This window comes from Paenibacillus sp. FSL R7-0340 (assembly GCF_038002205.1).
Classification (GTDB): domain Bacteria; phylum Bacillota; class Bacilli; order Paenibacillales; family Paenibacillaceae; genus Paenibacillus; species Paenibacillus polymyxa_B.
In genome coordinates, this window is sequence record NZ_JBBOBY010000003.1 from 173,014 (window position 1) to 230,684 (window position 57,671).

Annotated in this window: 52 protein-coding genes, 1 tRNA gene and 1 other RNA gene (2 of these 54 only partly in view); 5 read left to right on the plus strand and 49 right to left on the minus strand. The window is 44.2% G+C overall.

Annotated elements, in window-relative coordinates; translation table 11 throughout:
• The 6 genes from MKX59_RS26735 to MKX59_RS26760 form a co-directional block, all read right to left on the minus strand.
• Window positions 1–537, minus strand: partial view of a TPM domain-containing protein gene (locus MKX59_RS26735; protein ID WP_340859429.1) — the 5' portion only. 258 nt of this gene lie to the left of the window's left edge; 537 of the gene's 795 nt are visible here — the first part of the coding sequence; its start codon is at window positions 535–537; its stop codon lies off the left edge, out of view.
• Entirely contained in the window at window positions 534–1,568 is a 1,035-nt protein-coding gene (locus MKX59_RS26740; RefSeq protein ID WP_023986506.1) for a hypothetical protein, read from the minus strand. The genes MKX59_RS26735 and MKX59_RS26740 overlap by 4 nt, the downstream gene beginning before the upstream one ends.
• A 26-nt stretch (window positions 1,569–1,594) precedes the next feature.
• On the minus strand, window positions 1,595–2,254 hold the full coding sequence (locus MKX59_RS26745; protein WP_053324388.1) for a PspA/IM30 family protein: 660 nt from the start codon (window positions 2,252–2,254) through the stop codon (window positions 1,595–1,597).
• Between the two features lie 183 nt (window positions 2,255–2,437).
• On the minus strand, window positions 2,438–3,280 hold the full coding sequence (locus MKX59_RS26750) for an aldo/keto reductase (protein WP_340859430.1): 843 nt from the start codon (window positions 3,278–3,280) through the stop codon (window positions 2,438–2,440).
• 278 nt (window positions 3,281–3,558) lie between these two features.
• A complete protein-coding gene (locus MKX59_RS26755; RefSeq protein ID WP_034094952.1) occupies window positions 3,559–5,943 on the minus strand; it encodes a phosphoketolase family protein in 2,385 nt (794 codons plus the stop codon).
• 294 nt (window positions 5,944–6,237) lie between these two features.
• Window positions 6,238–6,960 (minus strand): GntR family transcriptional regulator, encoded by a 723-nt coding sequence (locus MKX59_RS26760; RefSeq protein WP_023986502.1) that lies wholly within the window; start codon window positions 6,958–6,960, stop codon window positions 6,238–6,240.
• A 352-nt stretch (window positions 6,961–7,312) separates the two neighbouring features.
• Between MKX59_RS26760 and MKX59_RS26765 the strand changes: the two genes are divergently transcribed.
• Window positions 7,313–8,464, plus strand: a complete 1,152-nt coding sequence (locus MKX59_RS26765; protein WP_023986501.1) for a glycosyltransferase family 2 protein — start codon at window positions 7,313–7,315, stop codon at window positions 8,462–8,464.
• A 222-nt stretch (window positions 8,465–8,686) separates the two neighbouring features.
• Here the strand turns inward: MKX59_RS26765 and MKX59_RS26770 are convergent, their stop codons facing one another.
• Window positions 8,687–9,244: a PadR family transcriptional regulator gene (locus MKX59_RS26770; RefSeq protein WP_023986500.1), complete on the minus strand. Its 558-nt coding sequence runs from the start codon at window positions 9,242–9,244 to the stop codon at window positions 8,687–8,689.
• A gap of 284 nt (window positions 9,245–9,528) precedes the next feature.
• Between MKX59_RS26770 and MKX59_RS26775 the strand changes: the two genes are divergently transcribed.
• Window positions 9,529–10,002, plus strand: a complete 474-nt coding sequence (locus MKX59_RS26775; RefSeq protein WP_340859431.1) for a tautomerase family protein — start codon at window positions 9,529–9,531, stop codon at window positions 10,000–10,002.
• 295 nt (window positions 10,003–10,297) lie between these two features.
• On the opposite strand, the gene MKX59_RS26780 is transcribed toward MKX59_RS26775, so the two are convergent.
• Window positions 10,298–10,945, minus strand: a complete 648-nt coding sequence (locus tag MKX59_RS26780; RefSeq protein ID WP_071559496.1) for an NAD(P)H-dependent oxidoreductase — start codon at window positions 10,943–10,945, stop codon at window positions 10,298–10,300.
• Window positions 10,946–11,120: 175 nt separating this feature from the next.
• Here MKX59_RS26780 and MKX59_RS26785 point away from each other — a divergent pair, with 175 nt between their 5' ends.
• On the plus strand, window positions 11,121–11,468 hold the full coding sequence (locus MKX59_RS26785) for a winged helix-turn-helix transcriptional regulator (RefSeq protein ID WP_034094951.1): 348 nt from the start codon (window positions 11,121–11,123) through the stop codon (window positions 11,466–11,468).
• Window positions 11,469–11,706: 238 nt separating this feature from the next.
• Here the strand turns inward: MKX59_RS26785 and MKX59_RS26790 are convergent, their stop codons facing one another.
• From MKX59_RS26790 to MKX59_RS26880, 19 genes are all read right to left on the minus strand, one after another.
• On the minus strand, window positions 11,707–12,657 hold the full coding sequence (locus MKX59_RS26790) for a ring-cleaving dioxygenase (protein WP_340859432.1): 951 nt from the start codon (window positions 12,655–12,657) through the stop codon (window positions 11,707–11,709).
• A gap of 74 nt (window positions 12,658–12,731) precedes the next feature.
• The gene (locus tag MKX59_RS26795) at window positions 12,732–13,130 is read right to left on the minus strand and encodes a DoxX family protein (protein WP_071559498.1); all 399 of its coding nucleotides are present in this window, start codon (window positions 13,128–13,130) and stop codon (window positions 12,732–12,734) included.
• Window positions 13,131–13,197: 67 nt separating this feature from the next.
• A complete protein-coding gene (locus MKX59_RS26800) occupies window positions 13,198–13,425 on the minus strand; it encodes a DUF896 domain-containing protein (RefSeq protein ID WP_028541879.1) in 228 nt (75 codons plus the stop codon).
• Between the two features lie 340 nt (window positions 13,426–13,765).
• Complete coding sequence (locus MKX59_RS26805) at window positions 13,766–14,875, minus strand: toll/interleukin-1 receptor domain-containing protein (protein ID WP_340859434.1); 1,110 nt, start codon at window positions 14,873–14,875, stop codon at window positions 13,766–13,768.
• A 378-nt stretch (window positions 14,876–15,253) separates the two neighbouring features.
• Window positions 15,254–16,885: a hypothetical protein gene (locus MKX59_RS26810; protein WP_340859436.1), complete on the minus strand. Its 1,632-nt coding sequence runs from the start codon at window positions 16,883–16,885 to the stop codon at window positions 15,254–15,256.
• A gap of 12 nt (window positions 16,886–16,897) precedes the next feature.
• A complete protein-coding gene (locus MKX59_RS26815) occupies window positions 16,898–17,719 on the minus strand; it encodes a DNA adenine methylase (RefSeq protein ID WP_340859437.1) in 822 nt (273 codons plus the stop codon).
• 814 nt (window positions 17,720–18,533) lie between these two features.
• Window positions 18,534–19,001 (minus strand): hypothetical protein, encoded by a 468-nt coding sequence (locus tag MKX59_RS26820; RefSeq protein ID WP_340859438.1) that lies wholly within the window; start codon window positions 18,999–19,001, stop codon window positions 18,534–18,536.
• Window position 19,002: 1 nt separating this feature from the next.
• Window positions 19,003–22,116 carry a CdiA C-terminal domain-containing protein gene (locus MKX59_RS26825; RefSeq protein ID WP_340859439.1) on the minus strand — a complete coding sequence of 1,038 codons (3,114 nt, stop codon included), beginning with the start codon at window positions 22,114–22,116 and terminating at the stop codon, window positions 19,003–19,005.
• A gap of 862 nt (window positions 22,117–22,978) precedes the next feature.
• Window positions 22,979–23,698 (minus strand): hypothetical protein, encoded by a 720-nt coding sequence (locus tag MKX59_RS26830; RefSeq protein WP_143757182.1) that lies wholly within the window; start codon window positions 23,696–23,698, stop codon window positions 22,979–22,981.
• A 40-nt stretch (window positions 23,699–23,738) separates the two neighbouring features.
• Window positions 23,739–24,103: a transfer-messenger RNA gene (gene ssrA / locus MKX59_RS26835) on the minus strand.
• A 248-nt stretch (window positions 24,104–24,351) separates the two neighbouring features.
• Complete coding sequence (gene smpB, locus MKX59_RS26840; RefSeq protein WP_013308270.1) at window positions 24,352–24,831, minus strand: SsrA-binding protein SmpB; 480 nt, start codon at window positions 24,829–24,831, stop codon at window positions 24,352–24,354.
• A 279-nt stretch (window positions 24,832–25,110) separates the two neighbouring features.
• A complete protein-coding gene (rnr, locus tag MKX59_RS26845) occupies window positions 25,111–27,732 on the minus strand; it encodes a ribonuclease R (protein WP_076295700.1) in 2,622 nt (873 codons plus the stop codon).
• A 188-nt stretch (window positions 27,733–27,920) separates the two neighbouring features.
• Window positions 27,921–28,154, minus strand: a complete 234-nt coding sequence (gene secG, locus MKX59_RS26850) for a preprotein translocase subunit SecG (protein WP_013308268.1) — start codon at window positions 28,152–28,154, stop codon at window positions 27,921–27,923.
• Window positions 28,155–28,493: 339 nt separating this feature from the next.
• Window positions 28,494–29,780 carry a phosphopyruvate hydratase gene (gene eno / locus MKX59_RS26855; RefSeq protein WP_013308266.1) on the minus strand — a complete coding sequence of 429 codons (1,287 nt, stop codon included), beginning with the start codon at window positions 29,778–29,780 and terminating at the stop codon, window positions 28,494–28,496.
• Between the two features lie 63 nt (window positions 29,781–29,843).
• A complete protein-coding gene (gpmI, locus tag MKX59_RS26860) occupies window positions 29,844–31,388 on the minus strand; it encodes a 2,3-bisphosphoglycerate-independent phosphoglycerate mutase (protein WP_023986491.1) in 1,545 nt (514 codons plus the stop codon).
• A 1-nt stretch (window position 31,389) separates the two neighbouring features.
• The gene (tpiA, locus tag MKX59_RS26865) at window positions 31,390–32,142 is read right to left on the minus strand and encodes a triose-phosphate isomerase (RefSeq protein WP_340859440.1); all 753 of its coding nucleotides are present in this window, start codon (window positions 32,140–32,142) and stop codon (window positions 31,390–31,392) included.
• Between the two features lie 59 nt (window positions 32,143–32,201).
• Complete coding sequence (locus MKX59_RS26870) at window positions 32,202–33,383, minus strand: phosphoglycerate kinase (protein WP_023986489.1); 1,182 nt, start codon at window positions 33,381–33,383, stop codon at window positions 32,202–32,204.
• A 120-nt stretch (window positions 33,384–33,503) separates the two neighbouring features.
• Window positions 33,504–34,514 (minus strand): type I glyceraldehyde-3-phosphate dehydrogenase, encoded by a 1,011-nt coding sequence (gene gap, locus MKX59_RS26875; RefSeq protein WP_023986488.1) that lies wholly within the window; start codon window positions 34,512–34,514, stop codon window positions 33,504–33,506.
• 94 nt (window positions 34,515–34,608) lie between these two features.
• Window positions 34,609–35,646: a sugar-binding transcriptional regulator gene (locus MKX59_RS26880; RefSeq protein WP_340859441.1), complete on the minus strand. Its 1,038-nt coding sequence runs from the start codon at window positions 35,644–35,646 to the stop codon at window positions 34,609–34,611.
• Between the two features lie 269 nt (window positions 35,647–35,915).
• Between MKX59_RS26880 and MKX59_RS26885 the strand changes: the two genes are divergently transcribed.
• Together MKX59_RS26885 and clpP are read left to right on the plus strand one after the other, a co-directional pair.
• A tRNA-Arg gene (locus MKX59_RS26885) sits at window positions 35,916–35,990 on the plus strand.
• Window positions 35,991–36,200: 210 nt separating this feature from the next.
• On the plus strand, window positions 36,201–36,797 hold the full coding sequence (gene clpP / locus MKX59_RS26890) for an ATP-dependent Clp endopeptidase proteolytic subunit ClpP (RefSeq protein ID WP_013368815.1): 597 nt from the start codon (window positions 36,201–36,203) through the stop codon (window positions 36,795–36,797).
• A gap of 126 nt (window positions 36,798–36,923) precedes the next feature.
• Here clpP and MKX59_RS26895 read toward each other — a convergent pair whose 3' ends face one another.
• The 22 genes from MKX59_RS26895 to lgt all read right to left on the minus strand — a co-directional run.
• On the minus strand, window positions 36,924–38,033 hold the full coding sequence (locus MKX59_RS26895) for a PdaC/SigV domain-containing protein (protein ID WP_340859442.1): 1,110 nt from the start codon (window positions 38,031–38,033) through the stop codon (window positions 36,924–36,926).
• Between the two features lie 239 nt (window positions 38,034–38,272).
• The gene (locus MKX59_RS26900; protein ID WP_076159786.1) at window positions 38,273–39,034 is read right to left on the minus strand and encodes an SIMPL domain-containing protein; all 762 of its coding nucleotides are present in this window, start codon (window positions 39,032–39,034) and stop codon (window positions 38,273–38,275) included.
• Between the two features lie 272 nt (window positions 39,035–39,306).
• Window positions 39,307–39,576: an HPr family phosphocarrier protein gene (locus tag MKX59_RS26905; RefSeq protein WP_013368811.1), complete on the minus strand. Its 270-nt coding sequence runs from the start codon at window positions 39,574–39,576 to the stop codon at window positions 39,307–39,309.
• Between the two features lie 136 nt (window positions 39,577–39,712).
• Window positions 39,713–40,657, minus strand: coding sequence for a DNA-binding protein WhiA (gene whiA, locus MKX59_RS26910; RefSeq protein WP_013308256.1), 945 nt, complete (start codon window positions 40,655–40,657; stop codon window positions 39,713–39,715).
• 5 nt (window positions 40,658–40,662) lie between these two features.
• The gene (locus tag MKX59_RS26915) at window positions 40,663–41,649 is read right to left on the minus strand and encodes a gluconeogenesis factor YvcK family protein (RefSeq protein ID WP_023986485.1); all 987 of its coding nucleotides are present in this window, start codon (window positions 41,647–41,649) and stop codon (window positions 40,663–40,665) included.
• A gap of 12 nt (window positions 41,650–41,661) precedes the next feature.
• Complete coding sequence (gene rapZ, locus MKX59_RS26920) at window positions 41,662–42,561, minus strand: RNase adapter RapZ (RefSeq protein ID WP_013308254.1); 900 nt, start codon at window positions 42,559–42,561, stop codon at window positions 41,662–41,664.
• Window positions 42,562–42,633: 72 nt separating this feature from the next.
• Entirely contained in the window at window positions 42,634–43,584 is a 951-nt protein-coding gene (locus MKX59_RS26925) for an ROK family glucokinase (RefSeq protein WP_023986484.1), read from the minus strand.
• A 406-nt stretch (window positions 43,585–43,990) separates the two neighbouring features.
• The gene (gene trxB / locus MKX59_RS26930; RefSeq protein ID WP_013308252.1) at window positions 43,991–44,944 is read right to left on the minus strand and encodes a thioredoxin-disulfide reductase; all 954 of its coding nucleotides are present in this window, start codon (window positions 44,942–44,944) and stop codon (window positions 43,991–43,993) included.
• 39 nt (window positions 44,945–44,983) lie between these two features.
• Entirely contained in the window at window positions 44,984–46,753 is a 1,770-nt protein-coding gene (locus MKX59_RS26935; protein WP_023986482.1) for a tetratricopeptide repeat protein, read from the minus strand.
• Between the two features lie 237 nt (window positions 46,754–46,990).
• Complete coding sequence (hisJ, locus tag MKX59_RS26940; protein WP_340859443.1) at window positions 46,991–47,815, minus strand: histidinol-phosphatase HisJ; 825 nt, start codon at window positions 47,813–47,815, stop codon at window positions 46,991–46,993.
• Window positions 47,816–47,851: 36 nt separating this feature from the next.
• Entirely contained in the window at window positions 47,852–48,583 is a 732-nt protein-coding gene (gene hisIE, locus MKX59_RS26945; RefSeq protein WP_028541874.1) for a bifunctional phosphoribosyl-AMP cyclohydrolase/phosphoribosyl-ATP diphosphatase HisIE, read from the minus strand.
• Window positions 48,580–49,338, minus strand: a complete 759-nt coding sequence (gene hisF, locus MKX59_RS26950) for an imidazole glycerol phosphate synthase subunit HisF (protein WP_013308248.1) — start codon at window positions 49,336–49,338, stop codon at window positions 48,580–48,582. The genes hisIE and hisF overlap by 4 nt, the downstream gene beginning before the upstream one ends.
• A gap of 11 nt (window positions 49,339–49,349) precedes the next feature.
• Window positions 49,350–50,081, minus strand: a complete 732-nt coding sequence (hisA, locus tag MKX59_RS26955) for a 1-(5-phosphoribosyl)-5-[(5-phosphoribosylamino)methylideneamino]imidazole-4-carboxamide isomerase (RefSeq protein ID WP_023986478.1) — start codon at window positions 50,079–50,081, stop codon at window positions 49,350–49,352.
• Window positions 50,082–50,176: 95 nt separating this feature from the next.
• A complete protein-coding gene (gene hisH, locus MKX59_RS26960) occupies window positions 50,177–50,806 on the minus strand; it encodes an imidazole glycerol phosphate synthase subunit HisH (protein ID WP_028541873.1) in 630 nt (209 codons plus the stop codon).
• Window positions 50,807–50,809: 3 nt separating this feature from the next.
• The gene (gene hisB / locus MKX59_RS26965) at window positions 50,810–51,418 is read right to left on the minus strand and encodes an imidazoleglycerol-phosphate dehydratase HisB (RefSeq protein WP_013308245.1); all 609 of its coding nucleotides are present in this window, start codon (window positions 51,416–51,418) and stop codon (window positions 50,810–50,812) included.
• A complete protein-coding gene (hisD, locus tag MKX59_RS26970) occupies window positions 51,402–52,715 on the minus strand; it encodes a histidinol dehydrogenase (protein ID WP_264454304.1) in 1,314 nt (437 codons plus the stop codon). The genes hisB and hisD overlap by 17 nt, the downstream gene beginning before the upstream one ends.
• A 68-nt stretch (window positions 52,716–52,783) precedes the next feature.
• Window positions 52,784–53,428 (minus strand): ATP phosphoribosyltransferase, encoded by a 645-nt coding sequence (gene hisG / locus MKX59_RS26975; protein WP_023986475.1) that lies wholly within the window; start codon window positions 53,426–53,428, stop codon window positions 52,784–52,786.
• Window positions 53,425–54,630, minus strand: a complete 1,206-nt coding sequence (locus MKX59_RS26980) for an ATP phosphoribosyltransferase regulatory subunit (protein ID WP_023986474.1) — start codon at window positions 54,628–54,630, stop codon at window positions 53,425–53,427. Before MKX59_RS26980 ends, hisG begins: the two co-directional genes overlap by 4 nt.
• A gap of 339 nt (window positions 54,631–54,969) precedes the next feature.
• Window positions 54,970–56,121: an acyltransferase gene (locus MKX59_RS26985; RefSeq protein ID WP_028541870.1), complete on the minus strand. Its 1,152-nt coding sequence runs from the start codon at window positions 56,119–56,121 to the stop codon at window positions 54,970–54,972.
• Between the two features lie 142 nt (window positions 56,122–56,263).
• Window positions 56,264–56,761, minus strand: a complete 498-nt coding sequence (locus MKX59_RS26990; RefSeq protein WP_028541869.1) for an acyltransferase — start codon at window positions 56,759–56,761, stop codon at window positions 56,264–56,266.
• On the minus strand, window positions 56,758–57,411 hold the full coding sequence (ppaX, locus tag MKX59_RS26995) for a pyrophosphatase PpaX (protein WP_028541868.1): 654 nt from the start codon (window positions 57,409–57,411) through the stop codon (window positions 56,758–56,760). The genes MKX59_RS26990 and ppaX overlap by 4 nt, the downstream gene beginning before the upstream one ends.
• A protein-coding gene (gene lgt / locus MKX59_RS27000; protein ID WP_023986466.1) for a prolipoprotein diacylglyceryl transferase crosses the window boundary here: on the minus strand, window positions 57,408–57,671 show its final stretch. Its footprint extends 792 nt past the window's final position; 264 of the gene's 1,056 nt are visible here — the last part of the coding sequence; its start codon lies beyond the right edge, outside the window; the stop codon is at window positions 57,408–57,410. Before lgt ends, ppaX begins: the two co-directional genes overlap by 4 nt.

Below are 57,671 nucleotides of genomic sequence, written 5' to 3' on the forward strand. Positions count from 1 at the left end.
AAGCCAGCCTTTAAAAAATATACTGTCTGGATTCACCCCTGGACGGATGGCCAAATATTTGTGCGCACTCAGAATATACTTTTGAAATGCAAGCCCATAGTTGCCGTTCGTCAGGTCCGGGCTAATCTCATGGCGTATTTTAGTAAGCCTGTCATCATCCAGATACCGTTCTGCCTTATAAAATCCGGCCAAGTACACCTCTCTATTTCTCATATCCATCGTTAAAATGACCGCGTTCCCATGAGATCTGTCATACCCAGGGCCATGGTCATCATAAAAGTCCTGCGTCATTCTCATAACATCCATATTGTCGGGATTGAGAGTAGTATAAATAATAATGTCCGTTTCTCTTTCCGCTCCGTATTGATTAGCCATAGCGTTCAACACATCATACTCTTCCTGATTGAGCAGACCCGCTTCATCATAAATCAATGGCTTCATTTCTGTCGTTGCTGGTTCGCCCTTCATTTCCATAGGAACTGCCAGAAAAGCAGCAAAGAACAACAAGACGGCTATAATCGCTCTATGCTTTTTCAATAAAATCCCCCTCCCATCATCAACCAAGTGATTAACCTCAATGAAAAGAGAGTAATGCCGAAAATGCCTGCAAACCAAGCCGTCACTTTGAACTTGCTAATCGGAGGCTTACCGACTACCTTGCCCGTCTGTCCGTTCATAGCAAACGTATGCTCCAATTGATTATAGTCATAGTGTATGACCCACACCGGGAGCAGGACATAATCCGCTTGTTTTAATGTAGTATCAATTTGCTTTTCCGTATAACTCACGGCCGTATACTCTGACACCGTAGAATGAATATAAGCATCAATATATTCCTTCACTTTTTCTTTAACTCGCGGGAAAAGCTCTTCTTCGTTATAACTGTACTTCTCCGCAATATAACCTGCTAGATATGGCGTTTTAAAGGGTTTTAGCTGATCGTATGGAAAAGGCTCCAATTTATCCATCAGCTCATCGTTCATTTTCTCCGCAGCATCAATTGGAACCTTTACATAATTCAAACGAATTTTCCGATATACATCGAAATGCTTCGTTTCCGTATATTCGTAGTCTCCGCTCGTATAGGTTCTCACTTGGGTACCTTCACCTTGAACCTCAATTTTATTATGTAATTCATATAACCAGAAGGGCACATACATCCCGGTTATTCCCTTGATTCGGTCTGCTATCATGAACCGGTTCGGCGTAAGACGGCCATTCTTGCACCATTTTTTGAAAGCAGCTATGGCTTCTTCCTTACTGATTGAAAAAGGAATAACCTGCGCTGGAGCCAGCTTGCCAGTCAGTCGATCCCCGAGAACCACGGCAGAACCACAAAAGCTGCACACCGTTGCACTCGTCTCCACTTCGGTCATAATCACTGCTCCGCAGTTATTACAATGATACTCATGGGCCTCATCTTCTGAAAAAATACGATTTATCAGAGGATCAGGAATAGATTCGATATTGTCCTCTCTTCCGCAACTATGACAGGATAACATCCCTGTCTCACCGTCAAAGACCATGCCGCTGCCGCAGTTTGGGCATTTGTATTCGATAACCGGCATCTGCTCACCTCTTCATGTAGATACTGTTATGATTCCTTATGGTTGATTTTTTCTTTGATCGCAGCCAGTTCATCCTCTGCATTCGTACTCTTCTCGTATTGTGCAAATAAAGCATCCATGTCGTCCTTCGTTCCTGCCCGAAGCTCGGCTATAGCCATCGCTTCATCATACGCTCTGTTCACCTGTTCTTCCATAACTTCGAAAGCAGAATTCTTGCTGCCCATAGAGTTCAAGGTTTGCTGTGCTTTGGCAACCGCCATCTTCCCTTTAAGTTCAGCGCGCCGCGCTTCTAGTTGTCCCATATCGGACACCAACTTCTCCTGCATTTGTTTCATATTTACGGCGTTTGTCGAAGCTAAATCATAGGACGTTTGTAATTGTTCCAATTTCTCCGCCTGCAAACCTTTTCTCTCCAGAAACTTTCGAGCTTCCTCTTCATTACCAGCTTCCACAGACTTACTGGCATAATGCTGGAGCTTTTTGATTTCGGCTTTGCATTCATCCAGTGCTCTTTTTGCCCTTCTCTCATCAGCCAACACTGAGGCCGTCTCCGCTTTCACCTTGCCTAGATCACTGTTTAAATTCCGCATATAATCGTCAATGGTTCTCTCCGGGTCTCCCACCTTATCCACTAAGGCGTTAACATTCATTTTCATAATATCCCTAAACCTCGACAAAATTCCCATGATGACCTCCTTCGAAAGGACTACATTCCACCATATCATACATCAAATCCGGTAAAAAATGTTCATCATAGCTCTATATACTGGCCCACTGATCACTTTCGGATGTGTGTTCGTTTTATTATAAAAGCAAAGGGTCCAAAAACCCGCGACAGATTTTTGAACCCTTCTATTTATTGTTCCTGATTATAGTTCTTCATAGGACTTGGGGTCCTGACCCCATATCCGCCCATCCTCACTGCTAAATGCCGAAATCACGTTCATTTCCTCTGTAGACAACTCAAAATCAAAAATATCCAAATTCTCCGTCTGGTGTTTTAAAGAAGAGGCCTTAGGGATCGGGATCGCTCCAAGTTGGATATGCCAACGTAAAATCGCTTGTGTAGTCGTTTTACCATGAGCAGCAGCAATTTCCCCAATCTTTTCATTCTCCAGTATGCTGTGACCACGCCCCAAGGGGCTCCACGATTCGGTCACGATGCCCTGTTCAGCATCTTTTGCACGCTGGTGCTCCTGATTAAACAATGGATGCAATTCAACTTGATTGATGCTCGGGGCGACACCTGTTTCCCGAATTAAACGTTCATTATGCTCGGGCAGAAAATTGCAGACCCCGATGGAACGAATATAGCCCCTTTTCTTCGCCTCAATCAACGCCTGCCAGGCTTCAACATATCGATCAATTTGGGGATTCGGCCAATGGATCAGATAAAGATCATAATAGTCCAGACCTCCTCTATATAATGACTCTTCGATCGTTACAATGGCTTCTTGGTAAGCATGTCGGCGACCCGGTAGTTTGGAGCAAATCAACAATTCTTCTCTGGGCACAGAGCTCTGCCGGACCGCTTTCCCGACAGCCCCCTCATTTTCATAGTTGAACGCTGTGTCGATCAGACGGTAACCTGCATCAACTGCGCCGGTAATCGCCTGTACTCCATCTGCACCCTTAAATCCAACAGTCCCAAATCCAATGACGGGCACTTTAGTGCCATCATTCAATACCTTCTCCGGAATTTGATGGTTCATATTAACAGCCTCCTTTACTATTCTCATATACCATAACACCTCTTTAATCCTCAGGCAAAATATAGAAATTCATTTCGTTCCCTATATATGTATATACCCACTAGCTTGTAAATTCTCTACCAAGTTCTCTGTGTGCTAAATCAAAAAGCGCCTGATCCCCATTGAAATCATACTTGAAGTCAAAGGGGTCAGGCACTTGTATACCACTACCAGATCATATATTCCACTTCATGCTTGATGGCTTGGTTGTCCAACATAAAGTTGAAGTGTCTGTGTTTTTATTTCAAGCCTTTCCATACCCAGTTCTCTACCTCTGGTAAATCAATACCCTCTTCGCGAATGAATTGATGATGTTTCTTAACCGTAGCATCCATTTCATCCACAATGTTGGTATACTTCTCAGCGTCAGGTAAGCTTAGAACAGCTTCCTTCACTAGATCGAAGCGATCCATCTGATTCAATACGCGCATATCAAATGGTGTCGTAATATCGCCATTCTCACGGTAACCATGTACATGCAAGTTATGGTTGTGACGATCAAAGAACAGATCTTTGATCAGACCTTCGTAACCATGGAAAGCGAAAACAACTGGCTTGTCTTTTGTGAAAAAATGATCAAACTCGGCGTCGGATAATCCACGCGGGTCTAGTTTTTGACTTCTCAGTTTCAGCAAATCTACCACGTTGATGTACCGAATCTTCAAGTCAGGCAGTTTTTCATGCAAAATGGAAATCGCAGCTAAACTTTCAATAGTTGGCTCTGTACCAGCAGAAGCAATGACAAGGTCAGGTTCCCCACCTTGATCTGTACTTGCCCAATCAATAATCTTCAACCCTTTGTCCACCAATTCTTTCGCTTCATCAGCACTAAACCATTGTGGACGTGGGTGTTTAGACGAAACAATCAAATTGATCTTTTGACGGTCATTTAAAATGGTGTCGAAAACAGCCAACAATGAATTGGCATCCGCTGGCAGATACTCCCGAATAAATTCTGGTTTTTTATCAGCCAAATGACCTAACAAACCTGGATCTTGGTGTGTATACCCATTATGATCCTGTTGGAACACTGTTGAGGTTGCTACGACATTCAATGATGGGATATCTGCACGCCATCCTTGATCCGTTGCTTTACGCAGCCACTTAAAGTGTTGGGTGATCATCGAGTCAACCACACGCAGGAAGGCTTCGTAACTTGCAAAGAAACCATGACGACCTGTTAATACATAACCTTCCAGCAATCCTTCAGCTTGGTGTTCGGATAATTGAGAATCAATTACGCGGCCATAGGATGATAAGAATTCATCATTAGGTTCAATAATTTGGTCCATCCATTGGCGTTTGGTTACTTCAAAAACAGGAGCCAAGCGGTTAGACATCGTTTCATCCGGTCCGAAGATTCTGAAATTACGATTTTCTTCATTTAAAAGAACCACATCTTTAACGTATTTCCCTAAAACCGACATATCTTGCGCAATCACTTTACCAGGTACGGAATTATCCAGCGCATAGTTACGGAAATCCGGTAATTTCAAGTCTTTAATGAGGTTACCCGCATTCGCAGCAGGGTTCATTCCCATACGTTTATCGCCTGTAGGCAGGATTTCAGCAAGCTCAGAGTTTAAACGACCGTTTTCGTCGAACAATTCCTCTGGTCTATAGCTATTCAGCCATTCTAACAAAGCAGGTGCGTGTTGCATATTTTTTTGATCAACCGGAATTGGAACCTGATGGGCACGGAATGAATTTTCATTCGGCACGTTGTCCCATTCCTTCGGACCTGTCCAGCCTTTAGGTGAACGGAATACAATCATCGGCCACGCCGGACGAGTAAGGTCATTATTTTCACGCGCATTCTTCTGAATAGCTTCAATCTTCTCGATGGCTGTATCCAATACTTTCGCCATTTCTGGATGCATGTGATCCGGATTTTCACCTTCAACAAAGAACGGCTCCCAACCCAAACCTTTAAAGTATGAGGTCAATTCTTCTTTCGATTGACGAGACATAATCGTTGGGTTACTAATCTTAAAGCCATTCAAGTGCAAGATTGGCAGCACTGCACCATCCGTGATGGGGTTGATAAATCGGTTAGAGAACCACGAAGCGGCTAATGGGCCCGTTTCAGCTTCGCCATCACCAATAACAACAGCCGAAATCAGATCAGGATTATCTAAAATGGCACCTACACCATGAGAAAGGGAGTAGCCTAATTCTCCACCTTCATGGATAGATCCAGGTGTTTCAGGAGCAGCGTGTGAAGCAATACCGCCAGGGAAAGAGAATTGCTTGAACAATTTCTTCATACCTGGGATATCTTGCGTAATTTGTGGATAGATTTCAGTGTAACTACCATCCAGATAAGAATTTGAAACCATAACCTGGCCGCCGTGACCAGGACCTTCAATATAAAGCATGCTCAAATCATATTTATTAATAACACGATTTAGATGTGCATAAATAAAGTTTTGACCCGGAATTGTGCCCCAGTGTCCAATTGGCTTAACCTTCACATCTGAATCTTTTAAAGGCTCTCTCAACAAAGGATTATCTTTTAAATACAGCTGACCTACCGAAATGTAGTTCGTTGCACGCCAATATGCATCAAGTTTTTCCAAATATGTTTTAGATGAATAATCTGCTAACACGGGTGATAATGACATTGTGTCCACTCCCTAAGTAGTTTTGTTTGTAATTTATTTCCGGAAATTTCATCTACATGTCCATCATAACGCTACGCCAATTTAATTCAACCTTTTTCACAAGTGATACGGTCCAATTTTGTGAAATTTTGAACATACTATGAAATATAAATTAAAAAGACAGTAAAAAAGCTCTTACATTAAAATATATAGAAGTATAAACCAATAAAATTTGTAATAAACGAGGTAATTGCAGGCTTCAATCCTTTTTTCAAAACCATAAAAAAAAGACCGGAGAATTCTCCAGTCTTATCATTAGTGAACCGATACAAAGGTATTAAATTTCAAATATTTGTAATGAAATCGCATATGAGAAAACTCAAATGGCGTACCGTTATCTAAAAAGAACACACCTTCCATAATACCTACAGGCTCATTTTCATTTAAATGTAGCAGCTTTTGATCATTCTCTTGAGACGGTTCTGCAAAAATGGATAAAAAAGATTTGGTGACGGCCAAGTTCCGCGAGTCTTCCAAATAATTAAAAATGGACCCCTCGATAATTGTCTGATTTAAATTCTGGACAATTTTAATGGGGATATAGCCCGTTTCAATCATAAAAGGATCATCATCAAACAGACGTAAGCGAACAATTTTGTAAACAAAATCATGAGTCTCCAAGAACAAATCGCGCTGTAATTCTTCTGTTGGCGGAATGACCTCAAAACTCAATACTTTGATCTTAGGCTTTTTACCATGCATTTGAAAATTATCAGTGACCCCTAGATTAGAGCCTTCGTAGTTAAAGATAGATTCATTTCTTATGTATAATGGATTAATAAATGTCCCGGAACCTTGTTTTTTGAAAATAATTCCGACATTCTCCATTTTAGTCAGAGCACGTTTAATTGAACTACGACTAACCTGGTACGTCTCACTAAGACTACGTTCATCTGGCAATCTCATATCCGCAAACTTTCCCGCAAAAATTTTCATCTTGAGATCGTCAATAATTTGCTTATAGACAAATTGTGTCATATAGTACTCCTCTTTCAGGTCTTCTATAACTCTATATAGTTTACCATAACTTGCCCATTTCATCTCATGTTTGTTTCTGTTTGCTGAGCGGGCTTTCAGCGGATAGGAAGCGCCGTCGCTTTTACTTTACATCTCTATGCATAATACCATGATTACACATATATAACACCACTGAACGTACCTGCAAAACAGCAGAAAATACAGAACCCCCACCTTAGCATCAGTAATAAGACCAAGCCTGTTTCGAACCTTGAGGGATGTTTGACTAGACCAGGCTAAAATCCTTGAATACATTGTTATTATTCATCTTGTTCAAACGTTTTCTAATAAGAATGGTGGGGGGGAGATCATATTGGCTATCCGCTACAGCGTCATCATTCCAACCTATAATCGAGCCCAGCAATTGTTGCTCACACTCGCTTCATTTGAGACACAAACCTATCCAAAGCAACTATTCGAAGTCATTGTAGCTGATGACGGTTCTACAGACGGAACGAAAGAAATGGTTGAAGGCTTCAAAGCATCCTATCCTCTTATCTATGTGTCACATCAGGAACAACGCGGTCGATCTGCCGTTCGAAATTTGGGACTGCGCCGTGCAAAAGGGCTATACATCATCTTCTGCGACGCTGACTTTGTAGTATTACCGGAATTCATTAGGATCGTGAGCCGTTATCACCGTAAATATCCCAAGTCCGTGCTCTCAGGCATTCCTCACTCATGGGACGATGCTTTTACCCATTATTACCCTGACTTTTCTCCTGAAGAAAAAGAACAATGTCGCAACATACTTACGCAGTCCAACTTATGGAATGCTGACTATGAAGCAGCGAACGAAATTACTCCAATCATAACCCCTGAAGATATCCTTCACCAAACGGGTGCACTGTCTAAAGTAGTTAGTCCCACAAGAGTCCCCCCCAATACGCAGAAACAATTTGCCACAACGGATGTCGCTCCCTGGATGCTGCTGGTTACTCGTTGTGTAGCCATCAGACGCAGCCACTTGATTCGTATTGGAGGTTTCAATGAACGGTTTGTGCTGTATGGACTCGAAGACTGGGACCTTGGCTATAGACTGCATCGCTTGAAGATCCCTTTTTATTGCATCAAAGAGGTGGTCGGATATCATCAGGAACATCCAACCTATCTCAGAGGTAACGTTTTAAATACAGAAAATCTGAGAATCATGTATGAAACTTACGGATTCAATGACTCCTCGTTAAATTTATTTGCCCTTATCCCTCCATCCGAGGATTTTGAGACCTACAAAAATACGTTGCGGGTATTGCGCAGGGGATTCCGCTCTAGGTTAACACGCTCATCAGCACTGTTATTAAGAAGAACATTACGCATTGCAGCCAAACAGTTCTACGATCAAAGCCATACTCATGCATACAAAAAATCATTACACTTGATAAAAAAGAAAGCAGAGAACCGGAAAAGTCGAGTCGCTCACGTGTTACGAGAAATGCTGGTGAAGTCTGAAAAGCTGGTGGAATAATAGTTACTCATTTACAGCGTACAAAATCATGTGTATTGCATCCTCCTTACGGGATAAAAAAACTCCTCCATAAAGGTGCGAGCCCAACTTGGCAAGCAGCTTTATGGAGGAGGAGTCGCCATGTCCGGAGATAACGACAAGAATTGTCGTTACTAGTTTACTATTCCTCTGATAGTCCAGCATGCTTTCTGATTATTCATTACATATGAGTTTTACCAACTGCTAAGAACTCAATATTTTAATGCTATCATCGCACCAGCTAATTAAACTGCTAAACTGACTTTTACCATAGCTCATTGTGATCATCCAATATTTGTGATTATGGTCTTTATGCTCTACGTTGATAAGCCAACGTTCAAGTTCTTCAAAAATATGCAAGCTTTCCACTAGCTTTTCTTTATACTCCTGTATGTGCTTTATAATCGTTTCAGGCGAAGAATTCCCGCCAAAAAACACCCTCAACAGCAGCTCATTTTTTTTAAGCATCACCACATGCTCCATGGGCTGAGAAAGCCAGTCTGACAACGTCTGCCTTCCCTGATCGGTAATGCTGTAGAGTTTCTTGTCAGGCTTTCCTTTCTGTCGAATAACCTCGACTGCAATATCTTTTCGATCCAGTAGCTCTGCCAGGCTGGGATAGATCTGACCATAGTTCTCATTCCAAAAGTAACTAGTGCTTTGCTCCATATGTTGCTTTATATCATAACCGGTATGAGGACCCAGACTCAGAATGCCTAATACCGCAAACATTGTATTGGTTTTTCCTGACTGTCTCGCCATTATATATTGTGCCTCCTGTTACCTCTAGCAAATCTCCGTAGTATGTCATGCTTTCATTAGACTAGACATAATTATAGCCCATTTAAACTAGCTTCACATCTCTCTATATATTATTTAAATATATATTATTATAATAATTAGTGTTGACAGGGGTTTATCATCGTTTTATATTAACGATATCAACAAAATACCAATGAGCTTGCCAAGCTGAAGCCTTGGATACAGATATCATAAAGAATTCCAAGACATCGCTTGGTTAAATCTTAATAAGGAGATATCAGACCATGACCATGATCAGTGTAAATTATCCCGCAGGCCGCATAACGCTTGAACAGCGCCGTCTTTTGGCAGAAGGTTTGACGGATGCAGTTCTCGTTCCAGAGGTAGGTCAATATTGTCCGCCAGCAAGAGAAGGGTTTCAGGTCCATTTCACCGAACGTCCAATAGATTACATGGCAATTGGCGGGCAATTGCTGTCGGATCAGCCAGAACGTGATGTAATTACTGTCAATGTTCTGGTGATGGATGGTGACTGGCCTAACGACGTTCGCAAAAAAGTGCTTGAGAATATTCTTGGCAGTTTGACTAAAGTACTTGGTGTACCGGAACCATCCCCAACTTGGTGGGTATCCTTCCAGGTCATTGAAGAAGGTAGCTGGGGTTCTCGCGGCAGCGTGCTCTCCATTCTAGACCTGCTGGATTCAGGAGTCTTTACTGAGGAGAAAATTAAGGCTATCAAGCAAAATATTACACGGTAATGCGTGGAATTTGGCATTTCTAAAGATTGGAGGAGCATTCATATCTTGTCGGCTAGAGGATACGGGAAACACCGGGAAATCTCCTGACGTGGTGGCTAAGGCAAGTTACAAACCGGCAACTGACGTCTTAAACCTTCTGCGGTATCCAGTAGGAGAACCATCCAAAAGGTTATATCTTTAGCAGTAACAAGCTTATAACTTAGCACAGTGTAATATGTCCATATGTCCAAACGAAAGAACACCCATAAGGGTGTTCTTCATTTTTCCAAAGAAACGTCCTGCAGTTTACGTAATCTTAATGGCTAGCCAAATCATGCTCCAAAGCTTGAAGAGAAAGGCTATCCCTCGTACTGCCTCCCTCTCCCGGTCTCATATCAAAAATACGATCGACAAATCGATTGACATCCAGCAGCATTGCTTTTCGTTCCTCCAAGGTTACACGCGGCACCGAGTAAAGAAGCTTAATCTCGGCATCCGAAAACTTGGCGAACCCAAACAAATTATCGTTAGCCGCGTAGAGCATATCTTTCTGACGTGATATGCGAATATAATCTTCTGAAGATCCTGTTGTAAAAATCGAGTAGGCTCTCTTGCCCTCAAGCCCATATACACCATCAGAAGAGCGTATGAGTCCTGTTGTGAAAACTCTATCTATATATCCTTTAATAACAGCGGGAAATCCGCCCCACCATACCGGTGAAATAATAATCAAGGCATCTGCCCACAATAAATCCTCCTGTTCTTTTACTATCTCCTCTGGCAATACGTTAGTGACCTTAGCCTCTAAATCCTTTAAGCCTACCATCGGATTAAATGACATTTGAATTAAGTCTTTTACCTTAACATTCGCCCCTCGTACGTTTAAATGAGCGATCACCTGCTCCAAAATCGCTTTGTTAAAGCTCTTAGCATAAGGGTGACCGTATAAAATATTAATGTTCATCTTCTTCGCCCCCAGAATATTTTCAGATGGCTTGTCAAAGCTTTAATGCTAATGTAATGTTAAGCCAATGGTATCGAAACAACAAGTAGGCATATTTATAGTATATACTATCAAAAATCATACTAATTGATTTCATAGGACTTTCTGGAATACAAACGATGAGGAGATGGCACAAATGAGTGAAAATCTGAATTATTTTACAGATTGCCCCTTAACAAAGGTTCAGAAAATCATTGGCGGCAAATGGAAAATAGTGATTTTATGGTTTCTGTCCCGTGGTACCCGAAGATTCGGTGAAATTAAACGCGCCTTTCCTGATATCACACAAGCGATGTTAACCAAGCAGCTAAGAGAATTAGAAGAAGACGGGTTTGTGCATCGCGAAATATTCAGAGAAATCCCTCCCCGGGTTGAATACTCGCTAACAGCTCACGGAGCAAATTTCGTCCCCATATTGCGCAGTATGTATGATTGGGGGGAGGTTCATCTGGAGCACTCGAAAATTAGATGCGTTGAAAAATAGCGATTAAATATACATCCCTTCCTGCCTAGCGTGATCAGACTTTCATCCCTATGTTATAAGTCCATACCAAGTGCATAATGAAAACCCACTATGACCAATTTTGTCAAAGTGGGTTTAATCCTGTTGATATTCATCTTGTCATGTTTATATTCAGTCATGTACCGTTTTTCTAAACCTGGCAGTTCCCATCAACGTGGCTTCACCTTTTCCTCTGGAGGTAAAACAGCTGCCGTTTCGTTTACTGTTGTTTTCCAGTTAATGTTCTCACTTCAATAGGATGCAGATTCGCCTCAATTTGAGCCCGCTGCGGTTCATGCCACTCTGGCAGCATTAATTTCTGCCCCAAAGATTCAACAGGTTCATTATTAGCAAATCCCGGTGGATCTGTAGCAATTTCAAATAGGATGCCGCCCGCTTCTCTGAAATATATCGCATTAAAATATTGGCGGTCTATGATTGGAGTCGGTTGATAACCATAATGCTGGACTGCGCTTCTCCATTCTTCATGTTGTTCGAAATCTTTTGCACGCCACGCAATGTGATGTACCGTGCCTGCTCCACCAAAGCCTAAACCCATTTTGGCGAGCGGAACATCTACGATGTTGCCGATTTCTCCTACGGCCTGGTAACGGGCATATTCGGCGTCTTCAGCGATTTTTGTAAATCCGAGTATGGTCTCCAATGCATCCATCGTTTTCTGTGGGTTAACGCTAAATAGCACAGCACCTCCAAACCCCTTAATTGCTTGATCAGCCGAAATGCCACCGTAAGACCAAGTACTATTCGCTCCCGCTTCACGTTCAACAAGCTCAAGTCGTAAGCCCTCATTATCCTCGAATTGAAGATATTGTTCAGAAAAACGGGTCGTTTTCGTAACTTGAATATCAAAGCTTTCTAAACGATGCCGCCAAAAATCAAGTGAACCTGGTGGGACCACATACGAGGTTATACCCACCTGGCCACCTCCGATTCGCCCTTTGGGAGTTCCTGGTGCAGGAAAAAAAGTAATAATCGTTCCAGGACTTCCTGCCTCGTTACCAAAGTACAAGTGGTAAACCTCAGGAGCATCGAAGTTGATTGTTTTCTTCACTAACCGAAGCCCCAGGACGCCGGCATAGAAGTCGACATTTTCCTGCGGGTTACCGGCAAAAGCTGTAATATGATGGATACCTGTAGTTTGCAGTGACATATGAAACCCTCCTTTAATCGTAGGAACCTTTATTTTTTGTTGTTAATGGCTTTTAATGACCTAAACATCATGTTTTATCTAAGTAATGCATCGATAGAATATGAACCTGCTCCTGTCAACGCAATACCAATTGCGACTGCAATAAGAACTAGCGGATATTCATAGCCATTAGCTGTTGCCCAGATCCCGTTTGGGCCATGTACTTTGAAAATTGCTCCGAGCATAGTCACCGTAATCAACAATGCAGCCAGTGGAGTGAATAGTCCTAAAGCAAATAGAGCTCCTCCCAACAATTCCATCAACCCAGCAGACACTGCCATGAATACTCCGGGCTTAATGCCAATCGATTCCATCCAACCGCCCGTACCCTTTGGACCATAGCCGCCAAACCAACCAAAAAGCTTCTGTGCTCCGTGCCCCACCAATAACAATCCAACCACCAAACGTATCATTAACAATCCACTTGCCAACATAAAAATCACCCTCCATATTATATTTACTTAAAGATTATTAAATTAGAGATATTAGATAAAATTAAATTCATCGTTTAGCGATTTGAGCCTGTTCTTTTTTTAGTTTCTCAGGCGTAACATCGTCTCCATTCGGATCATAAATCGTAGCATTCAAGAGAAGGCTTTGTACAGAACCCCGAAAGATTTGAAGGTATTCTTTGCGAAGATCCGTTTGTTCCGTTTTTTCAATTTCAGTCAACCCAACTTCTTTTGCTTTTTTTGCGAGCTGATTAATTCTTTCTAAAATGGTGATCATGTGTATACCTCCCTATTCAAAATTTTCCGGTTGTTTATCTTTAATTTATTTATCTTGATATAAAGATATAATACTTTTTTATCCGTGTCAATACTTTTTCGAAAAGAAAATCAATGCTTGGGTTGCTTACGGAGAAAAAGCAGCAGGAACACTTAGAGATACCTTTAAGCTACAAGTTGTGTAAAACCTCTTCAAGTCAATTACTAGAGCCATAATAAAAAGCCACCAACCAGAATCACTGGCTGATGGCTTTCTTGTCTTACTTAAATGGAGGCGAACCATGGCACGGTAAATCCACAATTCGCCGACGCGTGATGTTGAAGTTATTTGGAATAGCTGCTTAGAATAAATCCATCTTTTTTAGATTACTACGATTATGTTCAGAACGCTCAGATTTGAATTTAATAAAATCTTCGTCTTGTAACAATTTATCAATGTTTTCAAACTTAATTCTGTCTCTGTAAATGAAGATATCATACTCTCTATCAAGCATATATAAACCATGTTTTAAATCAACAAACTTGCTTGTTCCCTCTGAAATAATCAATTCTTTATAATCTATATCTTTTAATGTCACACAAAATACATTTTCACTCGGATACTTTTGTTTAGCTATATACTTTTCAAACTCTTCGTGGGAATGAAATCCATAATTAGCTATACCTTCTTTAGACTCATTGATAATTTCCTGAACTGACTTATAAGATGAAGCCCTCTCTACCTTGCCACGTAGTGGGGAAACTAAATTACCAATTTCATCATTTTTTCCGATATAAAAAGTGTCTCCACTGCATGGCATCTTCTCAATCTTCTTTGGATAATTCGCCATAAAATTCAATGTATTAGGTTTATTCTTCAAAGCTCCATTTAACCATTCTACTCCATACTCGTTTTTAAGTATTTGTAAATAAAGATTCTGTTGAGCATTATTGATGCATTCATCACCCGGAACTAGTTGTTGGATTCCAAACGAATTTTTAGGCACTGTTAATTGTAAATGGCGAATTCTCTCCCGTATTCCGGCAGCAATATTTAAATATGCAAAATCTTTATTTTCCCACATGGTAACAGCCTTACCATCCTTAGGCAATGCCTGGATTTCCCCAAATGGCGCTGAATGCCATTCACAAGGTCTAAGTATAATCGGAATAACCGAAGCTTCTTTTGATCTATGTCTTTCCAAAGACTCTAACATTTCTTTATGCCAGCAAAACTCAGAATTAATAAAACTCGAGCTTACTAGTAACAATATAATCTGAGCATCTTTAAAATTCGTGATTATCTCATCATTCCAATTATCTCCTGCTATAATATATCTATCATTCCATTCCTTAATTAGCTTCTCTCGTTTTAGTAAGGAAAGATGCTCTAATAACTCATCTTTTAATTCTTCATCTCTATGTGAATAAGACACAAAAACAGAAAGTGGTTCATTTAATAATTGCTCCATTTCATTTTCCTCCAATCAACAATTTAAAGAGTTATCTATATATCACGTAGTTAATATTCAATGAAGTTCATCCATATTGCATATCTACTTAATAGTAATTCACAAAATGTCTATCATTAATTACTCAATCTAAGCTAACATTGCTATTTTGACACTGAGATGTTACAAAAATAAACTGAATCAAAATACTGTCAAATACTCTTCAAGGTATTTGACAGTATTATTGTATTAAAATTCATTTTTTGAAGCTTGAATATGCTATAACCCTGTTAAACTTGGATAGACAATTAGCCATTAAAAATTCAACTTCGACAACAATTCGATTTTATCTGAGTGTACCGATATTTTGCAGTTCTATACAACTTTTCAAAGCAGCAATTATTTTTCCATTGAACGTGACATCGCTTTTAAATAATTCAATACAAAATCATCAAAAGTCTTTAATTTATCTGTATCAATCTCAACTATAGTACCATGTACAATACTATTAATATCATTCACAAAAATTGACGCTCTACTTGAAGGGATTCCCCTAAAACAGCTGTTAATAAAACCACACGCACTATTATCCTTTATCATTTTAAGAATGTTCTTAATTTCACCCAGTTTCTTTTCATTAACCACGGAGGTTTCTTTAGGTGTATTTAGAAGATTTGATATGTTAACCCCGTTTATTGTTCCATCGCTATTACTCCTGAATTTTTTTCGATTGTTTTCCTCTCTAAACCATTCTATCCAACATTGAATTGCACTTTCTAATAAGACTCGATACAAATAGGGTATAACTAACTTAAAGGCATGTTTTGAATTAAAGTTAGTTTGGACAACAAAATCCAGATAGGTTTTAAACACATTCGAGTCAATTTTAATATTATTCTTTGCATAGTTTAATAATTCTACTGGTTTAGTTCTATATGAATTATTTCCACCTGGAGGTGGATTATCACCTGGAGGTGGATTGTCACCTGGAGGTGGATTGTCACCTGGAGGTGGATTGTCACCTGGAGGTGGATTGTCACCTGGAGGTGGATTATCGCCTGGAGGTGGATTATCGCCTGGAGGTGGATTATCACCTGGAGGTGGATTGTCACCTGGAGGTGGATTGTCACCTGGAGGTGGATTATCACCTGGAGGTGGATTGTCACCTGGAGGTGGATTATCACCTGGAGGTGGATTATCACCTGGAGGTGGATTGTCACCTGGAGGTGGATTATCACCTGGAGGTGGATTATCTCCCGTATTTACATTATTATCATCATAAGATAACTTCATTTTGAATTTATCATATTCAACTTCAGATTCGTTAAGTTTGACAAGGTACCTTGAATAAGGGCCTTTTGGCTTATTCTGCACTAGTTTAAAATAGACAGTTTTTATCGTTTCTTCATCGTCAAAATTCCAATTTCCACTTATTCCAAATAATTTTTTAATCACAGAATTATTGAATATGGTATCTATATCGGTATAGGGTATTTTTTTAAAATCTTTTTTCTTGAATAGATTACAAATTTTACTAACTTTATATGCGTTTGGATAATCAGGGGTCTTCCCCATATTATTACGTGCGTAGTCTCTTTGATAAGAATCCCAATCAATCTGTCCTTTCCCACCTTGCTCTCCACTATGTTCTATTTCTATCAAGCGAAGTGCTTCTTCATGATCAGTTGCATACACAAAAATATTTGTATCTAGAGAAACATTTATACGATCCTTAATATTTTCTAATCTTTCATCCTTTTTAGCTAAAAGCTTTAAAACCGAAATCCTTCTGTTACCATCGTAAACATTATATGTATCATCTCCATCGTTTTTCACAACTATGGGTTGACGATGGGAATTCAAACCGAATATTGCAACATCATTGGCTAAAGATAACATTTTGTTTTTACCTTCAACTTCAAAAAGAATATCAATAGCTTCATCTTCACTCTCTGACTTTTCTATTGCTGCTCTAGGATTATCATGCCAAACAATTAATTTTCTTAAAGAAACGTGAATCCTTTCTCCCATCTAAAGTTCCCCCTAAACAATTATGTTTTTATAGAACATATATTCACTAGATTTTTTCTTTATTTGAACACTATAATTTAATGATAAAACTTCACAATTCAAATGTTTGTAGAAATCATAAATACTTTCACATATATCATATGTGATAATCCATGGTTTTCTTTCCAAATAGATGTCTATAGTTTCAGATAAAACCTTATGATCTTCATGGTTAAAGAAATTTACATATAAATCTTTTCCTTTTTGATAGTAAGGTGGATCAATAAACCAAAAACTGTCTTCTTCATTTACATTTTCTATAAATATTTTCGCATCTAAATTACAAAGTTCAATGTTGTGCTTATGCTGGGAAATTTGTAAAATCAACTTAGCAAGCCTATCCTTATTGAACCTACAATCTAATTTATAGTTTCCTTTTTGCTCAAGTCCACCAATCGGACCCGCCTTAAGTATACCCGAACGATTAGTTCTATTAAGAAAAAAGGTAGAAAACCCCAGTTCGAGTAACCCAGCTTCTACTTTATTTGATTGTATACTTTTTTGTAAATGCCACTCTGTAATGCTAACTTCAGTTTCATGAATTTTTTCAATAAATTGACTAGTATTATTTAATATACTATGCCAGAAAGCATAAATGGAACGATCAAAATCATTAATGGTTATTTTCCTGACATAACCCTCTTGTAACAGCTTAATAGCAACCCCTGCACCACCAGCAAACGGTTCAATATAGTGACAATCAATCAGATTATTTTGTTTTATCAAATCTACTATATAATCGTACATTTGACCTTTTCCACCTGGATACCTTAAAGGTGAAAGTGCTCTCCCCATACTAATCAGTCCAATCAATTTAAAAGTAGTCTAAATTTGATTATACATTAGTTTTCCCAAAAAGACGTTTATAGATGAAATTTCTCATGCAAAACTAAGTATATACCTTGCTACTCTAAGCAAGATATATAGACTATGATTGTATATGAAGGGGCGGAGTGCAAAGTTAGTTAGCCTAGCAAAGCTTCTATGCTTCCTGCTTTGGCGAATACTTATGCCCACAAAAGCTCTATGCCAAATCGCTCTATCAGCTTGATCGTATCGTATGCTGTCTTTACTACAGAGCACAGATAATAACCATTAAATTTTCATAATATTGTTCCATTCCTGAATATTATAAAATATTTAAATATTGGCAAATTAACTGGATGTTACAATCTAACTCCAGCTGTAAAGACCCACTTACTTTAGCGTAATCATCTATAGTGGTGTTTCTTCATATCTACTTTTTCATCATCAATCAATAGCATATAGCCCTATTCATCCGTATCACTTATGCAATACAAGACAAAAGTAATAATACCATCGACCCAAATGAAATTTTGTCGTTTTATGTCGGTTTACTTGATTTTTTTCAAAGGGTTAAAATAAACTCAAAATTGGACAGCTAAAAACAACGGCGGGTAAAGCAGGATTTCTTCTGTTTCAACCGCCGCTTTTATTGAACCAGCATTGAAATGATGGGTTGGTTCGGCACTGAGTGGGAGTTTTCTTGAGCCGCCCCGACACACCATGACCAAAAGAGATCACAATACGGCCAACTAACTCGTATTGTGGAAATATACCATTAAATGATTTTATTGTGAAATATATTTTAGTTTGATAAATCTTTTTCAATATATGGATATTTTAGCGAATCAATTATTCTATTAGATAGATAGTTCTTTTGATACTGGTCTAAATTTGTGTTTACAATTACAGTATCATTTTCTTTTCTAAATAGTTGATCTGTACCATTTTCCAAAAACACCATATCAGGATTGAAGCTCTTTAAAATCTTCCCAATAGTTTGAAATAAGACCTCCAGTCCTTCATAAAATGTTTTCCCAAACAATTGAACACTAATTTCTGTATTTATTTCCATGTCGTATTCTTCTCTTAAAAAATCAATGCTAGTAATATCTTCTGTTTCAATATCAATTGTGAAATATCTACAGCTAAGACGAGAAAAGTTTTCGTAATTAGTTACTTTATCTTTAACTGTCTCGCTTACTATGTTATAAATTGTTCTCTTTAATGCTTCAGGTCCTAAATTTGAAACTAAAAGTAATTCACAGTCCATCTCACTTCTCTCCTCCAAATATTTTTGTAATTGTGCCATCTTTAACACTAATTAATTCTTCAAGTCTTTTTAAATCACCATTCGGACTTGCTTTTCTTAAAATTATCCCAGTAATTTCTGCAATTTTTTCATCTGGAAAGTTGTCTAAGTTGAGAACAATTCTTCCAGATTGGTTCTTTGTCTTTCCTGCTATTTCTTTTATTATACTTTGTACCTTACCATCTGGCTTAGGCGCATAACAATCGAATACTTTCCCTTCGATTAAAAAATCTGGATTCGATCCTTCTTTAATCCCATAACCATTTCCACCATCAATTTCATCCAACATCTTAATGTCATAACCTTTGTCAGCCAAGAAATCGGCTGTTTCATTTTGTTTCTTTATTCCATGTGAATCTCCTGCTCCATAATTTCCTTTAGGTTTACTACCCTTTGGCAAAGAAGGTTCTGTCAGTTTAATATTACTAACAACGTCACCCGTCCCCTTAGTTCCGGGCGGCTTCTCGTTGGGTTTGCTCGGTTTCTGTGAGGCAGGTGTTCCTTCACTCTTACCTGACTTTCCACTAGAAGGTTTAGACGGCACTGAACTATGTGGCCCCTCGCTTTTAAACATTCGATAAAGATCCTTAGTACTTTTCACACTATTGGATGCTCCGGTATACGTTACCGTTGCCCCATGTGCTCCTAAAAGAGCAGACTGTGCTATAGCAAGGACGCCTACAGGTGCCCCTACTCCTGTAGCTGTTACCAAACCACCTAAGAATCCTTCCCCCACAGCACCAACCGTTTCTACGGCTCCGGCTACAGTTGTCAAGGAATGTCCGATCACTTCACCTGTTTTACGCGCTATCGGATGATCTGAGGCATATTCCTTATTCATTAATCCAAACGAATAATCTTCTACAACCGCTGCTGCTGCTCCTAATACAACTTCTCCGCTCACATCTGCGGTATACTCCAACTCGTTCGCCATCTGCTTCGCCATAATGGCTTCGTTTTCCGCATTCTGGAGCTGGCCCGCCGCCATAAGCTCCCACCACGACTGGGGTTCTTCTTCTTGCTTCGGCTTCGGCTGTTGAGCCATGTAACTGTCGTAGTTCGCCCTCCAGCGTTGTCTCAACTCGGCGGGAATTTGCTGATAGGCATGAGCCATAGCATTCGATTCTTTCAGCAAGTTTTGAACGAGCTCTAGGGGACCACCGGAATGGGCCACATGACGTGCACTCGTATATACTTTGCCTAAAATCCACTTGCTATAATAGGCTTGTTTCGCTTGCTCATGCTCGTACTGACTAATCAATCCTTGAAGCGCCAAACCTGCCAAATGTTTCAATGGATGTACACCTGCTTCTTTAGACGCTCCCAAGGTAGGCGTTCCTTTGCTCCGAACAGGGATTGCTGCGGATACTTGTAAAACCGTTGCCGCCACTTTACCTGCTATTCCACCCGTTGTATTCAACATCACACTGGCCACATTTCCGACTGCTGGAATGGAGCCTAATAGCTTGGATACTGTACCAAGCAAAGCGTTGGCCTGTTGAAGCGCCGCTGGACTTGTAACCTTTGCCGTAGGAGTAGAAGTTGCACTGCTGGAAGAAGCGTTGGCTGCTGCAGTTTGAGCCGCTTCATACGCTTTAATACTCATCAATGGAGGCTCAGGTACAGGAGGGAGGTCAGCTACGAAAACAGGAGCCTTCACCGTACCTTCCTGATAAATCACTGGGGCTTTGGTGTCCGTCTCACCATCCAGCACCATACTGCTGGCTCCACCTTTTAAGTATAGTGCGGTTCCAGCTTCAAGTGATAGTTCCTGACCTGCATCCAGCTTTACATGACCGCCCTGAATCTGTACATTCCCCGGACTGTTGAGGGTGATGCCCGTATCCTCATGTAGTGTAATCGAAAACCCATCGGAAGTGGACAGGATCAGTTCCTGCTCAGACATTTCAATGCCACTACCTTGTACGTGTTTCCATGCCTTCACATCTGGCTGTCCATTGGCGTGGCGATGTTGTCGCAAGGAATCGGTCACATAGGCTTCCTGTTCACAGTGTGTAGGTAAATACAGCTCCACTTGTTCCCCAACTTCAGGCATGTCGTACCAGCCGCTATGCTCTTCCGCTACATAACGGGTGGCTACGGGAAACCAACAGGCTTTAGCTGGGTCTTGCTTCGGATCAATTTCCAGTTGAAGTTGTACGAAATCCTGTTGTACTTTCAAAACCGTTCCCGTGAGTGAAATCCCGATAGCTTGATCATTTTCATACCGAGCATAGTGAATATCTTGTTCGGTTTGGAGATCATAACGAGTTTGGAGTAGACCGTCCTTTAACTCTGTAACTGCCCTCACAACGACCAGCTCTTTGCCTTGTCCGATGGGTAACGTAATCAAATCACCCAGCGCATAGTATTGCAGATTTTCAATCGTGTAGGTGACATAAGCGCCATCACGTTCCCCTGGTTTTCCTGTATCTAACTCATGAAACGTTTTTCGTACCCTGTAAAATACATCTCGTTCCACCTTATACTGTTTGCCTTCTGGCATTCCAAAGAAAACCTTAGGTGATGCAGCCGTTATCTCCGGCACAAGTACTGAACCAAAGCGAGAGACAAGGCGCTTTAAAAAGGCCCAGTTTGTTTCTTCATATTGTAAAACAAAAGTACCTAACTCAGCATAGTTGGTTACCGTATCAATGGCGTCTCCATACATGTATTTCCGAACCATCGTTGTAACCAGATCATCATAGGTACGATGTATGTCCTGATAGGAGCGCCTTTTCGTTTTGATATCCATTTGATAGGAATGCGAGGCCGCCTCCAGTTCAAAAGTATATACTCCCCTTATGCAGTGCACAGACATACGTGTAACCAGCCCGTGAAACAATCTTCTGATCGCCTGTCCTTGCTCATCTAACTGACGTATGACAATCGGTTCCTGCTCCATGTCCTGTCCAACACACGCTGCTCCCTGTTCTTCCGACAGCATGCCGCTCACATACAGGTATGCATGATCGTTAACGGCCCTGGTAATTCGCAATTGTTCCATATGCTGAGGTTGAAAAGGACCGTATAAGTGTAGACTTTCATACCCTATTCCGTTTTGCAGTACGTCCAAATGCTTTCATATCTCCTTTCCAGCGGCACAAGGCACGTTCGCCATCTACCTTGTGTTTACATGTGTTCATAGCTACTATACAATTCAGATTTTGAGTTTAAGAGGTTATTTTTAACAGCAAAACATTCTTATGTATGTATCGGATAGATTAGTGATTTTGTTTACAGAAAGCCCCATCCGATCTGTTATTTTGAATTAATATGCTAACGAATGAATATATGAAACCCCAAAACCATCTTCCACCTAAAAGAAAATAGATATTATTACTTTGAAAGGCTCCTGTTATCGGTGAAGCCTTATTTTCCTTAACATGAGCTATATCCACACGCAAAAGAGAGGATGTCTGTATTTCCTGACCATTCACCCAAAATACTACCGAAGGACAAAATATCGTACGCAGTAATAACTGTAGATTCTGATTTTGATAACACATACGATTTACAGGAGTACATCATCACGGAAGGGTTATATGCAGTGACAGTTCATTTTGGGTCTTCTGAAGAAATCGGTCCAACGTGAAATCGCTGGATTAATAACTGGTTTCCAGACAGTGGATGGAAGGCAAACCATCAAGACCTAACTATAAGTGGTACCAAAATCAATGTGTTCCTCCTGAATTGGCATTGATATTTCTATGTACGCCTGTAGTAAAAAACCAATTGTAAAATCTCTTCATCTCAATTATTAAAGCCATATAAAAAGCCACCAACCAGACACTGGTTGGTGGCTTTAAGTACCTTGATGTAAAGCGAGAGAACGAAACCTTGTGTAAAAACAGCACCTCACTTGAAACTCTCCAATCACCAAACTAAACTAAATTCCTGTAAAAAACTACTACTTCTTTCGCCAACTCCAAACTAATTTAATCACCCTTTGAAACTTCATCCAGTGTGTAGATCTTTGCATTCTCAATTTGAATACACGCTGATTGTAGTTCCTCATCCTTTTTCCATTGTTTTATTAACCCTTTTGAGTAGTCCCAGTAACTCTTCACTTCTTCCGCTTCAAAGATTTGGTAGCCATTAATCCATAATTCAGGACGTATCTCTTTATTATCGTATATATAAAGAAGTGCCTTCTTAGGTGAATAACTAAGTCGATAACTTATCGTGAATCCTCTAGACCTTTTCCTTAAATTGTCTACTTCTCTCCAAGCTTCGAAATTAAAATATGTTACATGACTTCTCCTCTCCGAATGAGTAAAACAATCACCACACCCATTACAAGTTAGCTCAATTGCATTATCTTTTTCATAACTTAGCCCAGTGCAGATCCTAAAATTATATGGTTGATGGCATTTTGTGCATGTTAAGCAATCATCAGTTACCTCCTTTAATATTATTAAAAAATCAACAATTCTATTTTGTGTGAAGTCTGGATCATCAGCAGTTAACTCTCGTATCATTTCAGTTTGAAATTTGAATAAAGTAAACAAAGATCCCCTCTTGATTAGTTTTTCAATTAAATTCTTGTAATCAGCAATCTGAAATTGTTTTTCCTTTTCAGTAGTCATTAAGGTCATTATCCTCACTCCAAATCTAATATTATAGTAATTAGTTTCACCAGAATAATAGATTTGCATACAAAAAAAGACACCTTAATGGTGTCTTTTTTAAAGATAGCAATGGAGGCGAGGGGAGTCGAACCCCTGTCCGAAGATAACGACACATAAGCTTCTACGGGTGTAGTGACAGTTTTGATGTCACCCTAGAAACTCCCTGTCACCGGATTCCCTTCGGGTCAGCCTGATTATCTTCTTCAGCTCACCCCAGGCGGAGATGAGACAGCGTATTCCACTATTTGTTAGCCCCTATCCCAGTCACATGGACGATGCTGGGTAGAAGCACGCACACAGTTTCTTAGGCTGCGAAAGCGTAGTTGTTTTGTTGTTTGCCGTTTAATAGGCTTTAGCGTTGATGAAGCGGACGCGTCCCCACTACCCGCTACCCATGCTCGAACTATCCCCGTCGAATCCATAAACGCCCCCTTATTATAAAAGGGCTCCACGGATAAATCCGGAAATACCGGAGCATAAGCATGCATAATATCAAAAGCTGAATTCTAAGATTCAACACTCGAACAAAGTTAAAAGCTTTAAAACTGACTACTTCGTTAGTATAGCATATTACAGGTCATTACGAAACGAAATGAAGCCATTTAAGCCTTATAAAATAGCACCATTACAGGAACAAGTAACTTCTCCACGTAATTTGTACCATACAATAATACAGCAACTTATCTCGCAATTTTCTGTTTCTCACGCAAAGCGCGCTGGATATCACGCTGTGCATCACGTTTAGCGGCAGCATCACGTTTATCATACTGCTTTTTACCTCTACCCAGTCCGAGCAAAAGCTTGGCATAACCATTGCGAACATAAATCTTTAACGGAACAATCGTGTAGCCTTCCTGTTTGGACAATCCGATAAGTTTGCGAATCTGCTCTTTATGCAACAGCAGCTTACGCGTACGGGTCGGATCAGTAGGATTATTACGATTGCCTTGCTCAAAGGGACTGATATGCATATTGTGAATATGAATTTCGCCGTTACGGATCGTAGCAAATGCGTCACTTATATTAGAGCGACCATTCCGTAGAGACTTAATTTCTGTTCCCGTTAGCACCATGCCCGCCTCGTAAGTGTCCTCAATAAAATAGTCATGGGAAGCTTTTTTGTTCTGGGCGAGCACTTTCCCGTCTGCCTTCTTACCCATGAATACCACTCCTTATGAATAACGTAATTCACTCTTGAAATCCAGGCATCAAAATCCGGCTACAAAGAGCCACCTAGAAATATATTGTAACAAATTTCAGATGGTAAAAGCAAGAAAGGTCAAGCCTTCTACATTTCTAACTGCACTTATATCACACTTAAAACCAAGCGGCTTCCATCCAATACAGCAGACAGAAACCGCACGTATACCTATGCTTCAAATCAGCTTCATACACTGCAATGAAAGCTCCAGCCTTCAAAGTAAGTAAGCTCTAGCTACCTACTTCTTCTTTTTCCGCACAAAGCCCGCGGTGCTATTGCCGCCACTTCCGCCCTTATTCTTCCGCTTGCGACGTGCTGCGCCTTCACCGTTTGGTCTGGCATCACTACCTGGTGTAGCTGCTCCGCCGATGAAAATACCGCTGGCAGACGTCTTCTTCCGTCGCTTGCTTGCCCCGGATGCTGGCGAGTTATACCCGCCCTTGCCACTGCCAAAGCCGAAGCTGCTAGCTGAGCCGGCTCCAGCTCCGTTTCCACCGCCGCGCCCTGAACGACCTGCGGTGCTAATACCTCCACCTACGCCTGAACCGGCTTCTTTAGGCTTCCCGGCAGCATCACGACCGCCTTTACGCTCCCTGCCAGCCTTGTCTTTACCACCCTTACGTTCGCGCCCTTCATGGGGTTTGCCTTTACCTCGGCCCTCACCGCCACGCGCAAAACCTCCGCCCTGTCCTGAACCGCCCGTCCGTTCACGGCGTTGCCGTTGCTTCATATCGACAAGTTCAAAGTCAATTGTGTAATCTTCCATGTTCACACGCGCGACGCGAACCTTAACCTCATCCCCAATGCGGAACACCTTGGAGGTGCGTTCGCCAATCAAAGCCATATGCTGCTCGTCAAAGTGGTAATAGTCGTCCGTAAGCGCACTCAGACGCGTCAGACCCTCCACTGTATTGTCCAGCTCAATGAACATCCCAAAGCTGGTTACACTGCTGATGATCCCCTCGAATTCCTCGCCGACCTTGTCCAGCATGTATTCAGCCTTTTTCATCTGCTCTGTATCACGTTCTGCATCCACAGCCACACGTTCACGCTCAGAAGATTGCTGCGCAATATCAGGCATACGTGCAGTCAAATATTCCTGACGCTCGGCTGTTAAAGCCCCGCCATTCTCCAATACCTCACGAATGACACGGTGAATCACCAAGTCAGGGTAACGACGAATCGGCGATGTAAAATGAGAGTAATACTCCGCTGCTAGCCCAAAATGTCCTGTCGTTTCCGCATCATACTTTGCCTGCTTCATCGAACGCAGCATCATCGTGCTAAGCACGGTTTGCTCCTTCGTACCCTGAATATCTTCCAGCAACGTTTGCAGTGCACGGGGATGAATGGAATTTCCTCTACCTTTGATCTGATGCCCAAAATTAGCCGCGAAAGCCATAAAGTTTTGCAGCTTCTCTGGATCTGGGTCCTCATGAATCCGGTACAAGAAAGGTACTTTGAGCCAATGGAAATGTTCGGCTACCGTTTCATTGGCCGCCAACATAAACTCTTCAATAATTTGTTCAGCTATCGTACGCTCTCTCTTCACAATATCTACAGCTTTTCCTTCATTATCCACAATCACTTTAGCTTCATCAAAGTCAAAATCAACCGCACCTCGGCGCATTCGATTAGCACGCAGCTTCAATGACAATTCCTTCATCGTGCCGAATACATCAACGAGATCCTTGTACCGTTCCATCAGTTCAGCATCTTCCTCTTCGAGGATTTTGCGAACGTTAGTGTACGTCATCCGTTCCTTCGTTTTAATCACACTGGTGAAAATATCATGCTTTACAACCTTCATATGCTCATTGAATTCCATCTCACAGGATAAAGTCAGTCGATCCACCTGTGGATTCAAAGAACATATTCCGTTCGAAAGTCGATGTGGAAGCATAGGAATGACACGGTCAACCAAATACACGCTACAACCGCGGTTATATGCCTCCTGATCCAGCTTAGAGTTCTCACGCACATAATACCCTACGTCGGCAATATGAACGCCCAGACGGTAGTTCCCGTTCGGCAAGCGCTCTACATTTACAGCATCATCCAGGTCTTTAGCATCCTCACCATCAATGGTAACAATGATCTTATCACGCAAATCGCGCCGTCCCTGACGTACAATCTCTTCTTCCGTAATCGCGTCGGGAGCCTTCTCCGCTTCCTCTGTAACTTCATCTGGAAAAGCTTCCGGAAGCTGATGCTTGCGAATAACTGACAAAATGTCGACGCCCGGATCATCCTTATGACCCAAAACTTCCAACACTTCGCCTTCCGCCGCTGCTCGTCCTTCTGGATAGCTCACAATACGCACAACGACCTTTTGACCGTTTACGGCTCCATTGAAGCTTGTTTTTGGAATGAAAATATCCCGGTTAATACGCTTATCATCCGGCAGAACGAAACCATATGCTTCGTGGCTCTGAAACACGCCTACTACTTGAAGCACTGCACGCTTCACGATCCGTACAACTTCACCTTCTAATCGACCGCCCGCAGGTCCCTTCGAGGACACTCTTACCAGTACCGTATCTCCATTCATCGCACTTTTTAAGTCGTTCGCATGAATATATACATCCGGGTGCTCCCGGTCCTCTGGAATCAGAAAGGCAAATCCCTTGGCATGAGCCTGCAAACGCCCACGCTGCAAATCCATCCGTTCCGGCACGCCATAACGGTTTGTGCTGGTCAGCAGGATTTCCCCCTCTTCCTCCAAGGAATTCAAGAGCTTAAGAAATTCACGGAAATCCTCCGCATCCTTAATATCAAAGTGCTGCTCCAGCTCCTGGTAAGTCATGGGTTTGTATGCAGTCTCGCGCATAAAATCGAGTAGTTGTTGCTCTGTTATCATAATATTGTCCACCTCGGGTGACCTTTAATTTTCAGTAATAAATCCGCATGTCCTTGTTCCTGATACAAGGCTCTTAATATACTCATACCCTAGTATACACGAATTTAATCGACGGCATCCCTGCCTGTCCAAAATCTAAAAAAAGCCCCCGTTTCCCGCGAAACGAAGGCTTAAGGTACATATTTATCTTATTTTGCAAAAAATGCAACTAAAACAGAAACGATCATAAAACCCGCACCCAAAACAGCAGTTGCACGTTGTAAAATCAAATCCATACCGCGAGCTTTTGTTTTGCCGAACAGATGCTCAGCACCGCCAGAGATGGCACCGGACAAACCTGCGCTTTTCCCCTTTTGCAGTAAAACAACCGCAATAACAGCAATCGAGAACACAACGAGCAGCACTTTCAAAAAGATTTCCATGAAAAATCCCACCTCCTGAGCTTATACATCTGTTTTGCAAAACAACACAGCCTCTTTTATGAAAACATGTACATATCATGTTATAAATAGCCGGAAATTAACGCAAAACACTATTTTTATTCTACCACAGCTTCCAGTAGATAACAACAGTTATACAAGTCACTCAGCCATTAAGCCTTTGCAAAGTTATGTATTCTCATACACATCCATAATAACAAAAAAACAGACCTGCCCGCGGTGGCGAGTAGGTCTGTTTTTTAATGCGTAAAAGCTTTGAGCGTTGAGACTTCGTGATCATGAACCATGAGTCAGAGGCGCCATCAGCATTTTTGCGCAATATTATTTTTTCAGGTTGTAGAAAGATTTCAGGCCGTGGTATTGAGCCAGTTCACCCAGTTGATCCTCAATGCGGAGCAATTGGTTGTACTTCGCAATACGGTCAGTACGGGAAGGAGCACCTGTTTTAATTTGGCCTGCATTTGTTGCAACAGCGATATCAGCGATTGTGCTGTCTTCGGATTCACCGGAACGGTGAGAGATAACAGCTGTGTATCCTGCGCGTTTAGCCAATTCGATAGCATCGAAAGTTTCAGTCAGCGTACCGATTTGGTTTACTTTGATCAGGATGGAGTTACCGATGTTTTCATCGATACCTTTAGCCAGACGCTCTGTGTTTGTTACGAACAGGTCGTCACCAACCAATTGGATTTTGTTGCCCAATTTTTCAGTGAGCAATTTCCAACCTTCCCAGTCATCTTCGGAGCAACCATCTTCAATAGTGATGATTGGGTATTTATCAACCCAAGAAGCAAGCAGGTCAACGAACTCAGCAGAAGTGAAGGATTTGCCTTCGCCTTCCAAAGTGTATTTTCCATCTTTGAAGAACTCAGTGGAGGCAACGTCCATACCGAGGAATACGTCAACACCTGGTTTGTAACCAGCTTTTTCGATCGCTTCGATAATAGTGGACAGAGCTTCTTCGTTAGATTTGAAGTTAGGAGCAAAACCACCTTCATCACCAACAGCTGTGTTCAAACCTTTGGAGTTCAGTACGGATTTCAGGTTGTGGAAGATTTCTGCGCCTACACGCAGAGCTTCTTTGAATGTAGGAGCGCCTACAGGCAGAACCATGAACTCTTGTACGTCAACGTTATTGTCGGCATGAGCGCCACCGTTAACGATGTTCATCATTGGCACTGGCAATTGTTTAGCATTGAATCCGCCCAGGTAAGTGTACAGTGGCAAGCCCAGAGCTTCAGCAGCAGCGCGAGCTACAGCCATGGATACAGCCAGAATTGCGTTTGCACCCAATTTACCTTTGTTATGTGTACCATCCAATTTGATCATCAGCGTGTCGATTTCTACTTGGTTCACAGCATCCAAGCCGATTACTTCAGGAGCAATAATTTCGTTCACGTTTTTAACAGCTTGCAGAACGCCTTTACCCAGGTAACGGGATTTATCGTTATCACGAAGCTCTACAGCTTCGTGAGCGCCTGTGGAGGCACCGGAAGGAACGATAGCACTACCGATAGCACCGGATTCCAGATATACTTCAACTTCAACCGTTGGGTTACCACGGGAGTCGAGGACTTCGCGAGCGTACACGTCAGAAATAATAGTCATTTGTACTTAATCTCCTTTGTGAATCATGATTTATTGGTCAAGCCTATACTTATTAAATCAAGCTTACTTGCGGGATGCAATCATAGATTTTCCTGTCATTTCCGCAGGTTGCGGAAGTTGCATCAAATCCAGAAGCGTTGGAGCTACGTCAGCCAGTATTCCATGCTCACGCAAAACGATATTTTCGTCAGTCAAAATGAACGGAACCGGATTAGTTGTGTGAGCTGTGAACGGACGTCCCTGCTCATCAATTTCCATATCCGCGTTACCATGGTCAGCAATGATAATAACCACGCCGCCTTTGGCTTTAACCGCATCTACAACACGTCCAACACATTCATCCGTCGTCTCTACCGCCTTAATCGTTGGCTCCAGCATACCGGAGTGTCCAACCATATCCGGATTGGCAAAGTTCAGGATAATCGCATCATGCTTGTCGGCTTCGATTTCCTTAACAGCAGCATCCGCTACTTCATACGCACTCATTTCCGGCTGCAAGTCATATGTAGCCACTTTAGGCGAGTTGATCAAAATACGAGTTTCGCCAGGAAGCTCCACATCACGTCCGCCACTGAAAAAGAAAGTAACGTGCGGATATTTTTCAGTCTCAGCAATACGCAATTGCTTTTTGTTGTTTTGAACCAACACTTCACCAAACGTGTTATCCAGGTTTTTCGGTTCGTAAGCTACAAAGCCTTCAACCGTTTCGCTGAACAACGTCAGGCAAACAAAGTGCAAATCTTTAGGCAATTTCGGGCCACGGTCAAAACCACGGAAGTCCGCGTTTGTAAATACCTGAGACAGTTGAATCGCACGGTCAGGACGGAAATTGAGGAAGATAACAGAGTCATTGCTTTCGACCAGCCCTACAGGACTTCCGTCAGCCTTCACAATAACCGTTGGCTCCACAAATTCGTCGAACACTGATTTTTCATACGATTCTTTCAATGCTTCCATTGGATCTGTGTATTGAGGGCCTTCTCCGTATACGATTGCACGGTAAGATTTCTCCACACGTTCCCAACGTTTGTCGCGGTCCATAGCATAATAGCGTCCTTGTACAGTCGCAATTTTGCCTACGCCCACTTCTTGAATTTTGGCGATCAGTTGCTGCATGAAGCCTACGCCGCTGTCAGGCATAACGTCGCGTCCATCCATGAAAGCATGAATGTACACTTCAGTTAAGCCTTCTTTTTTCGCCAAGTCCAGCATAGCGAACAGATGGCTGATATGGCTATGCACGCCGCCGTCAGACAACAGTCCGTACAGGTGAAGTTTCGTGTTGTTCTTCTTAGCATGTTGCACTGCTTTAACCAGTGTTTCATTGTCGTAGAACTCGCCGTCACGAATGGACTTCGAAATACGAGTCAAGTCTTGATATACAATTCGGCCTGCGCCGATGTTCAAGTGACCTACTTCGGAGTTACCCATTTGTCCTTCAGGCAGACCCACTGCTTCGCCAGAAGCCGTCAGCGTTGTATGAGGATACTGTTGTAAATACCGGTCGTAATTCGGTTTGTTGGCCTGCGCAACCGCATTACCTTCTACGTTGTCACGCAATCCGAACCCGTCCATAATAATTAAAGCTACCGGTTTTGGTGCTGTCATCTTACTTCGCCCCCTCAACAAGCGCGATGTACGACGCCGGTTGAAGACTGGCACCGCCCACAAGCGCGCCGTCGATATCGCTTTGACCCAGGTACTCAGTAACATTTTCAGGTTTTACACTGCCACCATACTGAATACGTACAGCATTTGCTGTATTTTCATCATACAGCTCTTTAATCAGACTACGGATATAGGAAATCACTTCATTCGCATCCTGCGAAGTGGAGGATTTGCCTGTTCCGATGGCCCAGATTGGCTCATAAGCAACAACTACTTGTGCAGCCTGATCCTTAGCCAAACCAGCAAAAGCTGCTACAGTTTGCACTTTTACAACCTCTTTGGTTTGTCCAGCTTCACGATCTTCCAGCTTTTCGCCTACACATACGATTGGAGTCAGGTCATGACGGAATGCCGCATGAACCTTTTTGTTCACCGTTTCGTCTGTTTCATTAAAATATTCACGACGCTCGGAGTGTCCGATCACAACGTAGTCTAGGCCCAGATCTTTCAGCATTCCACCGCTAATTTCACCTGTAAATGCACCATCTTCTGCAAAATGCAGGTTTTGTGCGCCAATTTTAATAGACGTGCCTTTTACTGCTTCAACCAGAGCAGGAAGATTCGTAAATGGTGCGCAAATCACGCTTTCCACTCCTGCAACCTCTGCTTTGCCTTTGATCTCTTCGATGAAAGTTTTAGCTTCTGGTACGGTTTTAAACATCTTCCAGTTACCCGCGATAATCGGTGTTCTCAATGGTTTCAACTCCTAACTATTAGGTGCCCTAAAGCTTTATTCACGCATAGTGCGTTTGATTATTTATCGTTCAGTGCAACAACACCCGGAAGTGCTTTGCCTTCCATAAATTCCAGAGATGCGCCGCCGCCAGTGGAGATATGATCCATTTTGTCAGCCAAGTGGAATTTTTCAGCCGCAGCCGCAGAATCACCGCCACCAATGATGGTGTATGCTTCTGTTGTTGCGCAAGCTTCCGCTACTTCACGAGTACCACCAGCGAAAGGCTCGATTTCAAATACGCCCATTGGTCCGTTCCAAACAACCAATTTGGAGTTTTTGATAACATCTGCATAGATTTTACGTGTTTTCGGTCCGATGTCCACGCCTTCCCAATCTGAAGGAATGCCGTCGATATCCACAATGTTTGTGTTCGCCGTAGCGCTGAAATCGTCAGATACCACAATATCAACCGGAAGGTAGAAGTTTTTGCCGAGCTTCTTCGCTTTTTCGATAAATCCAAGAGCTACGTCCAATTTGGATTCATCCAGTAGGGATTGACCCACTTCATGACCTTGAGCTTTGAAGAATGTATAAGCCAAACCGCCACCAATGATTACGTTATCTGCAATATTCAGCAGGTTGTCGATCACGTCGATTTTGTCTTTTACCTTGGAACCGCCGATAATGGCTGTAAAAGGACGATCTGGGTTTGAAAGAGCTTTACCGATTACAGACAATTCTTTCTCCATCAGCAGGCCGGAAACAGCCGGAAGAAGATGCGCGATACCTTCTGTGGAAGCATGAGCACGGTGTGCTGCACCAAATGCGTCATTCACGAAAACGTCTGCCAATTCAGCAAATTGCTTCGCCAATTCAGGATCATTCTTTTCTTCTCCTGCATAGAAACGTACATTTTCAAGCAACAGCACGTCGCCGTTTTGCAGTTCAGCCACTTTCGCTTTAACAGCTTCGCCTACCGATTCGTCCACTTTAACTACTGGTTTTTTCAGCAGCTCAGACAAACGTACGCCAACAGGAGTCAGACGCATGGATTCAACAACCTGACCTTTTGGACGTCCAAAGTGACTCGCCAAAATAACTTTTGCACCTTTTTCAATCAGGTAGTTAATGGTTGGCAAGGTTTCACGAATACGCTTGTCATCCGTAATTTTACCGTCCTCAACCGGAACGTTAAAATCTACACGAACAAACACCCGTTTTCCATTCAGTTCTATATCACGTACGCTCTTTTTGTTCATCTCCATATTCCTCCGCACCCTTATAATTTTACGAATCAGGAATTCAAGGCACATTTGATATATAAAGAGCGGAAACAATAACCTGTTTCCGCTCTATGATGTTGCTCAATAAGACTGTTCTTATTTAGCCAGTTTTGCGAAGTATTCCAACGTGCGGATCAATTGTGCAGTGTAAGACATTTCATTGTCATACCAAGCTACAGTTTTCACCAGTTGTTTGTCGCCAACAGTCAGAACTTTAGTTTGAGTTGCATCAAACAAAGAACCGAAAGTAAGACCTTTGATGTCGGAAGAAACGATTTGATCTTCAGTGTATCCATAAGTTTCAGGATCGGATGCTTCTTTCATCGCAGCGTTGATTTCTTCAGCAGTTACGTTTTTCTCCAGAACTGTTACCAGCTCAGTCAGGGAACCTGTAGGTACTGGAACACGTTGAGCCGCGCCATCCAATTTACCTTTCAACTCAGGGATAACCAAACCGATTGCTTTAGCAGCACCAGTTGTGTTAGGGATGATGTTTTCAGCTGCTGCACGAGCACGACGGAAGTCACCTTTAGCATGTGGAGCATCCAAAGTGTTTTGGTCGCCAGTGTAAGCATGAATTGTAGTCATCAAACCTTCAACGATACCAAATTTATCTTGCAGTGTTTTAGCCATAGGAGCCAGGCAGTTTGTTGTGCAAGAAGCACCGGAGATTACAGTTTCAGTTCCGTCCAGAATTTCATGGTTTACGTTGTAAACGACAGTTTTCATGTCGCCAGTAGCTGGAGCGGAGATAACAACTTTTTTAGCGCCGCCTTTCAAATGTTTCTCAGCAGCTTCTTTAGTTGTGAAGAAACCTGTACATTCCAGAACGATGTCTACACCCAGGTCTCCCCAAGGCAGTTCTTCAGGGTTGCGGTTAGCCAAAACTTTAACTTCTTTACCGTTTACTTTGAAGAAGCCGTCATGTACTTCTACTTGTCCTTGGAAATTACCTTGTGTTGTATCATATTTCAACAAATGTGCCAACATTTTGGAATCTGTCAAGTCATTGATTGCTACTACTTCAATACCTTCCACATTTTGAATCCGGCGGAAAGCAAGGCGTCCAATACGTCCGAAACCGTTAATACCAACTTTAACTGTCATGAGTGAGTTCCTCCCAAAGTTCGTTTAGTTTAGTTTTATATATTCAAGACAGACCCGAAAGCCCGTCAAGACAACATTATTCATAAATCCTATATTAATCATTTAAATAACGACTTACAATCTCAATAGCAGCGCCTTCGTCGGTGACTAGAATGTCCTCTTGCCCGAAACGCAGTACCGCATGAATAGCGGCCGCCTTGTTTTTGCCTCCAGCTACACCTAGAACCGTATCGGTACGCCTAATGTCCTCCAATCGGAGTCCAAGCGTCAGCATTCTGTGAACAACGACGCCATCTTCGTTAAAGTAATAACCAAACGATTCGGCTACCGCTCCTTCACTGCTGATCTGGGCAAAGGTTTCGGGATCAAGTTTACGTCTATGTGCCATCGCTATGGCGTTGCCTATCCCGTGAATGATGATACGACTCTCGCGAATCAGGTTCAATATATCCTGAATGTTCGTATCTTCAAGCAAGGAGTTGTAAGCATGATTGCTGAGCAAATCCGGTACATGGAGCAGACGGTATTGAGCGCCTACCTTGCGAGCCATTGTGGAAGCAATTGTGTTGGCCTGCATTTCCATGCTTTCTCCCAAACCTCCGCGTGCCGGTACAAACCACCCACCCTTAAGTGGGCCATTAGAAGGTAGTGCCAGTTGTTCCGCCACGTCGGCAATCGTCGTGCCACCTGTTACAGCGACCACATCCTCGTCGTCCATAACACTCAGCAACGCTTTTGCTCCAGCGCGCCCCAGCTCCTGCTTTGTTAACGGAGAAGCATCCGAATCCCCTGGAACGACAACCACCTTCCTCAAACCATAGGCTTGACGAATCTGGTCCTCCAATTGGGACAGGCCGAACAAGTTGTTCGCAATCGGCTCCAGCTGTTCCAGCAGATCCAGTCCTGCTTTGCTCACCTTCATGCCTACACTCTCAATCTCAATTAGCCCCTGAGCTTTAAGAAGATCGGTTTCGGCGCGCAACACGCGCTCAGTCATGTTCAGTGAAGCTGCCAGTGTTCTGCGTCCAACAACATCGGACAGCATAATCTGATGCAGGATCGTGTACCTTTTTTTCAAAACATCCATGAGGTCGGGCAGAAGCTGCTTCTGTATTTCTAATATCTTTCGCATGCTTTCCACTCCCGCACACTTCTAAGTTCTGTCTCTAATGCTCTATCTCTAACTGGTCTCAAAACGTCCCGGGATAACTTTTTAAGTCCCACGTATATCTTAACCAATATTTGCTCCATATGCAAGTCTATCTGAACCTATATTTCTCAACCATTTATCTGAATATGCGCATTTAATAAAAGCTTGCAATTCACTGCTGTATATCATATAATCATCTTTGTTTCCAATTAGCTGTTTAATTAGTTAGTTGTTTGCATTGAATCAACTATGCGCCCGTGGTCCAACGGATATGACGTAGGCCTCCGGAGCCTGAGATCGAGGTTCGATTCCTCGCGGGCGCGCCATTTTAAATGAACGCTTAGATGCTTCTATATAATGTTTTAACCAATAAGAGCGCTGAGGGCTCTTTTTTTTAATCATTAGTTTGACTTTCTTTGACTTTTTGTTTGAAATTGTTTATCATGTGGTTATTACGGTAACAGTTTATAAATAAGGGACGTGTAATCGGCATGTCCACCAAATCCACTAACGATATTTAAGGGAGGTTTTTTGACGTGAGCTATGTTCCTATGGTAGTAGAACAAAGTAACCGCGGCGAACGCGCCTATGACATTTATTCCAGACTGTTAAAGGATCGCATTATTTTGTTAGGCTCGGACGTCAATGACGTTGTAGCCAACTCTATAATTGCGCAAATGCTGTTTTTGGCTGCCGAAGATCCTGAAAAAGATATTCACTTGTATATTAACAGCCCTGGCGGTTCCATTACAGCTGGTATGGCCATTTTCGATACGATGCAATACATTAAACCTGACGTATCTACGATTTGCGTAGGTATGGCGGCTTCCATGGGCGCGTTTTTGCTGAATGCAGGCGCCAAAGGTAAACGTTTCGCTTTGCCAAACAGTGAAATTATGATTCACCAACCACTGGGTGGTGCACAAGGTCAGGCAACGGATATCGAAATCCGCGCACGCCGCATTCTGAAAATGCGTGATAAACTGAACCGCATTCTCGCAGATCGCACAGGCCAACCACTGGAGCGCATTGAAAAAGATACAGACCGTGACTACTTCATGTCTGCTGATGATGCCAAGGAATACGGTATTATTGATAAAGTGCTAACTAGCTCCTCTCCAGAAGGTGTATAAGAGAAGAAATTTACCTCTTTCGATAACTGGTAAATGAAAAAGCTGCTCCGGACTTTCTTATCCGGTAGGCAGCTTTTTTGCTTTATTGTTTTTTAGGTTATAGACAATTGGACTTATTTATTTCTACTATTCATTCTGTCCCGCAAAAGGCTTTCCGCCTTGAGGCAGCAATTGACCGAACGAGTAGGTAAACTCCGGAATTCCATACGCGTATGGCGCATAATCATACAAATCAAACACGATTGTTACTCCACTGTTCGTCACATAAAAATTCTGATCTGCCGCCAGCTCTTTAAATTTGCCGAATCCTTCGCCAGCCTGAAGTGCATCGATTTTTTTCTTCAAATCAGCATTGAGGAACTTTTTGTAGTTCGGATTTGCCTTCAATACGTCAGACAATTGCAGCAGTTTACCATCAGCGAGCGAGAACGTATATCCTTTACGTGCCGTCATGCCATGCGCGCCACCCGTATACGAGTAGTCCTGCATAATCACACTCAGAATACCATCTTTGTTATAGGCAATCGCAAAATCATTTCCAAACTCATACGGTCTTCCTGTTGTAGCCTCTCCCTCAGCCATCATTTTTTTGCCTGCTGCCAATATACCTTCTGCATGCTTTTTAAGCACATTGTTAATGGCCTGTTGAGCCTCAGAATTCAGCTGGCTACCGCTGATTTGCGGGTACTTAATCTTGTAGGACACCTTCGCACTACTCGAAGCTGGAAGTGTTTGAGACGCAATTGTAATCGGATTTAGCTGGCTTTTACTCAGCGTTACTGTTTTCTGAGCTGCATTCCATTGAGCATCTATGCCCAGATAGTCTTTCAGCAAACTCATAGGAATGTATAGCTTCCCAGCGATCTGTTTGGCATCCATACTACGTGTATTGATTCCATTGACGTTGACGTAGGCATCCGAGGAAGAAGCCATAATGTAAAGTTTATTGTACCCGCTACCTACGGTATATGTCGCTGTTTTCGCATCATAGCTTACTGGAATCCCCAAGCTGTCGCGCAGTGCGGCCACCGGAATCATTGTACTCCCGTTCACTTGGACACCTTTAGCGGGCAACGTTTTACCATTCCATTGGATGGTGATTCCTGGTTGCTGTGTTGTCGCTTGCTGCTGTTTCGTCGATGCTGCCTGGATATAGGAAACGGGAACAGCTGTGACTCCTGCGAAAATCCCTGCCGCCAGCAGTGCTGAACCCCATTTTATTGCATGCTTACTCATATTAAATATTCCTCCTGTTAATGATCTGTATTGTCTATGTGTGATAACTACTTTTAATATTATATCTATACCCTATTGTATGTAGTTTACAATCTGTACACTCTCCGATTTCAATATGTACACCTAATAACCCTTAGCTATGACAGACTCATTACAAAAAGGTTTCGGTATACAAAAAAAGCCAGCAAGCCAGCCTGCACATGATGCAGGCCGCTTGTGGCTTCGTTTGATGATCTATATTAGTTCATTTCGTATTGAGCCGACACCTGAACTTTCACTGTTACTTGCCCCGATTGTATCTCTGTCCCGCCACCTGCTACGTCCAAGAGCGATTTTGACATGGCATTTTCACGTTGTGTAAAGATTTGTGCTTCTCCGCCATCTACCGTCACACTCACAAGGACACCTAACCCTCGTTTGGCTGCCTTAGCTACAGCACTGGCTTTAGATTGTGCGCTTCCCAATGCCTTAGTAATGGCTTCTTCTTCATAAGTCGAAGGATCTTCCACGGAAAAACGTACATTATCTACGTTATTGGCTCCGGACTTGGTCGCCTCATCCAACAACTGACCGATTTTATCCAAATCGCGGTATTTGACGGAAAGTGTATGGTTGGCAGTGTAGCCTTTGAGCTTCTGCCCTTCTTTTTCGTTATAGGTGTAGTTAGGCTGTACATAAAACTGGCTGGTCTGAATGTCATCTGCGCTAATGCTCCACTTTTCTTTCAGCAGTTGTGTAACCTTGTTCAATTTTGTAGCATTGGCTTTTTGAGCAGCAGCTGCCGTATTCCCTTCCGATTGTACACCGATAGAGAGATAAGCAATATCGGGCTTCGCCAATACTTCCCCGCTTCCAGTCACATTAATTACACCGTTTACCGTCGAAGCTGTTGACGCAGCATAAGCACGATCTGCCCCCGTCCATAATCCGCCTGCTACTCCCCCTGCCATTAATGCTCCTGCGAGAACTGCCGTGGCTACTGTTTTTGTCCAAAGTCTCATTGAATTCAACCTCTTTCTTGAAAATGTTTGTACCTTCCAGACGGAAAAGACGGAAAAAGGTTGCAGCCAAGCGTACAAATTTCCGAAACAGAGCATGACCACGGGGATTTTAATTATTTATAGTTTGAACTTAATACAGTGTCTATATTCAACAAATCCATCCATAAAACAGTTAACGGAGGAGTTTTCGAAGACTTTTTTCTGGATACAAAAAAAGCCCCAAAGGGGCTTTTCACTAAGAGCATACACCATATCACAAAGCAAATCTTTGTTTATTGATTTTCCAGCTCTACCTTACTAACCAGACTTACTAAAGCGTTTACAGCCTGTTCGGCGTCCGCACCTTCAGCACTAATATTGATTTCAGTACCTGTACTGATGGCAAGACTCATAATACCCATGATGCTCTTGGCATTAACCTTTTTGTCTTCTTTTTCCACAAAAATCTCAGATGAATATTTATTCGCTTCCTGTACGAACAACGCAGCAGGTCTGGCGTGCAGTCCTGTTTTCAAGCGTACGACTACCGGATGTTTTGACATGTCAGCTTACCCCCTCATCAAATAAATCTGGACACTACTTACTCCATTTTATTTATCACATTATAACATTAACCCGGGACAGACACTAGAAAAAAAACTAAAAAAACCGGGGCTGAAAGCCCCATGGACATTCTTTTTACGGAATCAGGCCATTTTCGCCCCTGATTTTGTCAGCCATCTCATCAATTTTGCGAAGCCGATGATTTACACCCGATTTACTCACGACCCCTTTGAGCATTTCCCCGACTTCTTTTAAATTCAAATCGGGATGAGCGAGACGAATTTCTGCCACTTCACGCAGTTTATCCGGCAAGGTCTCCAAACCAACTTCCCTCTCCAGCAACTTAATATTCTCAATTTGCCGGACAGCAGCTCCGATCGTCTTGTTTAAATTAGCCGTTTCACAATTGACAATGCGATTTACGGAATTGCGCATATCGCGCATAATGCGTACATCTTCAAATTTGAACAAGGCTTGATGCGCCCCAATGATGCTAAGCAGCTCAATGATCTTCTCGCCTTCCTTGATGTAGAGAATAAAACCTTTTTTTCGCTCAATACAGCGAGCATTTAGGTGAAACTCATTCGCAAGATCAACGAGTGCCTGACAATGCTCCTCATACATCGAAGAAATTTCAAGGTGGTAAGACGATCCTTCAGGATTGTTGACAGAGCCACCTGCCATAAAGGCGCCCCGCAAATAAGCCCTCTTACAACAGTTTTTCCGAACGATATCCCGATTAATCCCGTCAGTGAACAAGAAACCTTCTGAGACGATATAAAGATCCTTTAACAGCTGTTGCACACCATTGGGAATACGGACAATGTACACATTATTTTTTTTCAAGCGCATTTTTTTCCGTACAAGCAGTTCGATATGAAGTTGAAAATGCTTCTTGATCAAGGAGTAAATCCGCCTTGCAATCGCGGCATTTTCTGTGGACACGTCCAATATCACCCTTTTATTCGACAGTTGTACGGATCCGAGCATACGTATGAGCGCAGATAGTTCCGCTTTCTCACAGCAGGACTGGCTTTCAATCATCGTAAGCTCTTTTTTCGTTTGTGCCGCAAAGGACAAGGGACTCACCTCCTTCTTAATATCCAGTTTTGTACCAATTGGTAAATATGCTGGCTCAATTTGTCGGCATCATGCCGTAAATACGTGCGGAACAGAACTAATGTATCTGCCACCACTTTATATCCCCGATCGGTCAGCTCGCCCATGTCTACTTGAACTGGCTTAGCGCCCTGCTCGGCATACATTTCCTGTACTTGGGGTGGAATTTCTCCGTTATTTACAATGACATAGTCGAAGAGATGATGCCCTACATGCTCAAAAATAGCTTGCAGGTGATCTCCTACCGTATAGCCATCGGTTTCTCCAGGCTGGGTCATAACGTTACAGACAAATATTTTGATAGCGTCTGATTTTACTACAGCTTCAGCGAGTTTAGGTACAAGCAAATTCGGTAATATGCTGGTATATAGACTGCCGGGGCCAATCAAAATCGCATCAGCCTCATTAATGGCCTCTACAGCCTCAGGCAACGGCTCCACGTGAGTCGGTTCAAGAAAGACGCGTTTGATTCGTCCGCCCGCTTCCGGGATCTTGGACTCTCCGGTAATCACCGTGCCATCCTCCATTTCGGCACTTAGCACAACGCCTTCCTCAGCTGCCGGCAGCACGCGTCCCCGGACAGCAAATACACGGCTAAGCTCACGCACCGCCGTTACAAAATCTCCCGATATATCGGTCATCGCTGCTAAAATCAGATTACCCAGGCTGTGGCCTGACAATCCTGATCCCGCACCGAAACGGTATTTCAGCATATCTGACATCACTGGTTCCACGTCAGCCAAGGCAGTCAGCACATTGCGAATATCCCCTGGAGGGGGCATCTGCAGCTCACTGCGCAAAATCCCGGAGCTTCCGCCATCGTCAGCGACTGTAACAATAGCCGTAATATCTAGCGGCTTTTGCTTTAAGCCCCGCAGCATGACGGACAAGCCGGTTCCGCCGCCCATAACAACAATACGTGGGCGCTCCCGTTGTGATCCGGTCTCTTTCATGATTTCACCTCATTAATGCCGGTCCCGATCAGCATCCCGATGCGAAACAGAAACAGATTCTGTCTCGCTGGCACCCAGCATTTTTCCTAAATACTCCGATATTGCAACAGAACGATGCTTACCGCCAGTACAGCCAATGCCGATAATGACCTGGCTTTTGCCTTCTTTGCGATATTGCGGAATCAAAAAGTGTAACATATCCAGCAACTTGGTCAAGAATGCCTGAGTCTCGGGCCATTTCATGACATAATCATATACATCGCTATCCTGTCCCGTGTGGGGACGTAGTTGGTCCACATAGTGGGGATTAGGCAGGAAGCGCACATCGAATATAAGATCGGCATCAATGGGAATACCATACTTGAAGCCAAAAGAAGTAATGTTCACGGAAAGCATACTGCTCTCCAGATGAGAAAATCGTGAAATAATCCTCGCCTTTAAGGTTGCAGGCTTCATCACACTTGTATCAATAACCTGTGTAGCCGAGCTTTTTAATTCTTCCAACATCTTGCGCTCCAACCGAATCCCATCCAAAGGCATGCCGTCTGGAGCCAGCGGATGACGTCTACGGCTTTCCTTATACCGCTGTACGAGAACGCCATCATTCGCATTTAAGAATAAAATTTCACAATGAATCGTAAAATGATCTTTAATATAATTCAACGATTCAGACAAGGCGGTGAAAAATTCTCGTCCGCGTAAATCAATTACGAGTGCCACCTTGCCTATTTTACCGTTAGACTGCTCAATCAACTCGGCAAATTTGGGAATCAGTACAGGAGGCAAATTATCAACGCAGAAGAAGCCCAAGTCTTCCAGGCTCTGAACCGCAATGGTCTTCCCTGCGCCTGACATCCCCGTAATAATAATGAGCGTTGCCCACGGCGCAGCATTTTTTAGGTTATCTGTCATATGGACTTCCCTCTCCTTTTGCTTCTTCGCTCTATGCCAGTACCCGTATTATCAGTAACCTGTGGATCAGGATCAGGAACGTAGCAACAAACCAGCTGCCCCTACGATACCTGCGTCATTGCCCAGCACAGCTGGAACAATCGATACCCCTTTTTGAAGGGGCTCAGGTGCCAGTTTGGTGTACACGCGACGCATCTCTTCAAACAAAAAGTCGCCTGCTTTGGAAACACCGCCACCTATAATAAACAACTCTGGATTAAGCACAGCGGCAACTGCTGCCATAGATTTCCCCAAATAAAAGGCAGCCCGGTTCACGATACGAAGCGCGACTTCATCTCCAGCTTTAGCAGCATCAAATACTTCCTTGGCAGCAATTTGATCTTCCAGCGCCAGAGAGGTCCGGTCGCCACGTTCCACAGCGTCCTTGGCCATACGAATGATGCCTGTTGCGGAAGATACAGTTTCCAAGCAACCCATTTTGCCGCATCCACACTGAATAGCCTCCAGATCAGGTACGACACTGATATGGCCAATTTCTCCGGCCATGCCCGAAGAACCTTGGTATATTTTACCGTTTATAATAATGCCGCCACCTACTCCTGTTCCCAGGGTATAGCATACGCAGTTTTCGATGCCTTTGCCTGCTCCGGCCCAAGCTTCGCCAAGCGCGGCAACATTGGCATCATTGTCTATTTTCACAGGCTTGCCAATCCGGTTCTCTAGGAGCGCACGGATCGGCACGTCACGAAAGCCAATATTAGGAGCGAGGACAATAATACCATCACGAACATTCGTAAAACCTGCAACGCCTGCACCGACACCCTTTAGTTGATCCCACTCATAAGGAGATTGCTCAACAATATGCCGCACATATTTTTCGATATTACCGATGACAACGTCTACACCTTTATCGGTTTCGGTTGGTCCTTCATATGTGTGCAAAAGCTGTCCGTTTTCATTACAAATGCCGACTTTAATCGCGGTACCGCCCAAATCGACACCTACATAGATACTTTCAGACATGTTCCAAGCCACCTTTATGTTTACTTAAAAACCTGGTATGAAATATATGCTTACAATTCCTACTTCATAATAGTAATCCTACGTTCCAACTATAATTGAAGCCCCCGTTACGGTCAAGGACACTTCCTTGTTGAAAAGTGTACGATTAGCGGAATTTTTAACCTCATGCACCCATAAGAAAAACGTCTATTGACGTACTTTCAAGGAAGCCAGACCACGCTTAACGGAAATTTTTCTTGCGATTATAGATTGTTCAGCTCCGCTGAAAACTTATAAATTCTATAATCATAAAAAGGAGAAAGCCTGTGCAAACGCAGCAGGCTTTCTCTTCCTGAACAAAAGATGCGGCATAACAGAGGTTTCCTTCGCTCTCCCGTTAGCCTTTTTGTGTACTATAGACACGCTTTTATTGATCCAGTGTTTCGCTCCAGTCGTGAACAGCACTGCCTTCGAGATACTTCTCGCAGTCCATAGCCGCCATACAGCCCGTTCCCGCAGCCGTAATAGCTTGACGGTAACGGTTATCCTGTACGTCCCCACAGGCAAAAACTCCGGGGATGTTCGTTTCCGTTGTGCCTGGCTTTACTACAATATAGCCGTGTTCATCGGTATGAATTTGTCCGTTCAGGAAACCTGTGTTCGGTGTATGCCCGATGGCTACGAACACGCCATCTACCTCAATCAGCTCATCCTGATTGGTCTCATTATTGTGTACCTTCAAACCTTTTAAGCCAGCTTCTCCCGTCACAACTTCCAGAGGAGTCCGGTTTAATGCCCAATGTACTTTTTCGTTCTCACGCGCACGATCTTGCATAATTTTGGATGCCCGCAACTCATCGCGACGATGGACCAAGGTTACACTGGAAGCAAAACGGGTCAAGAAGCTCGCTTCCTCCATGGCTGAATCGCCACCGCCAACCACGACAATCTTTTTCCCGCGGAAAAAGAATCCATCGCAAGTTGCGCACGTGCTGACTCCGCGACCTACATTGTCCTGCTCACCCGGAATGCCTAGATATTTGGCGGACGCACCTGTAGCAATAATGACCGACTCCGCCTCAATGATACCTTTACCCTCTACCTTCACTTTAAAAGGGCGTTTGCTGAAATCTACTTCCTCTACCCATCCGGAAGTAAATTCAGCGCCAAAACGTTCAGCCTGCTTGCGCATATTATCCATCAGTTCAGGCCCGAGGATACCTTGCTCAAAACCCGGGAAATTTTCAATTTCGGTCGTTGTAGTAAGCTGCCCACCGGGCTGCATCCCTTCAATGATCAGCGGATTCATGTTAGCGCGTGCCAAATAAATAGCGGCTGTGTAGCCTGCAGGACCTGTACCAATAATTATGGATTTATACATACGTTTGTTGCCTCCTTTAAGTGATGTTTGGAGCAGGTCTCAGACCTGCTTTTTAAACGTGGAGAGCGGCTGCTTCAGCTTCTGTTTGATACCACACACGCTGTCAATCTGGCGTGCATAGCGGCTTACGGTCGATACGGAAATACCATAACGATCGGCTACTTCCTGATAGGTGACTGAATGATGATGCATTTTGGCTGTCAAATATTCTAGCGCCGCTGCCCATCCCTCAGTATGCTGAACCATCGGAACTTCCGGGGCGAGCCGATCCAAATACTCCAGCCAAAGCGATTTCAAATCGTGCTGCATGGCCGGATCTGATGGCTTGCTCATGACGGTCAGTACCTTATCCAGCACTGCCTGCCATTGTGGATCGACTGGGGAAGCAGATACATCACCTTCAATTGTATGCGGATCGTTCTCAACCTCCGACTGATCAGAATGTTCCGTTTCCGGGTACATTTTCTGCTCACCCTGCTCCGCCAGCTCTTGCAATACTTGCAAGGCACGACGTTTCAGCTCATCCTCCTGGTCCGGGTCTTCTACGAAGGACTCCAGTGCCTGACGCACCTCATCATCACCGATCAGGCTTAACGCCTGAATGACCTGAAGCTGAGTCGCCCGGTCCCCGTGGCGCAAGGCCCAGAAGAAGGATGATCGGATTAGCGGGTCCTTCTTCATGCTGTCAGGCACCTGGTCAGCACCAAACTTCTCCCACATGCGGAATTGCTCCTCAAACGGGAGATGATAATGATAGCTGAGCACTTGCAGCGGTGTACCCTCCTGCTGGAGTTCCTCCAGTCGGGACAGGAAAAACCGCGGAACTTCCGAGGAAGCATCCTGCTTTTGCAAATGACTCCACAACCGCCGAGCTTCCGCATATCTTCCCGTATTGCTGGCAGCTACCGCCGTGTAATGGTACAAAGAAGCGTCCGCATTGTTCTCTCCATCGCCATGAAGCAACCTGCGGAAATGTCTGTAGGCCTCCTCGTGGCGTCCGAGAATCCCCATAGTGGTCGCCAGCTTGAATACCTGCTCCTCCTGAAACGGTATAGTAACCGCCAAAGTCTGCACCAGACGATCCAATTCCGGGCCGCCGCCCTCGTGCTGATAAAAGATCGCCAAGTTGCACAATGCGTGTAAATTACCCGGCTCATCTTCCAGCACTTGAATAATGGTAGCCTTAGCATTTTGGAACAATCCCATGTAGTAATACGCCAGCGCCAGATTATTCCGCGCAGCGAACATATCCGGTTGTTCCTCTGAAATTTGCTTGAGCAACTGGGCTGCCTGAGCAAATTTCCCCTCCTCCAGCAGGACACGAGCCTGATCATGCTCTACTACTCCCTGCCGGGCCTTAATGCGGTTCAGCTTCGTTGGACGGTCCAGCTCATAATAGAGCAGCTCCATCATTTCCTCCGCTTCATCAAGAAACTGGCCTTCTTCGTCCTCCTCCAGGTACGTGACCAATGCTTTCTCCGCTTCTTCAAACTGCTCCATATTAGCGTAATTATTCGCCATATAGAAATAACACTCTGTCATCGACGAGTCTACGTCACTTAGAACAGAGGACAGGATCTCATTCGAACCTGCATAATCCCCCATCTCTGATAATATACCCGCCATATTGCAATGATTCACCGGATTATCCGGTTCATATTCAACGGCTTTGCGAAAATATTTCAATGCCTTGTCATAATGATTGCGATCAAGCGAGCGCACAGCTTTCTCAAAAAAGAAAGATGCGTCGAAACGCAAAGCAATAATTTTAGGGCTAGGTTCCGATACTCGCAGATGTTTCCCTTTCATAAATAACCAAGGCACCTCCTTTAAAAGTAACTGGCATGTTCATACCCTTCAGTATACCACAACTTCAAAACGACTTGACAGTCGATCCTACCTCATTCCAAAAAACGGATACATGCTCGTATACCGATAGATATATATACAAGAATACGCTAAATAGCCGAGCGCTTTTTCCCTGTATAAATAGGGAGCGTTCGGCTAGCCACTGGATATGATACTTAGACCCAATAAACGTAATAATTAAAGCGTCAGCGGCACCAGCGAGCGCTCGCGATGCTGAAATACGGCAAGCTCGCGATAGCCGACTTCATATAGAAGCGCGCGTGCCTTCTCCAAGTGCTCGGACAGCTTCGATGGATCATGAGCATCCGATCCTACGGTCAGCGGGATGCCTAGCGTAAAAGCTTCTTCCAGCATGCGGCGGCTCGGGAACATCTCGGCGCAGGGCTTCGAAAGCCCTGATGCATTCAGTTCCATCGCCCGACCGCTACGGGCAACAACTGAGAGTGCGGAGCGCTCCAGTTCACGCAGCTCCTCCATTTCCTCCGGCTTCGGATGATAGCCGAAGCGCTTAATGACATCCAGATGACCCATGATGTCATACAAACCGGTAGCTGCCGCCTTAGAAACCGCATCATAATATGTGCGGTACACCTCAAGCACATTTTTGCCTTCCCAATGGTGTACCTGACGGAAGTCCGTGACATCCCATTCACCGAGAAAGTGGACGGAACCAATCACATAATCCCAGGGATACGCGGTGATGATGTCTTCGATTTCTCGTTCCCAGCCCTCGATGTAGTCGCCTTCCAAGCCAACACGAATATCAATTTGTCCTTTAAAACGTTCCTTCAGTTCCAAACATTCTTCCACGTAGCGGGGCAGCTCCTCCATAGGCATCGCCATTTCCGGGTAATAGTCAGCCGGTTTTACATGCAGTAGTGGCATGTGATCGGACAAGCCGAGCTGATCCAGACCCAGCCGAATTCCCTGCTGTACATACTCTTCCAGACTCCCTATGGCATGCCCGCAGCGGGCGTGATGCGTATGATAGTCGATTTTCATGCGACCCTCCCCCTTTCAACACTACAACAAACCGTACTAATCACGACGAGGACGTTCATGACGGCGATTCAGCTCAGCCAGCACGTCATCGAGCGGTAGCTTGCGCTCCTGCAACAGCACCAGCAGGTGATAAATCAAATCGCTGACCTCCAGGCGCAGTTCGTCATTATCTTTATTTTTGGCGGCAATGATTGTCTCGGATGCTTCCTCGCCAACCTTTTTCAAGATTTTATCTACACCTTTATCAAAAAGATAAGTCGTATAGGCCCCTTCAGGACGTGTCTCTTCGCGCTCCTTAATAATCGCCTCCAGCTGGGCAAGCACCTCAAAGCGGTCTGCTGAAGCATTGGAAACATCATTTACCAGCGTGTGGTCTCCTGCATTTCCTGCAACAGGTGCTACAGCCGTTCCTGGCGCGGAAATATCACGAAAAAAGCAGCTCGTTGCTCCTGTATGACAGGCAGGACCACTCGGAATGACACGTACCAACAGGGCATCACCGTCACAATCCAGCTGGATGGAGGTGATTTTTTGCGTATTCCCCGAAGTAGCCCCCTTATGCCACAGCTCCTGTCTGGAACGAGACCAGAACCAGGTCTCTCCCGACTCCAAAGATAGTTTCAGCGACTCGCGGTTCATATAGGCCAGCGTCAGCACCTGAAGCGTAGCATCATCCTGCACAATCGCCGAGACAAGACCTGCCTCATTCCAGCGGACATTATCCAATATCTGCTCCAGAGATAGCTGTTGGTTCAATTCGTTGCTCATCGTATCTCCACTCCTCTGCGCTTCAAATCCCGTTTTAGCTCAGGGATTCCTATTTCTTTATAGTGAAAAATCGTTGCTGCTAATCCAGCATCCGCTTTGCCCGCCGTAAACACGTCATAGAAATGCTCCTGTTTGCCTGCTCCGCCAGAAGCGATAACTGGAATCCCGACGGTATCCGACACCGCGGAAGTCAGTGGCAGGTCAAAGCCGTCCTTGGTTCCGTCCGCATTCATGCTGGTCAGCAGAATCTCACCGGCTCCCAACTGCTCAGCTTCCTTGGCCCAGGCCAAGGCGCGGATACCAGATGGCGTGCGGCCTCCGTGCGTATACACTTCCCACTCGCCCCACGCCTCGTTGTACTTGGCATCAATGGCAACAACGATACATTGTGAGCCAAAGCTGCGCGCACCCTCCGCAATCAGCTGAGGGTTACGGACAGCCGCCGTATTTACGCCTATTTTATCAGCTCCGGCACGCAAAATGCGTTTCATATCATCGACATGAGATATCCCGCCACCTACGGTGAAAGGAATGGCAATTTCCCCGGCTGTCTGACGAACTACTTCTTCCATGGTGGCACGCCCTTCAACTGAAGCAGAAATATCCAGAAATACGATTTCGTCCGCCCCTTCCCGGTCATAAAGCGCCGCCAATTCCACCGGATCGCCTGCATCGCGTAAGTTCACAAAATTAACGCCCTTAACCACCCTGCCATCCTTTACATCCAAGCAGGGAATAATACGTTTAGCCAGCATGCCTACTCCCCCTATGCCTTTGCTACAGCTTGTACGGCGACCTGTAAATCAATGCTGCCTGTATACAATGCCTTACCCACAATAGCACCGCCTACACCCTCTTTCGCATAGGTGCTCAGCGTGATTAGATCGTCCATCTTGCTGACACCGCCGGAAGCGATCACGGTTCGTCCACTGCTTTTCGCAAGCGCTACGATTGCCTCCACATTCGGGCCTTGCATCATTCCGTCGCGGGAAATGTCTGTGAAAATGAACGTTTCCGCTCCCTTGGAGGCCAACTCAGCAGCCAATTCGTCCGCTCGAACCTCCGAGGTTTCAAGCCATCCGCGCGTGGCCACATAGCCATTACGTGCATCCAGACCAATGGCGATCCGATCACCGTAGGTACCCAATACCGCTTCCGTAAAAGCACGATCCTCAATCGCTGCCGTGCCCAAGATCACACGGCTCACGCCCAGCGACAACAGCCGCTCCACATGTTCTCGTGTACGCAAGCCGCCACCCACTTGTACAGGCACTTGCACCGCAGAAGCGATGCGCCCAATGAGTTCATCGTTCACCGGTTGACCTGCTTTAGCACCGTCCAAATCAACCAAATGAATGTAGGAGCCGCCCAAACGCTCCCATTCTTGGGCAACCTCCACCGGGTTTTCGTTGTATATCGTCTCCTGGTTATAATCTCCTTGTACCAGTCGTACACATTTGCCATCGCGAATATCAATCGCCGGGTATATCGTGAACAAAGTATGACCCCCTTGTGAGCTATTCAACATCTATATGCCTTTACATCAATCAACGACCAAAGTTGGCGTACCTCCAACTGCAGACTCACGAATCGTTACGCTCGCTTTTCCGCTTCCGCTAGTTCCAAAAACTGACGAAGCAGTTGCATCCCCATTTCCCCGCTTTTCTCTGGGTGGAACTGCATGCCATATACATGGCCTCTGCCCACGATAGCCGTTACGGGCCCACCGTAGTCGGTCACCGCCAGCAGGTCACTTTCGACCTCCGGCTTCGCATGATAGGAATGCACAAAATACACATGTCCTTCCTCCAAGCCCTGTAACATCGGGTGATCCGGCTGAGTCATACGCAGACGATTCCAGCCCATATGCGGCACTTTAACCCCCAGATCAGGAGCAAACCGAATAACCTCGCCTGGTAAAATATTAAGCCCTTCGTGACTGCCGTATTCTTCACCACGAGTGAATAACAGTTGCATTCCTAGACAAACACCGAGCAGCGGTTGTCCAGCGCTTGCAACCTCCTGAATCACCCGATCCAATCCGCTGGAACGCAAATGCTCCATAGCGTCCCCGAATGCCCCTACACCCGGCAAAATCACACCGCTGGAGGAACGAATCACTTGGGCATCTCCCGTTACTACAGCCTCATAGCCAAGACGCTCAACCGCCTTGCTCACACTATGCAGATTGCCTCTGCCGTAATCCACAATGGCAATGGACATGGACTACAGCACTCCCTTCGTTGAAGGCACTCCCGTCACTCGCGGATCAATGGAGGTCGCTTCATCCAGTGCACGTCCCAGTGCTTTGAACACCGCCTCAATCATATGGTGGGTATTTTGCCCGTAGTGAACGATGACGTGTAGCGTCATGCGAGCCTCCAACGCAAATTTCCACAGAAATTCATGCACCAGCTCTGTCGAAAAGCTCCCTACCTGCTGTGATGGATACTCCGCACGATACTCAAAATGGGGTCGGTTACTCAGATCAATGACAACTTGCGCGAGCGCCTCATCCATCGGTACAAAGACGCTGGCATAGCGCTTAATTCCTTTTTTATCACCCAACGCTTCCAGTAAGGTTTGCCCCAAACAAATACCAATGTCCTCCACGGTATGATGATCGTCGATATCAACATCCCCTCTGGCCTGTACATTAAGATCAAATTGTCCGTGCTTGGTGAACAAATCCAGCATGTGATTCAGAAAAGGAACATCCGTTTCAATCTCAGCTTGCCCTGTGCCGTCTACTGCAAAAGATAGCTGAATATCCGTTTCGTTCGTCTTCCGGCTGACGCTGCCTGTACGTCCTGTTACGTTATTTTCGTTCCCCATCGCCATCCACCGCCTTCTTTTCATTGTCCAATCGAACTTGTATCGCCCGTGCGTGACCTTCCAGTCCTTCATGGCGGGCAAGCTGCATAATCGTCTCTCCATTGCGCAGCAGTGCTTCCTTGCTGTAATAGATCATACTCGACTTCTTGATAAAATCATCAATATCCACTGGCGAAGAAAACCGCGCCGTTCCATTCGTCGGGATAATGTGGTTAGGTCCAGCAAAATAATCGCCTACCGGCTCCGAGCTGTACGCTCCCAGGAAAATAGCTCCCGCGTTTTCGATCAGACCCACATGCTCCATCGGCTGCTCTGTCATAATTTCCAAATGTTCTGGTGCCAGTTGGTTTACAATATGGATACCCTCTTCCAAAGTGTCGACGACAATGATAGCCCCGTATGCCTCCACAGATGCAGCAGCAATATCTCTACGCGGCAGCTCTGCCAATTGGCGCTGTACTTCAGCTGATACTTCTTTGGCCAAGCGTTGCGAGGGCGTAACCAGTATGGCTGAGGCCATTTCATCATGTTCCGCCTGTGAAAGCAGGTCGGCCGCTACATAAGAGGCATTCGCCGTGTCGTCAGCCAACACGACAATTTCACTTGGTCCCGCTATACTGTCGATATCCACCGCGCCGTACACCTCTCGCTTCGCTAGCGCTACATAAATGTTGCCGGGACCGCAAATTTTATCGACTGGTTCAATGCTATGTGTTCCGTAAGCGAGAGAGGCAATCGCCTGCGCTCCGCCAACCCTATATATTTCCGTTACACCAGCCTCTGCCGCAGCTACCAGTGTATATGGATCTATCCCTGCCTTGCCGCCTGTAGCCGGGGGTGTCACCATGACAATCTCCGGTACACCAGCTACCTGAGCGGGAATGACATTCATCAGCACCGAGGATGGATAGGCTGCTTTACCGCCCGGAACATACACGCCTACACGTTTCAACGGTCGGATAATTTGGCCGAGCAAGCTACCATCCGGCTGTAAATCCATCCACGAATTACGTTTTTGCTTCATGTGAAAAGCACGGATATTATCCGCCGCCTCTCGAATCGCCTGTAAAAAAGAAGGCTCTACCTTGTCATATGCCGCCTTCAATTCTTCCTCCGTCACACGAAGTTGCTCTGCTACCAGCGATACACCATCAAACGATTGCGTATACCGCAGGACAGCCTCATCCCCCTCTTGGCGTACCGAATGAATAATGGTACGCACAGCCTCATTTTGCTCAGGTGTGCCGTAATCCACCTCCCGTTGGAGGCTGAAATCACGGGCTGATACGATCTTCATTTGTCCATTCCCCCTTACTTGCAGCTTGCAGAATGCCCTGTAACCATTGGCTTATTCCTTTAGTTCATTTATTCACGGGGTGCCACCGCATTTGGAATCACCTGATGCAATCGGTCACACAACGCCTGAATCGGGCCGTTTTTCATCCGGTAGCTGACCCGATTGGCAATCAGACGACTGGTAATATCCAGTATGCTGATCTGCTCGACTAATCCGTTCTCCCGCAAGGTTTGCCCCGTTTCCACCATATCAACAATACGGTCTGCCAGACCAATTAACGGCGCCAGTTCAATGGAGCCATTCAGCTTAATAACCTCCACCTGTTGACCTTGCTCCCGAAAATACTGGGAAGCCACGTTCGGATATTTTGTAGCGACCCGCTGACGAATACCTGGCTGCCAATCTGGTAAAGCAATCACCGACATCCGGCAACGAGCAATCCCGAGATCCAGCAGTTCATACACATCCTTGTTTTCTTCCAGCAAAACATCCTTGCCCACGATGCCGATGTCCGCCGCCCCATACTCTACGTACGTAGGAACATCGACGGGCTTCGCCATAATAAATTCCATGCCTAGCTCAGGCAGTGGAATGACCAGTTTACGCGTTTCGTCCACATCCAGTGGAATCGGAACCCCCGCTTGGCGAAACAGCTCGGAAGCCTGCTTATAAATCCGTCCCTTTGGCATGGCTACCTTCAACGTTTCCGTCATGGCAATTCTCTCCTTTGTACTGGCTGTCTTCCTTCGGCTGTATAGCTGTATACCTCTGCGTACAGGCCATGCTGTTCACGACGTCGATCTTCCGTTCCGCCCGTGAGCCCTGTCACTACCGTAAGGCCTATTGCGCGTAGCTGTGCCGCTGCGGATAACGCCTCTTGGCGTCCCTGTTCGTCATAACGGATAAGTACAGGAAGCTTCGTCTCCATTTGGATACCATCCACACCATCGACGATGCGGTTTGTCTTCAATGCAAATCCCGTTGCAGGTACGGATCGACCAAACTGCTGAAGCAGATTGTCATAGCGACCTCCGTTGCATACCGGGAACCCAATCTCCGCCGCATAGCCCTCAAAAGTCATTCCTGTATAATATGAAAAATCTCCGATCATGGTAAGGTCGATTAACACATGCTCAGATACGCCGTAAGCCTCCAGTACTTCCCACACCTCGCACAAATGTGCAATGGATCGAATCGTCTGCTGCTCCACACTAAGACGGGTAGCCTGGTCACAAATTTCTTTTCCACCGCGCAACCGAAGAATAGCTTCCAGCTTATCCCGATGTTCGGGAGCCAAGCCCAAAGCTTCAATCGCTGTTCGGTAGCCCACTACATCACGACTGAGCAACAGTTCCTTTAGCGCTTGTTGTTCAGCCTGACGGCCGGGAATGATTTCCTCAAATAAGCCGTTCAGGAATCCCACATGCCCCATGGCAATTTTAAAAGAGGTCACCCCTGCTGCCTGTAATGATGCAATTGCCAATGCTACAACTTCTGCATCAGCCTCAGGCGAATCATCACCCACCAGCTCCACACCCGTCTGAAAAAACTCCGCTTCTCTTCCTGCTTCTTCCTCAATCGCCCGAAATACATTTGCGTGATAGGAAAGTCGGAGTGGTACTTCCTCTTCCTTTAGCAACGAAGATACCACCCGTGCAATCGGAGCGGTCATATCCGATCGCAGCACCAACGTGGTTCCCCGGTTATTGAGCAATTTAAACAGCTTCCGATCGGAAGTAGAACTAGCCACTCCCACCGTATCGTAGTATTCCATCGTAGGCGTCATAATCTGGCGGTAACCCCAACGCTCCATGCATTCGAGTACATTCAGTTCAATGGCCCGCAGCTTCGACACTGCACGCGGAAGATAATCTCGAACCCCTACAGGGATCTCAAATCCTTTTGGCTTAGACATCTCTATCACCTCATGATTTCACAATATCTTTATCATGGTAAAGTGCTAACAAACTAAAGTATATTCGATATATTATCATGCCCTACTTGTGAACGTCAACCGAACAGCGCAGCCCTTTTTTTTACGGATTCGCCAAGTGGCTGCCCCTCTCTATATTTTATCCAATGCAAAATACATGAATCCTATATGAAAAACATCTATCAACGTATTCTCCGGAGCAAGACCGCGCTTACGGTAATTTTTGAGCATATAGAGTTGTTCAGCTCCACTGAAAACTTATAAATTCTGTACTCTAAAAAAAGACTGCCAGCTTTAAGCTAACAGTCCAAATCAAAATATTTAGCTATTTATCTGTTCATCTTTACTCCGGGAAGGAAACTTTGGAACCGTGCCCAAACCGATCCATGCAAATGGTACATATCGAAAACACAACGTCACAATCAGCCATGAGCCAAACAGCGCCAACAACCATCCACCCGCAACAGAGAAGATATATTCTACCGGCGTTCCTTGGAAATCCAACTTGCGATACACCCGCAATAACGCTGGGTGAAGTAAATAAATGCCGAATGAGCATGCCCCCAGCCAACTGATTAACATTCGCAGCCTATCGTTAGTATGACGATATAATAAGACCGAGAACTGAAACAGCACCAGCGCAGAGACGAGGGCATATGCATTATGGAGCAGTTCATAGATCAGCGAGTCTGCATAGATGGCTTTGCGGTATGCTACAAACCATATTTGCACATAAGCTATACCCAGGAGTAGCCAAGCCACCCACAAGCCCCACCAACTGATCAACTGACTGCGACTAATTGCCGTACCTGACACCGGTAAAAGCCACTTTTTAAACCCTTCATATCCAATTGCTACAGCTGCACCCAAGGCAAAATAACTGATATACGTAATCGCAAGACTTCCTCTTTCCTCTTGCCAAACGTATTTGTTCAGCAATACAAACCCCCATTGAATGACTAACCCTACTATCAAAATGACAAAGGCCGCTCTCCGTGGGCTCGATATCGAATGGCGTAAACGCTGCACTCCCCACAGCAACAGCGGAAAGACCAAATAAAATTGGATGATGATGATGACATAATACAAATGCGTGTATGCCTTTCCCGTTAACAGCACGAGCGGAAGATCACTGAGCGGCATCAACCCACGTGTTACCAAGGTCAAATAATACACAAGAGAAAACAAAACGTACGGTAACACAATAAACATCAGTCTTTTTCGGAAAAATATAAGCATATTCTTACCACGAAGCGGCCTATCAACATAATTGTAAAATAAAACAAACCCGCTCACAAAAATAAATACGGGCACTGCAAAGCTACTAAACACATTTAAAAATAAAAAAGGATAAAACAATAGAGAATGACGCGCATCAATTAAAGCCATTGAAGTCGCATGAATGGTAACAACGGCTGCAATTAATATTCCCCGGTAAATATCAAGCTCTGGTATACGTTCTTTTTTGACCAAATCAACACGCTCCCATATCGCCTTGCAAATATGTCTGTTATCAATTTTTAAACATAATTAACATGCATTACCCCACTTATTATACAGAAAAACAATGCAAGAAAGACCCCTTAATACATAAGGGGCCTTTCTATTGTGCTATTTACTGCTCATTCACACCAGAGCGTCTTAAATCACGTAACGGATTGCCACCCACAAATGCACCTGCGGGCACGTCTTTATGCACGACCGCTCCGGCCGCTACGATAGCTCCGTCACCGATGGTCACACCCGGCAAAATGGTTGTGTTGGCGCCGATCAACACATGATCACCAATCACCACTTTACCGATACGATACTCCTCTATGAGGTATTCGTGAGCCAGTATCGTCGTGTTATATCCAATGACCGAATTGTTCCCTATCGTAATATGCTCCGGAAAAAAAACATCTACCATCACCATCAGGCCGAAGGCCGCATGTTGCCCCACCTTCATCCCCAGCATTCTGCGGTAAATGACGTTTTTCAGAGAAAGCACAGGACAATACCGGGCAATCTGTATAAAAATAAAGTTCTTAATGCCTTTCCAGCGGCTCACCGTCCGATAAATCTGCCACAACGCATTGGGACCTTCTACAGGATAGCGGTTCACCTTTCTCACGATACATTGACACCTTGAAGCTCCAACTTCAGCAAATCCCGCATATCATGCAACATGTAGTCTGGCCCATATCCGCGCAGAGTTTCCTCACCCTTGAGCGACCAAGCTACACCAGCCGATTTCACACCTGCTGCCTGAGCTGACAAAATATCAAAAGAACTGTCTCCGACCATCAATGTATGCTCTGCTTCAGCATTCAAACCTGCCAATGCCTTGAGCACTGGCTCAGCGTGTGGCTTTGGATGCTCCACATCGTCTACCGTCACAATATAGTCCATAGAGGAGGTCAGATTGAACAGGTTAAGTACACGTAACGTGGATGGTCGTATTTTGGTTGTCACAACCCCCAGCTTAATTCCTCGCGCACGCAACTCCTGAATAACCTCAATGACATATGGAAATGGCTTCACCATTTGATCATGATGAATCTGATTATAAGCACGGTAGTCCTTAACTAACCCAGATACATCCGTTAATCCCGAAAAAGTACGGAGTTGATCGTCCAGCGTTCCACCCATATGAGGAATAATATGCTCCCGCGTCAGCGGATCAGCATCCGGATGATTCAAAATGTGTAGAAATGTGCTGATAATCAACTCATTCGTATCCATGATGGTGCCGTCTAAATCAAACAAAATCGTATTTATCATAGATGCTCCTTCTTGTCCTCGTCCGTGTCTTCCTTAGGTAGCTTATCCGTCGTAGCTGTTGGAGGAACCGCGCCCTGTCCTGGACGGGATACCTGTTCTGGCGTCACGTCAGGTACCTGATCAATCCCCGCTTTGCTGGAGATAATCGGATCGCTATACCGAGCAACAGATGTGCCCTTCCGGCGACGAACCAAAATGAAAATCACAGCGGCTACCACAATGAAAATAGGCAGCAATTGCGAGATCCGTACATTACCGTA

Coding starts and splice junctions, on each gene's coding strand:
- MKX59_RS26740 (WP_023986506.1), bottom strand. CDS start 1,568: ATGCCGGTTATCGAATACAAATGCCCAAACTGCGGCAGCGGCATGGTC.
- MKX59_RS26745 (WP_053324388.1), bottom strand. CDS start 2,254: ATGGGAATTTTGTCGAGGTTTAGGGATATTATGAAAATGAATGTTAAC.
- MKX59_RS26750 (WP_340859430.1), bottom strand. CDS start 3,280: ATGAACCATCAAATTCCGGAGAAGGTATTGAATGATGGCACTAAAGTG.
- MKX59_RS26755 (WP_034094952.1), bottom strand. CDS start 5,943: ATGTCATTATCACCCGTGTTAGCAGATTATTCATCTAAAACATATTTG.
- MKX59_RS26760 (WP_023986502.1), bottom strand. CDS start 6,960: ATGACACAATTTGTCTATAAGCAAATTATTGACGATCTCAAGATGAAA.
- MKX59_RS26770 (WP_023986500.1), bottom strand. CDS start 9,244: ATGGCGAGACAGTCAGGAAAAACCAATACAATGTTTGCGGTATTAGGC.
- MKX59_RS26775 (WP_340859431.1), top strand. CDS start 9,529: ATGACCATGATCAGTGTAAATTATCCCGCAGGCCGCATAACGCTTGAA.
- MKX59_RS26780 (WP_071559496.1), bottom strand. CDS start 10,945: ATGAACATTAATATTTTATACGGTCACCCTTATGCTAAGAGCTTTAAC.
- MKX59_RS26785 (WP_034094951.1), top strand. CDS start 11,121: ATGAGTGAAAATCTGAATTATTTTACAGATTGCCCCTTAACAAAGGTT.
- MKX59_RS26790 (WP_340859432.1), bottom strand. CDS start 12,657: ATGTCACTGCAAACTACAGGTATCCATCATATTACAGCTTTTGCCGGT.
- MKX59_RS26795 (WP_071559498.1), bottom strand. CDS start 13,130: ATGTTGGCAAGTGGATTGTTAATGATACGTTTGGTGGTTGGATTGTTA.
- MKX59_RS26800 (WP_028541879.1), bottom strand. CDS start 13,425: ATGATCACCATTTTAGAAAGAATTAATCAGCTCGCAAAAAAAGCAAAA.
- MKX59_RS26805 (WP_340859434.1), bottom strand. CDS start 14,875: ATGGAGCAATTATTAAATGAACCACTTTCTGTTTTTGTGTCTTATTCA.
- MKX59_RS26810 (WP_340859436.1), bottom strand. CDS start 16,885: ATGGGAGAAAGGATTCACGTTTCTTTAAGAAAATTAATTGTTTGGCAT.
- MKX59_RS26815 (WP_340859437.1), bottom strand. CDS start 17,719: ATGGGGAGAGCACTTTCACCTTTAAGGTATCCAGGTGGAAAAGGTCAA.
- MKX59_RS26820 (WP_340859438.1), bottom strand. CDS start 19,001: ATGGACTGTGAATTACTTTTAGTTTCAAATTTAGGACCTGAAGCATTA.
- MKX59_RS26830 (WP_143757182.1), bottom strand. CDS start 23,698: ATGCAAATCTATTATTCTGGTGAAACTAATTACTATAATATTAGATTT.
- smpB (WP_013308270.1), bottom strand. CDS start 24,831: ATGGGTAAGAAGGCAGACGGGAAAGTGCTCGCCCAGAACAAAAAAGCT.
- rnr (WP_076295700.1), bottom strand. CDS start 27,732: ATGATAACAGAGCAACAACTACTCGATTTTATGCGCGAGACTGCATAC.
- secG (WP_013308268.1), bottom strand. CDS start 28,154: ATGGAAATCTTTTTGAAAGTGCTGCTCGTTGTGTTCTCGATTGCTGTT.
- eno (WP_013308266.1), bottom strand. CDS start 29,780: ATGACTATTATTTCTGACGTGTACGCTCGCGAAGTCCTCGACTCCCGT.
- gpmI (WP_023986491.1), bottom strand. CDS start 31,388: ATGACAGCACCAAAACCGGTAGCTTTAATTATTATGGACGGGTTCGGA.
- MKX59_RS26870 (WP_023986489.1), bottom strand. CDS start 33,383: ATGAACAAAAAGAGCGTACGTGATATAGAACTGAATGGAAAACGGGTG.
- gap (WP_023986488.1), bottom strand. CDS start 34,514: ATGACAGTTAAAGTTGGTATTAACGGTTTCGGACGTATTGGACGCCTT.
- MKX59_RS26880 (WP_340859441.1), bottom strand. CDS start 35,646: ATGCGAAAGATATTAGAAATACAGAAGCAGCTTCTGCCCGACCTCATG.
- MKX59_RS26895 (WP_340859442.1), bottom strand. CDS start 38,033: ATGAGTAAGCATGCAATAAAATGGGGTTCAGCACTGCTGGCGGCAGGG.
- MKX59_RS26900 (WP_076159786.1), bottom strand. CDS start 39,034: ATGAGACTTTGGACAAAAACAGTAGCCACGGCAGTTCTCGCAGGAGCA.
- MKX59_RS26905 (WP_013368811.1), bottom strand. CDS start 39,576: ATGTCAAAACATCCGGTAGTCGTACGCTTGAAAACAGGACTGCACGCC.
- MKX59_RS26915 (WP_023986485.1), bottom strand. CDS start 41,649: ATGAAAGAGACCGGATCACAACGGGAGCGCCCACGTATTGTTGTTATG.
- rapZ (WP_013308254.1), bottom strand. CDS start 42,561: ATGACAGATAACCTAAAAAATGCTGCGCCGTGGGCAACGCTCATTATT.
- MKX59_RS26925 (WP_023986484.1), bottom strand. CDS start 43,584: ATGTCTGAAAGTATCTATGTAGGTGTCGATTTGGGCGGTACCGCGATT.
- trxB (WP_013308252.1), bottom strand. CDS start 44,944: ATGTATAAATCCATAATTATTGGTACAGGTCCTGCAGGCTACACAGCC.
- MKX59_RS26935 (WP_023986482.1), bottom strand. CDS start 46,753: ATGAAAGGGAAACATCTGCGAGTATCGGAACCTAGCCCTAAAATTATT.
- hisJ (WP_340859443.1), bottom strand. CDS start 47,815: ATGAAAATCGACTATCATACGCATCACGCCCGCTGCGGGCATGCCATA.
- hisIE (WP_028541874.1), bottom strand. CDS start 48,583: ATGAGCAACGAATTGAACCAACAGCTATCTCTGGAGCAGATATTGGAT.
- hisF (WP_013308248.1), bottom strand. CDS start 49,338: ATGCTGGCTAAACGTATTATTCCCTGCTTGGATGTAAAGGATGGCAGG.
- hisH (WP_028541873.1), bottom strand. CDS start 50,806: ATGTCCATTGCCATTGTGGATTACGGCAGAGGCAATCTGCATAGTGTG.
- hisB (WP_013308245.1), bottom strand. CDS start 51,418: ATGGGGAACGAAAATAACGTAACAGGACGTACAGGCAGCGTCAGCCGG.
- hisD (WP_264454304.1), bottom strand. CDS start 52,715: ATGAAGATCGTATCAGCCCGTGATTTCAGCCTCCAACGGGAGGTGGAT.
- hisG (WP_023986475.1), bottom strand. CDS start 53,428: ATGACGGAAACGTTGAAGGTAGCCATGCCAAAGGGACGGATTTATAAG.
- MKX59_RS26980 (WP_023986474.1), bottom strand. CDS start 54,630: ATGTCTAAGCCAAAAGGATTTGAGATCCCTGTAGGGGTTCGAGATTAT.
- ppaX (WP_028541868.1), bottom strand. CDS start 57,411: ATGATAAATACGATTTTGTTTGATTTAGACGGCACCATCATGGATACG.